At 67.0% G+C, this 56636-nt stretch carries 57 protein-coding genes (1 of these 57 only partly in view); 15 read left to right on the top strand and 42 right to left on the bottom strand.

From position 1 onward, the window contains the following. On the top strand, nt 1-679 hold the 3' portion of the coding sequence (locus EFY87_RS03760) for a phosphatase PAP2 family protein (RefSeq protein ID WP_123270108.1). 284 nt of this gene lie to the left of the window's left edge; 679 of the gene's 963 nt are visible here — the last part of the coding sequence; its start codon lies beyond the left edge, outside the window; the stop codon is at nt 677-679. A 263-nt stretch (nt 680-942) separates the two neighbouring features. On the opposite strand, the gene EFY87_RS03755 is transcribed toward EFY87_RS03760, so the two are convergent. From EFY87_RS03755 to EFY87_RS03740, 4 genes are all read right to left on the bottom strand, one after another. Continuing rightward, entirely contained in the window at nt 943-2148 is a 1206-nt protein-coding gene (locus tag EFY87_RS03755) for a permease (RefSeq protein ID WP_220093483.1), read from the bottom strand. Between the two features lie 82 nt (nt 2149-2230). After that, entirely contained in the window at nt 2231-2851 is a 621-nt protein-coding gene (locus EFY87_RS03750) for a YdhK family protein (protein WP_181445430.1), read from the bottom strand. A 53-nt stretch (nt 2852-2904) separates the two neighbouring features. Beyond that, nucleotides 2905-3840 (bottom strand): cation diffusion facilitator family transporter, encoded by a 936-nt coding sequence (locus EFY87_RS03745; RefSeq protein WP_245988379.1) that lies wholly within the window; start codon nt 3838-3840, stop codon nt 2905-2907. Nucleotides 3841-3944: 104 nt separating this feature from the next. Beyond that, nucleotides 3945-4301, bottom strand: coding sequence for an ArsR/SmtB family transcription factor (locus tag EFY87_RS03740; protein ID WP_123270104.1), 357 nt, complete (start codon nt 4299-4301; stop codon nt 3945-3947). 404 nt (nt 4302-4705) lie between these two features. Between EFY87_RS03740 and EFY87_RS03735 the strand changes: the two genes are divergently transcribed. Further along, nucleotides 4706-5113, top strand: a complete 408-nt coding sequence (locus tag EFY87_RS03735; RefSeq protein ID WP_148043239.1) for a hypothetical protein — start codon at nt 4706-4708, stop codon at nt 5111-5113. Nucleotides 5114-5658: 545 nt separating this feature from the next. Then, nucleotides 5659-6423, top strand: coding sequence for a hypothetical protein (locus tag EFY87_RS03730; RefSeq protein WP_148043238.1), 765 nt, complete (start codon nt 5659-5661; stop codon nt 6421-6423). Between the two features lie 15 nt (nt 6424-6438). Here EFY87_RS03730 and EFY87_RS03725 read toward each other — a convergent pair whose 3' ends face one another. The 4 genes from EFY87_RS03725 to EFY87_RS03710 form a co-directional block, all read right to left on the bottom strand. Beyond that, nucleotides 6439-7080 carry a hypothetical protein gene (locus EFY87_RS03725; protein WP_123270101.1) on the bottom strand — a complete coding sequence of 214 codons (642 nt, stop codon included), beginning with the start codon at nt 7078-7080 and terminating at the stop codon, nt 6439-6441. A 15-nt stretch (nt 7081-7095) separates the two neighbouring features. Further along, the gene (locus tag EFY87_RS03720) at nt 7096-7947 is read right to left on the bottom strand and encodes a class F sortase (RefSeq protein ID WP_123270100.1); all 852 of its coding nucleotides are present in this window, start codon (nt 7945-7947) and stop codon (nt 7096-7098) included. After that, the gene (locus EFY87_RS03715; RefSeq protein WP_148043237.1) at nt 7944-9701 is read right to left on the bottom strand and encodes a hypothetical protein; all 1758 of its coding nucleotides are present in this window, start codon (nt 9699-9701) and stop codon (nt 7944-7946) included. The genes EFY87_RS03720 and EFY87_RS03715 overlap by 4 nt, the downstream gene beginning before the upstream one ends. A 256-nt stretch (nt 9702-9957) precedes the next feature. Continuing rightward, the gene (locus EFY87_RS03710; protein WP_158607494.1) at nt 9958-10383 is read right to left on the bottom strand and encodes a hypothetical protein; all 426 of its coding nucleotides are present in this window, start codon (nt 10381-10383) and stop codon (nt 9958-9960) included. 251 nt (nt 10384-10634) lie between these two features. Between EFY87_RS03710 and EFY87_RS03705 the strand changes: the two genes are divergently transcribed. The 3 genes from EFY87_RS03705 to EFY87_RS03695 all read left to right on the top strand — a co-directional run bounded on the left by EFY87_RS03705 (nt 10635) and on the right by EFY87_RS03695 (nt 12822). Continuing rightward, on the top strand, nt 10635-12179 hold the full coding sequence (locus EFY87_RS03705; protein WP_158607493.1) for a ParB/RepB/Spo0J family partition protein: 1545 nt from the start codon (nt 10635-10637) through the stop codon (nt 12177-12179). An 80-nt stretch (nt 12180-12259) separates the two neighbouring features. Continuing rightward, nucleotides 12260-12580, top strand: coding sequence for an LPD29 domain-containing protein (locus EFY87_RS03700; protein WP_123270096.1), 321 nt, complete (start codon nt 12260-12262; stop codon nt 12578-12580). Further along, complete coding sequence (locus tag EFY87_RS03695; protein ID WP_123270095.1) at nt 12577-12822, top strand: hypothetical protein; 246 nt, start codon at nt 12577-12579, stop codon at nt 12820-12822. Before EFY87_RS03700 ends, EFY87_RS03695 begins: the two co-directional genes overlap by 4 nt. 68 nt (nt 12823-12890) lie before the next feature. Here EFY87_RS03695 and EFY87_RS03690 read toward each other — a convergent pair whose 3' ends face one another. Both EFY87_RS03690 and EFY87_RS03685 read right to left on the bottom strand, forming a co-directional pair. After that, entirely contained in the window at nt 12891-13397 is a 507-nt protein-coding gene (locus EFY87_RS03690; protein WP_123270094.1) for a hypothetical protein, read from the bottom strand. After that, on the bottom strand, nt 13378-13773 hold the full coding sequence (locus EFY87_RS03685; protein WP_123270093.1) for a hypothetical protein: 396 nt from the start codon (nt 13771-13773) through the stop codon (nt 13378-13380). Before EFY87_RS03685 ends, EFY87_RS03690 begins: the two co-directional genes overlap by 20 nt. 260 nt (nt 13774-14033) lie before the next feature. Here EFY87_RS03685 and EFY87_RS03680 point away from each other — a divergent pair, with 260 nt between their 5' ends. From EFY87_RS03680 to EFY87_RS03670, 3 genes are all read left to right on the top strand, one after another. Beyond that, on the top strand, nt 14034-14399 hold the full coding sequence (locus tag EFY87_RS03680) for a hypothetical protein (protein WP_148043236.1): 366 nt from the start codon (nt 14034-14036) through the stop codon (nt 14397-14399). After that, nucleotides 14396-20260, top strand: coding sequence for a MobF family relaxase (mobF, locus tag EFY87_RS03675; protein ID WP_123270091.1), 5865 nt, complete (start codon nt 14396-14398; stop codon nt 20258-20260). Before EFY87_RS03680 ends, mobF begins: the two co-directional genes overlap by 4 nt. Nucleotides 20261-20323: 63 nt before the next feature. Then, nucleotides 20324-20962, top strand: a complete 639-nt coding sequence (locus EFY87_RS03670; RefSeq protein WP_148043235.1) for a prepilin peptidase — start codon at nt 20324-20326, stop codon at nt 20960-20962. A 13-nt stretch (nt 20963-20975) separates the two neighbouring features. Here the strand turns inward: EFY87_RS03670 and EFY87_RS03665 are convergent, their stop codons facing one another. The 29 genes from EFY87_RS03665 to EFY87_RS03525 form a co-directional block, all read right to left on the bottom strand. After that, complete coding sequence (locus EFY87_RS03665) at nt 20976-21251, bottom strand: hypothetical protein (RefSeq protein ID WP_123270089.1); 276 nt, start codon at nt 21249-21251, stop codon at nt 20976-20978. Nucleotides 21252-21299: 48 nt separating this feature from the next. After that, on the bottom strand, nt 21300-21956 hold the full coding sequence (locus EFY87_RS03660; RefSeq protein ID WP_123270088.1) for a hypothetical protein: 657 nt from the start codon (nt 21954-21956) through the stop codon (nt 21300-21302). After that, on the bottom strand, nt 21956-23419 hold the full coding sequence (locus EFY87_RS03655) for a type IV secretory system conjugative DNA transfer family protein (RefSeq protein ID WP_123270087.1): 1464 nt from the start codon (nt 23417-23419) through the stop codon (nt 21956-21958). The genes EFY87_RS03660 and EFY87_RS03655 overlap by 1 nt, the downstream gene beginning before the upstream one ends. Further along, nucleotides 23416-23874: a hypothetical protein gene (locus tag EFY87_RS03650; protein ID WP_148043234.1), complete on the bottom strand. Its 459-nt coding sequence runs from the start codon at nt 23872-23874 to the stop codon at nt 23416-23418. Before EFY87_RS03650 ends, EFY87_RS03655 begins: the two co-directional genes overlap by 4 nt. Nucleotides 23875-23978: 104 nt before the next feature. Beyond that, nucleotides 23979-24713, bottom strand: coding sequence for a hypothetical protein (locus EFY87_RS03645; protein WP_148043233.1), 735 nt, complete (start codon nt 24711-24713; stop codon nt 23979-23981). A 148-nt stretch (nt 24714-24861) separates the two neighbouring features. After that, entirely contained in the window at nt 24862-26463 is a 1602-nt protein-coding gene (locus tag EFY87_RS03640; protein WP_123270084.1) for a peptidoglycan DD-metalloendopeptidase family protein, read from the bottom strand. 3 nt (nt 26464-26466) lie between these two features. Continuing rightward, entirely contained in the window at nt 26467-27984 is a 1518-nt protein-coding gene (locus tag EFY87_RS03635; protein ID WP_123270083.1) for an ATP-binding protein, read from the bottom strand. Between the two features lie 93 nt (nt 27985-28077). Further along, nucleotides 28078-29604, bottom strand: coding sequence for an SCO6880 family protein (locus EFY87_RS03630; protein WP_123270082.1), 1527 nt, complete (start codon nt 29602-29604; stop codon nt 28078-28080). A gap of 34 nt (nt 29605-29638) precedes the next feature. Further along, on the bottom strand, nt 29639-31303 hold the full coding sequence (locus EFY87_RS03625; protein ID WP_123270081.1) for a TrbL/VirB6 family protein: 1665 nt from the start codon (nt 31301-31303) through the stop codon (nt 29639-29641). Further along, nucleotides 31303-32127, bottom strand: a complete 825-nt coding sequence (locus tag EFY87_RS03620) for a hypothetical protein (protein WP_123270080.1) — start codon at nt 32125-32127, stop codon at nt 31303-31305. Before EFY87_RS03620 ends, EFY87_RS03625 begins: the two co-directional genes overlap by 1 nt. Next, nucleotides 32127-32426, bottom strand: coding sequence for a hypothetical protein (locus EFY87_RS03615; protein ID WP_220093482.1), 300 nt, complete (start codon nt 32424-32426; stop codon nt 32127-32129). Before EFY87_RS03615 ends, EFY87_RS03620 begins: the two co-directional genes overlap by 1 nt. Further along, nucleotides 32423-33157, bottom strand: coding sequence for a hypothetical protein (locus EFY87_RS03610; protein ID WP_123270078.1), 735 nt, complete (start codon nt 33155-33157; stop codon nt 32423-32425). The genes EFY87_RS03615 and EFY87_RS03610 overlap by 4 nt, the downstream gene beginning before the upstream one ends. Before the next feature lie 143 nt (nt 33158-33300). After that, nucleotides 33301-33531, bottom strand: coding sequence for a hypothetical protein (locus EFY87_RS03605; protein WP_148043232.1), 231 nt, complete (start codon nt 33529-33531; stop codon nt 33301-33303). A gap of 53 nt (nt 33532-33584) precedes the next feature. Further along, nucleotides 33585-34412: a hypothetical protein gene (locus EFY87_RS03600; protein WP_123270076.1), complete on the bottom strand. Its 828-nt coding sequence runs from the start codon at nt 34410-34412 to the stop codon at nt 33585-33587. Between the two features lie 433 nt (nt 34413-34845). Beyond that, nucleotides 34846-35376 carry a 3'-5' exonuclease gene (locus tag EFY87_RS03595; RefSeq protein ID WP_158607492.1) on the bottom strand — a complete coding sequence of 177 codons (531 nt, stop codon included), beginning with the start codon at nt 35374-35376 and terminating at the stop codon, nt 34846-34848. After that, nucleotides 35360-37591 (bottom strand): UvrD-helicase domain-containing protein, encoded by a 2232-nt coding sequence (locus EFY87_RS03590; protein WP_158607491.1) that lies wholly within the window; start codon nt 37589-37591, stop codon nt 35360-35362. The genes EFY87_RS03595 and EFY87_RS03590 overlap by 17 nt, the downstream gene beginning before the upstream one ends. A gap of 78 nt (nt 37592-37669) precedes the next feature. Further along, a complete protein-coding gene (locus EFY87_RS03585; protein WP_158607490.1) occupies nt 37670-38161 on the bottom strand; it encodes a macro domain-containing protein in 492 nt (163 codons plus the stop codon). Between the two features lie 47 nt (nt 38162-38208). Continuing rightward, nucleotides 38209-41466 carry a LysM peptidoglycan-binding domain-containing protein gene (locus EFY87_RS03580; protein WP_123270073.1) on the bottom strand — a complete coding sequence of 1086 codons (3258 nt, stop codon included), beginning with the start codon at nt 41464-41466 and terminating at the stop codon, nt 38209-38211. 82 nt (nt 41467-41548) lie between these two features. Continuing rightward, on the bottom strand, nt 41549-41977 hold the full coding sequence (locus EFY87_RS03575; RefSeq protein WP_123270235.1) for a pilus assembly protein TadG-related protein: 429 nt from the start codon (nt 41975-41977) through the stop codon (nt 41549-41551). Continuing rightward, on the bottom strand, nt 41977-42438 hold the full coding sequence (locus EFY87_RS03570) for a TadE family protein (RefSeq protein WP_123270072.1): 462 nt from the start codon (nt 42436-42438) through the stop codon (nt 41977-41979). Before EFY87_RS03570 ends, EFY87_RS03575 begins: the two co-directional genes overlap by 1 nt. Further along, the gene (locus tag EFY87_RS03565; protein WP_245988375.1) at nt 42435-42857 is read right to left on the bottom strand and encodes a TadE/TadG family type IV pilus assembly protein; all 423 of its coding nucleotides are present in this window, start codon (nt 42855-42857) and stop codon (nt 42435-42437) included. Before EFY87_RS03565 ends, EFY87_RS03570 begins: the two co-directional genes overlap by 4 nt. A 16-nt stretch (nt 42858-42873) precedes the next feature. Continuing rightward, entirely contained in the window at nt 42874-43098 is a 225-nt protein-coding gene (locus EFY87_RS03560) for a hypothetical protein (RefSeq protein ID WP_123270071.1), read from the bottom strand. A 79-nt stretch (nt 43099-43177) separates the two neighbouring features. Then, nucleotides 43178-44092, bottom strand: a complete 915-nt coding sequence (locus EFY87_RS03555; RefSeq protein ID WP_245988373.1) for a hypothetical protein — start codon at nt 44090-44092, stop codon at nt 43178-43180. Beyond that, complete coding sequence (locus EFY87_RS03550; RefSeq protein WP_123270070.1) at nt 44089-44958, bottom strand: type II secretion system F family protein; 870 nt, start codon at nt 44956-44958, stop codon at nt 44089-44091. The genes EFY87_RS03555 and EFY87_RS03550 overlap by 4 nt, the downstream gene beginning before the upstream one ends. Further along, on the bottom strand, nt 44955-46508 hold the full coding sequence (locus EFY87_RS03545) for a TadA family conjugal transfer-associated ATPase (protein WP_123270069.1): 1554 nt from the start codon (nt 46506-46508) through the stop codon (nt 44955-44957). The genes EFY87_RS03550 and EFY87_RS03545 overlap by 4 nt, the downstream gene beginning before the upstream one ends. After that, nucleotides 46505-47296, bottom strand: coding sequence for a hypothetical protein (locus EFY87_RS03540; RefSeq protein WP_123270068.1), 792 nt, complete (start codon nt 47294-47296; stop codon nt 46505-46507). Before EFY87_RS03540 ends, EFY87_RS03545 begins: the two co-directional genes overlap by 4 nt. Continuing rightward, nucleotides 47296-47994, bottom strand: coding sequence for an SAF domain-containing protein (locus EFY87_RS03535; protein WP_123270067.1), 699 nt, complete (start codon nt 47992-47994; stop codon nt 47296-47298). The genes EFY87_RS03540 and EFY87_RS03535 overlap by 1 nt, the downstream gene beginning before the upstream one ends. 21 nt (nt 47995-48015) lie before the next feature. Further along, entirely contained in the window at nt 48016-48969 is a 954-nt protein-coding gene (locus EFY87_RS03530) for a hypothetical protein (protein WP_123270066.1), read from the bottom strand. Then, nucleotides 48963-49418 (bottom strand): hypothetical protein, encoded by a 456-nt coding sequence (locus EFY87_RS03525; RefSeq protein WP_148043231.1) that lies wholly within the window; start codon nt 49416-49418, stop codon nt 48963-48965. The genes EFY87_RS03530 and EFY87_RS03525 overlap by 7 nt, the downstream gene beginning before the upstream one ends. Between EFY87_RS03525 and EFY87_RS03520 the strand changes: the two genes are divergently transcribed. From EFY87_RS03520 to EFY87_RS03505, 4 genes are all read left to right on the top strand, one after another. Beyond that, nucleotides 49417-49608 (top strand): hypothetical protein, encoded by a 192-nt coding sequence (locus EFY87_RS03520; RefSeq protein ID WP_148043230.1) that lies wholly within the window; start codon nt 49417-49419, stop codon nt 49606-49608. The genes EFY87_RS03525 and EFY87_RS03520 overlap by 2 nt on opposite strands. A 204-nt stretch (nt 49609-49812) precedes the next feature. Next, on the top strand, nt 49813-50001 hold the full coding sequence (locus EFY87_RS03515) for a hypothetical protein (protein WP_123270063.1): 189 nt from the start codon (nt 49813-49815) through the stop codon (nt 49999-50001). 161 nt (nt 50002-50162) lie between these two features. Continuing rightward, nucleotides 50163-51050, top strand: a complete 888-nt coding sequence (locus EFY87_RS03510; protein WP_158607489.1) for an SDR family NAD(P)-dependent oxidoreductase — start codon at nt 50163-50165, stop codon at nt 51048-51050. Then, nucleotides 51041-52072, top strand: a complete 1032-nt coding sequence (locus EFY87_RS03505) for a GAF domain-containing protein (RefSeq protein ID WP_148043229.1) — start codon at nt 51041-51043, stop codon at nt 52070-52072. The genes EFY87_RS03510 and EFY87_RS03505 overlap by 10 nt, the downstream gene beginning before the upstream one ends. Nucleotides 52073-52370: 298 nt before the next feature. Here the strand turns inward: EFY87_RS03505 and EFY87_RS03500 are convergent, their stop codons facing one another. Continuing rightward, entirely contained in the window at nt 52371-52805 is a 435-nt protein-coding gene (locus EFY87_RS03500; protein ID WP_158607488.1) for a helix-turn-helix domain-containing protein, read from the bottom strand. A 263-nt stretch (nt 52806-53068) separates the two neighbouring features. Between EFY87_RS03500 and EFY87_RS03495 the strand changes: the two genes are divergently transcribed. Together EFY87_RS03495 and EFY87_RS03490 are read left to right on the top strand one after the other, a co-directional pair. After that, nucleotides 53069-53569, top strand: coding sequence for a helix-turn-helix domain-containing protein (locus EFY87_RS03495; protein ID WP_123270059.1), 501 nt, complete (start codon nt 53069-53071; stop codon nt 53567-53569). Then, nucleotides 53566-54117: a DUF6036 family nucleotidyltransferase gene (locus tag EFY87_RS03490; protein ID WP_123270058.1), complete on the top strand. Its 552-nt coding sequence runs from the start codon at nt 53566-53568 to the stop codon at nt 54115-54117. Before EFY87_RS03495 ends, EFY87_RS03490 begins: the two co-directional genes overlap by 4 nt. A 38-nt stretch (nt 54118-54155) precedes the next feature. Here the strand turns inward: EFY87_RS03490 and EFY87_RS21285 are convergent, their stop codons facing one another. Together EFY87_RS21285 and EFY87_RS03480 are read right to left on the bottom strand one after the other, a co-directional pair. Beyond that, the gene (locus EFY87_RS21285) at nt 54156-54380 is read right to left on the bottom strand and encodes an HNH endonuclease (protein WP_425459348.1); all 225 of its coding nucleotides are present in this window, start codon (nt 54378-54380) and stop codon (nt 54156-54158) included. Nucleotides 54381-54536: 156 nt separating this feature from the next. Further along, nucleotides 54537-56519, bottom strand: a complete 1983-nt coding sequence (locus EFY87_RS03480; RefSeq protein ID WP_158607486.1) for an ATP-binding protein — start codon at nt 56517-56519, stop codon at nt 54537-54539. Between the last annotated feature and the right edge of the window lie 117 nt (nt 56520-56636).

Here is a 56636-nt window from a genome sequence, read left to right as displayed (position 1 = left end):
AATCGACGCGGCGTATGAGTCGTTGCGGAATCTCGTACCCGACCAGCACACCCGCGGAGTCCACCTCGCAACCGCCGTCAACACCGTGCAGAGATCGCTGCACTGGAACCTCGACCTGCGCCTCAACCACGAACTTGGGGCACACCCACTACCAGCCCATCTCGCCGAGGACTACTACTCATGGCTGTTCCTGCCAGTGACCGTCATCGTGCTGGCCTGGGTGTTCTGGCGGCACCCGCACTCCTACCGGCGGGCGCGCACAGCACTGGTTGTGATCACGCTCGTCGCGCTGACCTGCTTCTATCTGTACCCGATGGCGCCTCCGCGGCTGCTGCCGGGCAGCGGCTTCATCGACATCTCCCACCTGTACCCGACCTGGGGATCCTGGTCCACACCCACCGTCGCCGACACTTCCAACCAGTACGCCGCGATGCCCAGCCTGCACTGCGCGTGGGCACTATGGAACGGGCTCGTCATCGCCGCGCTGGCCCGCCGTCGGTGGGTACGCGCCCTGGCCATGACATACCCGGCACTGACCTACCTTGCCGTCATCGCGACCGCCAATCACTTCACCATCGACGCCGTGGCCGGCCTCGTAACCACCGCAGCAGTCTTCGCGGTAATCGACGCCCCGGCGCATCGGATGATCCGCCGCATACCCCAACACATCTCGCGCTGAATACGCCCGTTGCCGGGCCCGCCGCCAGATAGCCCGACCGCCGCCGACTGTCATGCCGCCAGGCCGCTTGATCGACGCACGCTCATCGCCAGGAGCGTCATGCCGCTACCCTCTCAGAAACAACCGATTCTGCGAGGGGCGTGGATCGTCGGTCGGCACGGCCGGAAATCAGCGGCTCGCCCGTCGAGGCGGTGCCGTTCGGCATCCTGTGCGGCCGCCCGTACCACCCGATCACCGACCCGGAGTTCCAGCGCCACGGCGCATTAGTCGGTGGGGCCGCGGTGGCGGTGGCTCGTCGCGGCGGCGTCGGACGTGCCAGGGTTTCCTCCTATCATGTGCAGCATGCTGATGCCGCCGGTGCGCACGAACCGTGTACACAACAGCGCCGCCAGGATCAGGAAGGCGATGTTGAGCCAGGTGGTGTAGTTCCAGCTGATCCCGGCGTCGCCGGTGAAGGCGTGCCCGGCATCGGGCACCAGGTGCGCGCGCTGGAAGATGATCTCGACGGCATACCCTGCCAGCACCATGCACGCATAGAAGATGCCGGTGATCCGCAACGTCATCGCCCACCCGTAGTACTTCCGGTAGATCGCTAGGATGGGCAGGATCAGCAGATCGGCGAACAGGAACGATACGACGCCGCCGAAGCTGATGCCCCCGTTCCACAGGACCGCGGCCAGTGGGACGTTGCCGATGGAGCATACGAAGCTGGCGATCGCGATGATTGGGCCGATGATCGGCCCCCAGATCGCCGAGAGCACCGGGTGGCCGTTCAGGAACAGGTGCGCCCAGAAGGTCTCAGGCACCCAGGCGGCGACCGCACCGGCGATCAGTAGCCCGATGAGGATGTCGCGCACGACCGCGGCCCACTCCATCACGAAGATGTGGCTGACCGAGGTGACGCCGCGCCGGGACGCGAGCCGGGACCAGACGGTCCCGTCCCCGGTGATGGACATGTCCATGCCGGCGTGACCCTCCATGGACCCGGCGATCCCCTTATCGGCCTGGGTGCGGGCGGCGCGGATCAGCCTGTCCCGCAGCATGATCCGGAACGCCAGAGCGACCAGGACGATGATGATCGGGCCACCGACGAACTCGGCCAGCGTGAACTGCCAGCCCAGCAGCAGCGCCAGGATGATGCCCAGCTCGACCACCAAATTCGTAGAGGCGATCTCGAACACCATCGCGGCGGTGAAGCTGGCACCCTTGCGGAACAGTGACCGGGCCAGCGCGACCGCGGCGTACGAGCACGACGACGACGCAACGCCGAGACCTGTCGCCTTGACCAGGGTGCCGGGGTGGTCGTCGCCCAGCAAGCGGGACACCTGCTCGCGCCGGACCACGGCCTGCACGATCGAGGCGAGCAGGAAACCAAGGATCAGTGACCAGCAGATCTGCCAGGCCATCATTCCGGCCATCCGTAACGCGTCCAGCACCCAGCCCAGCATCGTCCCGTCACCCCGTTTCAAGTCAGCTCATGTTCCGCGCCAACGGTCTCTCGCAGTTGGCGCGCGTCCACGACTATTCGCGCAGCGGCCCGACCGTGGCGGCTCACTTGGCTGCCTTCATCTCGTCCTGCCCGACCCACTTGTGGTTCTTCATCGTCATACCGCCGACGGTGTAGTCCACGACGTAGACGGTCTGATCGGTCGAACTGGCGATCGTCGCGGTCGCACCCCTCACCCCGGGCATGTGGTCAGCGGTCAGAACCACCTTCTTGCCATCGGTCAAGCGCTGGGTGCCGGCATCCCGGATCTCCTGCTGCACCACCCACTTGTGATCCTTGACCATCGCCCCGCCGGTGGTGGGGGTGTAGTTCACCGCGTAGGTGAAGGTCGAGTACGCGCCCACCACCGTCGCGCGGGCACCGTCCATCCCTTCCATGTGGTTCGCAGTCAGGATCACCGTGCTGCCGACCGGGTACTTCGGGTGGGCCGCTGCCGTCATCCCCGCCGGCACGGGGCCGCCGCCACCGTGATGCATTGGCATCGAAGACGAACCCGTCGACATCGAGGAGGAACTCATCGGCGTGTGACTCATCCCGCTGCCGGAAGCGGTCGCGGTCTGATTGCCGGACCCGCCCGAGCACGCCGCCAGCCCCAGCACGGTGGCTCCGGTAACCAGTGTGAGCAGGGACCGTCGTGGCAGTTTCGAGATCGTCGTGGTGTCCATGCCCGTCATCATATACCCCCTGGGGGTATCTGAATCGGATCGGGCAAGCCGTTTCAACTGACCGGTGCGTGCGACTGTATGGGGCTGACGTGAATCAGCGCCGTAATGAGTCGCGGGATCTGGGTGGTCAGGCGTTCTTCGGTGCGGTGCGCGATGTCGTGTGCGGTTTCGACGAAGATGTCGTCGGCGATGGTGACGTCGGCTTCGGCGTGCAGCGTGTGACCGATCCACCGCAACCGCACTGACCGAACCCCGAGAACGCCCTCGGTGTCCAGCATGACCGTGCGGGCTCGGGCGACCAGGTCGGGGTCGACCGCATCCATCAGGCGGGCGCCAACCTGCTTGACCGCGGACCGCAGCACTCCGAGGATCGCGATCGCGATCAGCAATCCAATGACGGGGTCGGCCCACGGCAGCCCGGCGGCCACCCCGGCCGCGCCGACAACGACCGCCAGGGAGGTGAACCCGTCGGTGCGGGCATGCAACCCGTCCGCTACCAGAGCGGCGGACCCGATCTGCCGGCCGACACGGATTCGGTACCGGGCGACCAGTTCGTTGCCGGCGAACCCGATGACGCCGGCCGCGGCCACAGCCCACAGGTGGGACACGGCGTGCGGGTTCAGCAGCCGGTCGATGGCTTCCCATCCGGCAAGCACACTGGACAGGGTGATCATCGCGACCACGAACAGCCCGGCCAGGTCTTCGGCGCGCCCGTATCCATAGGTGTAGCGGTCGTTCGCGGGTCGCTTAGCCAGCCAGAACGCGATGAGCAGCGGGATCGCAGTTGCCGCATCGGCCACGTTGTGCAGCGTGTCCCCGAGCAACGCGATGGACCCGGTGAAGATCACCACGACGCCTTGCAGGATAGCGGTGACCGCCAACGCGGCCAGGCTCAGCCACAGCGCCCGCCTGCCACGCGCGTCAGCTTCCAGCGCCTCGTCAACCTGCTCGGCCGTGTCATGGGAATGCCCACCGAGCAGATCGGACACCGCGTGCCGAATACGAGCCCACCAACCACCAGAATGCTCGTGGCCGTGGTCGAGCCCATGCCCGTGAGCGTGGTCATGATCGTGGGAGTGAGGGTGGGGGCGGTTCATGACACTGCGCCGGTAGCGCGGTGGTGAGCCGGTACGTTGTCTAGCAGGTGTTCGACGTGGCCGATGGTGTCGATCACCAGCTGCCGGACATGCCCGTTTTCCACCCGGTAGAGCACCGAAGTGCCCTGCTTACGCGTGGTGACCAACCGGGCCATCCGCATCTTGGCCAGGTGCTGCGAGACCGCCGGACCTGGCTTACCGAGCGCGGCCGCCAGATCGGACACAGACTCCTCTTCATCCAGCAGCAGCCCCGCCAGCTGCAAACGGGTCGGATCGGCCAAAACCCGCAAAACCTCAACCGCGAGATCCACCACATCGTCACCCCACACCGGAAGGTGCGTATCTGCATGCATACGCAAATAGTAACCCCGCGTTCCTTGGGCGGCAAAACGCGAAGTGGGTCCAGGCCGGCGGTCGCTGCGGAATCAGAGCGCGGCGGCGCCCGTGACGACACGCCGTAAGTACGGAGAAGCGCACCGGGGGTGCCGTCCTTCACGGTTGCCCGGTATGCGCGGCCGCCGTCGTCGCGTGTCAGCTGCGGCCCGCCCCGATGGGTTCCGTGCGGGTGGACTGCCCGGGCCGGCATGGAGTACGCACGGCGAGTGAGAACGTCGACGAGGACGGTGAGGACGCGATCTCGTGGCGCGGTGACCGTCTTCAGCCCGTCCAGGAATCGGTCGCCGAGCCGATAACCGCGCAGGCAGTTGGCAGAGCGATCGCACTCCGGCACCTGACGCAGCCACGTTTGCTGCAGATCGTGGCGCAGCTGGTCGGCGTCGTCGGCGAAGAGCCGAGTGGTCAGGGTCGGCTCGGATTGCTCGAGCGTTGTGTCCGGCTCCTGGGCGCGCAGCTCGTCGACCTGCCGTTGAAGCGCCAGCACCGAGGCCTGCAGCTGCTCGATGTGAACCCAGACCTCGCCATCATCGACCTCGCCATCATCGCCGGCTGCGGCGGTGTGTGGCTCGTTCGCAAGACGGAGCGTTGGCCGGCTGGCCGGCCTACCCGCGGTGCTCAGCGCCGTTGCGACCGCGTCCTTGACGCGGTTGATAGCGGGATCGCCGGGCGCTTTGTTGGTGCGGATGACTGCACTCCAGCCGTCGGCGCCGACGACCCGCACTGCCCCGCCGTATGTGGCCAGGTCCTCGCGGCCATCCAGAAGACGTGAGGCTGCCGCGTCGGCCAGCACCCACACGGTCGCCCTGCCTGCCAGCTCGCTGGCGAGTCGGCGCGGTGGCACGCCGTGTCGCGACGCATTCCAGGCGATGGAGACGATGACCACTGGGAGCTTTCGCTCCGGGTCGTCGGTGTGGGTGAACAGATCCAGCACCGAGTCGACCGCTATCGGTTCAGCGGGTGTCCCGATCGCGCCGTTGGTTCGCCGCCCTCGCCCGATGGCCGGTGCTGCTCCCATCGTCTGTGCCTTCTTCCTGCTCGCTGACTGTTTTCCATTCACCCGAGGCCGCCGTCACCGTCTTCACGCGCGGGGCGAACTTCGATTCACTGACGTAATTGCACTAGTGGCATTACGGTAGCCCCGGCCGCCGACACCCGACAGGTCCTCAACGGAGGTTGTGGACGAAACCCTCAGCTGGGCATATCCACAAGCGCCGGGGGTCACTCGGCGTTGTCCACTGGGGTTCGAAGAGCCGGTGTGCTCCCGGTGTCGTTCGGGCGAATCTTGCGGTCTCCCAACCAGAAAGGCGGTCCGACGTGCCTACTTCACCACTCGCCCCGGCCTGGCAGATCAGCCGCGTCGAAAACAGCCCGCCCATTGCCGGGGGCCTCGGCTACTTGCTGCAGTACCCGCGCCTGACCGGGTGGCTCACGCTGGCTCCAGAAGGATCCGGCTGGCCTACAGTGGCGACCGGGCAGCGCGTGGCCGTGCTGCCCGGCCTTCCGACAATGCCCCCGGACCGGTGCAGCGCCGTGCCACTCGCCGAACCATTGCGCGTGCACGGGGTGACCATTTGCAGCATCGCCCCGATGGCAGTGGAGAACGCCCTGCGCATCTGCGACGGCGACCACGCGCACGCTTGGTCGCACAACGTGCGCCGCGTCACCACCACGGTGTCTGGCTCCGAGCGTGCGCCCGATGCCACCGCGTGCGTCGTGGTACAGCTTGCGGCCGAGATCGTGCGCGACTTCGCCTCGCGCGACGACTTCGCCGACCGGGTGCACCAGGTGGACGTGGACCGTGCGCCCGGTCGCACCCGGGCGCTGGAGCTGGACTTGGACGTGGCATGCGCCGAGCGCGACGCCTGGCAGCAGCACGTCGACCGGCTGGACGGCCTGCTCGAGCAGCAACGCTGCGTCGTAGCCGGCCGGGACGCCGCGCGGCCGGCCCCTTGGCCCGAGCTGCATGACCCGCAGCGATCCCTTGACCGGCACGTACGGGCCGGCGGACGCGACAGCGAGTATTACCTTCGCCGATCGGGGACCGCAGACCACTCGTTCTTGTCCGGCGAGCCGCGGTGAGACCGAGCGCGCCCGTTACCTGCGGGGAGACGCGACGGTGGGTACATCGCCCGGAGTCGCCGACCGCCGCCGGCTTACACGCTGGCCGCCGGTGACCTCTCGTGCCGCAGCGGCTGCACCAGCACCGCGCTGCCGGCCGGCGAGCTCCCGCACGGCGTGCTGGATGCTGGCAGCATCCGGGGCACACCGCAGCCCTGCGGCTACTGCGGCGACCACGTCGGATCCCTGGCTGGGCAGTCGACTGAGGCGTCGCAGCGTCGGCCGAAGTTGTGTGACGTCGACGGCCGCGGCCGTCACGGCCTGGTCGATCGCAGCGAGGACGAACTTCGCCTTCTCCTCGGTGGTCGGCGCCGGTGGATCGGGTTCAGGAAGGTGGGTCCGGATGAAAAACTCCGGCCGCAGCTGATCGAGCCGCACCTTCATGAATCTCTCGCCTGAGAGGTAGACCGCGTCCTCGTGGGCGAGTTCTGCCGGGACGCGCACCTCCACGGCGGCCGTCCCGTACCCGCCTGCGCCTGCGGCGATCCCGTGCCGTCGGGTGGAAAAGAACGCGTACGGCATGTCGACTGGCGCGGACGACTCCATCCGCCCCGAGGTCAGGATCGCGCGGGCCGCCTCCTCACTGGTGTGGTGGTAGAGGGTGAGCCAAGTGTTCACCGGCACCGTCTGGGTTCATCGGGTGGCGACCGGCGCGGCCAGCACGACCAGGTTGTCCAGGTGTGCGTAGCCCCCTTGCTTCGGGACCAGGCCGATATTGCCGGTGCAGGTGATCAGCGCCAGGCGTCGTGGACCGGTGGAGCTCCAGACCGAGGCGGGCAACTTTCCTTTGGGGTAGGCATTGGCCGATTGCACCCTCCATGCCTGCACGGTGCCGGCACCGTTGGAGGTGTAGACGACGGCGCCGGGTTTGATGTTCGGCAGCCGATAGAAGGACCCGGGCACGTTGTTGAAGGTGACGTGGCCCGCGATGACGACAGTCCCGGCTGGCGCGCCCAGCGACGGTGTCCAGTCCATCCAGCCGACACGACCCGGGGTGGAGGGTATGGCGGCCAGGCCGCCCGACTGGCCTTCGGCGACGATGGCGACTCTTGTGTTCACTGACGGGATCCACACCTGGTTCGGGGCCATTGCCGCCGCCGTCGACGACTCCTTGCTCGGCGTGCTCGGCGTCCTCGGTTGCGGCGACGCTGTCGACGAGGTTGCCGCGCGGGCGGCGGCCTGCGTGGTGGACGGTTTCCGGTCGGCCGGTGTCGACTCGGACGAATGCCGTCGGGGTGCGTTCGCAGTGCTCGTGTTGGCTGCCCTGCCCTGGGGGCTCGAGGAGCGGCTGGCGGTCGAGCTCGACCGCCCAACGGTCGGCGCGGGCTGGTTGTCGGCGGTTTGGAATGCCGAGGCGACCGGTGCCGCGAGAGCAGGTGGTCCCGCACGGCTGGTCAACATCAGCCCGGCTGCGGCTACGGCCATGGTCATCATGCCGGCGGCCACCAGTGCCAACGGCGAGCGTAGGGACTTGTTCTCTTTCATCGCTCGGCGACCCTTTCGACTTCGGCCCAGATCAGGCGGAGCCCGTGTGTTTCGTGTGCCTCGGCAGAGATTCCCAGCTGAGCGAATGGCATCAGGATTCCCGCTCGTTGAAGCGATGCTGTTCGATGAGGTCGTCGAGGGCGTCGCGCTGCCCGGCAGCCAACTTCATCCGGTACCGCGAATAGCGATCTGCCGAAGCCGGCGCCCGCGGCCATGCCGACACCGTTCATGCCGTGCGTCGCCTGGTCCGTCGGGATGACCGGCTGGGTGCTGCTCGTCGTGGGTGCCGGGGTCGAGCTGGAGCTCGGAGTCGGGGTCGCGGTCGGGGTTGGCTTAGCGGAGACCGTCATCGAGCCCCACTCGTGCGGGTCGCCGAGCGCGGTGGCGACAAGGGGCGTCCCGGACAACGGCGCTTGTCCGTTGCTCATCGGCATGACGTGAACGCCGTTCGTGAACACCTTCTCGTCGATCGACCCACACCATGCGCCGGCCGGTATGTCCCGGCTGAGGGAGAGGGGCACCTTGATGTCGGCATTGGCGGGCTGCCCTGTCACCTTCGCGGTCGCGACCACCTTGGCTGTGCCGTCCTTGACCGCGGTCGCCCACTGACTGGCCCCGAACTGAGCGCAGGAGCCCAGGTCGGCCGGTTTCGGTGCAACGAGAGCCCGGGCGGTGACGTCGACGGTGGACGCGTTGAGGCCTTCGGTGGTGAGGACGTCGACGATCTTCGCTCCGGCAGTCCATTCCTGGGTGGCCACCACGGTGGAGGCCTTCGGCGTGGTGACCTTGAGCTTCACGGTGGGCGATGTCCCGGCCGCGGTCCCGGTAGGTGCCGCTCCGATCACCCGCTGCTCGCCGGCCCGCGGTGAGTCGTATTCGTAGTAGGCGGACGCCGGCACTCCGGAGAAGGCCCCGCTGATGGTGACCGGATCTCCGTTCTTCGCCTGTGGGGTGCCAGCCCACGGCAGCAGCGTGGCGGCCGACTTGGTCTGGCCGAAGACGGTCTGGTTGACCCCGGTGCGCGCGGCTGTGGAACCGACGTGCTTCAGGCCGAGGGTGAACTGTGCGTTGCCGGTGATGCGTGCCTTGAACGTCACCCCGGGAACGAGTGCGCCGCCGGCGGCGGCCAGGCCCAGCGAGGCCGTTCCGGAGCGGACGGCTCCGGATACGTCCGGGGTTCCCAAGGTGTTGGTGACGACCGGCTTGTAGGAACCGGAGAATGCCGCGGCCTCGGCGTTGAGTTGACGCACGCGGGCCTTGATCGCTGCTTGGTCAGCCGGCCTGAGGGTCGTAAACGCCTTCTGGTCGAACGACCATCCTGGATCGAGCAGCTGGCGGGAGATGTAGGACAGTGCCCCGACAGTTACCCGGTCGGTGCTGTTCAGATAGCGCGACAGCAACCCCGCCAGCCGTACCTGAGAGGTGCGACTGATCGGTTTGGAGGGGGACGACGACGGCGCCAGCAGCTCCCCGTCGATGCACAGCACGAGGATGCCTCCGTAGTTCATGCGCCCGAACCAGATGCTGTGGGATCCGCCCTTGGGCGAGTGGACGGTCTGGGTCTTGAAACCGAAGTAGGTGGGTGTCGCCGGTGCGAGCATGCGGGCCTGTGCGGCACTGGGACCGCGCAACGCGCCGACCTGCTGGCTGCTGCTCCCTCCGGTGTCGGCGCGAGCCGCGGCCGCCGGGGCGGCGCACACGACGGTGGCGAGGCCGGCGGTGGTCAATAGTCGAGCCCAAGTAGATGTCTTCAACGCGCCCTCCTGGCATATCCGGGTCCGTAGGTCGGTCCCTGACTGCCCGAAGGGAGTTCCGGCGGCTACACGCTCACTGGCAGCCGCCGTATTTGCGGAGAGATGCGAGCAGGACCGGGCGGGAGCGTCGCGTCCGTCCAGGGGAAGACGACTCGCGCACCACCAGGGGTGTGGTGTCGTTCGACCGCCCGGTCCTGCCCCTTGAGCTTGGAGGCAGTGCCACCGCCGGCGCAAGCCGAAGCGCCGCTTCGAGCACTCAGTCGCGCTGCCGGCGGCGCGGGTTGTTCAGCAGCCGCGCCGGCGCCGGCGGAAGGTCACGCCCCAGACGTTCCTCGGCTGCGTCAGCAGCGGCTCTGGCTGCTTCACGGCAGAACTGGGACACGCTCACCATCTGCCCCAAGTCGCGCCGATCACGCACGATCGCATCGTCGATCCGGCGCAGCAAATCCGGGCGCAGTGTGTGCATCCGGCTGAAGCCGTGCCCTGTCCCCCAAGCCGGGCCGGGGTGCTGCCGGCGGATGCGGTCTCTCGCTTCGGGCGACAGGTCCGCGTGCACCTCGAGGCAGCGGTGCAGCCACCACAAGAACGCTGCCGTTGACGAATCCACCGTGTCCAGGTCGGCCATGTATGCCGCTCGCGCCCGATCCCAGGTGGGCCGATCCCAGTACACCGTCGTGGGCACGAGTTCTCGGTCGTCGACCAAACCGTTGCCCCTTCGTCCTAACACCCTTCCCGGTGCATCGCCGGCGGGCCGTGTGCTGCCTTGACGGTACGTCGCGGCCGCCGCGGGGACCTACCGGACGCGCCGACCGCCTCCGCGCACAGCTGGCCCGCGCGCACCCGGATATCCACAGCACCCAAACCCGTCGCCCGCAGCGGCGCCGATCCGACGAGGATACACGTATCCACTTTTTCTACTCTACGGAGGTTCGCATGACCAGCAAGAACACCGCCACCACCACCGCCACGACGACCGCCAGCGACGTCGCAGCCGCAAGTGCGACGGATGAATCGGTGACCGCAGCCATGACTGTCGACATCGATCCGCGCACCGTGAAGATCGGTGCGAACGTTCGCGCGGATGTCAAGCTCTCCAAGGACTTCGTCGCCAGCATCCGAGAGCGCGGCGTCATCGTTCCGGTGGTCGGCTACTTCGATAGAGACGGCCAATATGTCGTGGTCGACGGGCAACTCCGGACTCTGGCCGCGATTGAGGCCAAGACGCCAACGATCCCGGCCTACGCGACACACCGCCGTGAGGACGCGGACCGGATCATCGACCAGATGTCGGCCAACTACCACCGGACGGACATGACCGCCGCTGATCGTGCCAAGGGGTTCGAACAGCTCGCCGGGTTCGGCCTGTCCGCCGCGCAGATCGCCAAGAAGACCGGCTACAAGCGCCCAGAGATTGACGCCGGTCTCAAGGTCGCCGAGTCGGAGCTGGCCACCAAGGCTGCGGCGCGCTGGGACTTCCTCACCTTGGAGCAGGCCGCAGGGCTGGCGGAGTTCGAGCAGGACAAGGAGGCTCTCAAGGCCCTGACCGTTGCCGCCGAGGCAGGTACCGGCTTCGAGCACGAACTGCAGCGCCAGCGCGACAAGCGCACGGAGCGGCAGGCCATCGCCGCCCTGGCCGAGCAGTTGACCGCCGAAGGCGTGACCGTGATCGAGCCCCCGGCATGGGACGACAAGACGATCCAGCGCCTCACTCGGCTCGCTGACGGCCAGGGCAAGCAACTCACCCCCGAGACGCACCGCGAGTGCCCCGGGCACGCCGCCTATGTCGAGTACGGCTGGCAGTGGGGTGCATCGGCCGGGGACACCGCCGACGATGACGAGCGGGGCGCGTACGTGACCAGTGCGACCTACGTCTGCACCGCCGCGAAGGCCAATGGTCATGCCGACCGCTTCGGCAGAGGCGGGAGCGGCAAGAAGAAGCTCGCGGACATGACCGAGAAGGAGCGCGCAGCGGCCCGCGCGGAACGTCGGGACGTCATCGAGTCGAACAAGGCATGGAAGTCGGCGCAGACCGTCCGTGCCGCCTGGGTGCGCAAGTTCCTCACGCGCAAGACGGCGCCGAAGGGCAGCGCCGTGTTCGTCGCGGCCACCCTCGCCGGTCACGCCAGCGCGCTAACCGACTACCGCACTCCTGGCGTGGTGGATGAACTGCTGCACGGTGGCAAGACGCGCATGCGCAGTGACCGCGCCAAGTCAGTGGAGAACGTCACCGACGGTCGCGCGCTGCTGATCGCCGTCGGGCATTGCTGCGCGGCGTACGAGGCGCAGATGAGCGAACACACCTGGCGCAGCGTCCAGTCCGGGCCTGCCCGATACCTGGCGTTCCTCGCGGCGAACGGGTACGAGCTGGCCGACGTCGAGAAGCGCGCGGCCGGCCTTGACAAGCCCGCCGCCAAGAAGCGGGCCCGGCCGGCGACCCGCAAAGCCACCCCGGCTGCGTCCGGTCACCCTGCCGCCTGACGCCCCGCGCAACGACCACGCCGGGGCGGTGCGGACGTATACGCCACACCGCCCCGGCCCTCACGAAGGAGATACCCGTCATGGAGCAACCGATCGTCTTGCCGCCGCGACCACCGCGAAAGCTGACCCCCGTCGAAACAGCCAAGCTGATCCGGCGTGCCCTGCGCGCAGCGCACCCGCACACCCGGTTCCACCTGGTCTGTAGCCGGGGCACTGGCTACGGCTACATGAGCCTGCAATGGGTCGCCGGACCGTCAACCGCCGCCGTCCGGACGACCGTGGAGCCCTTCCTCAGCGAGGTGGCCAGCGACGAACCCGACGACGCGGTGCGACGTCTGCCTGTCCCCTACACGTGCAAAGGCATTGATCTGATCCGACTCGAGAAGGAGCCCACCTCATGACTGCACCCGACCCCACCGCGCACCCCGATGGCATCCTCGTCCTCGGCGAGTCCGTGATGTTCCACGACGGCAACGGCACGCTCATCACCGCCGCAGTGGACCGCGACGCCCCACCAGTGCGCGTCGTCATCCGCATCGAGGGGGACCAGCTGACCGTCACTCCCCGCACCGGACGCGCCCTCAGCGCGGCCCTCACCGGCATCGCTAACACCGCCGAGATCGTCGCCTGCCTGCGCACCTGAGCATCCAGCGCGCACACTCGCATCCAGCAGGGGACCAGCAACTCGCAGGTCCCCTGCTGCGTGCGCCGTCAGCCCAGCGGCAACTGCATCTGCTCGCCATACAACCGGCGCAGCCGGTCAAGCTCGGCCGCGACCTCGCGCGGATCCCGACGCGCCATGTCACGCAACGCCCGCGCCCTTCGCCGCGCGCCACGCGGATCGCCCAACGGCGACCCGGCCACCTCCTTGCGGTGTGCCCACTCGCGCCGGTTCTCCTGGGCCGAAGAGACCACCACATGTCCGGGCGCGACTCGCTGGCACAGCGGGTTGTCACAGCGATGCCCCAGTACCCTGGCGTCCTCGAGCTCCTGGACGCCGCGTTGTAAGCCGAAGGCGAACCGGTGCGCGACGATGCACCGACCATCCGCGAACCAAAATCGCCCGTGACCCCGGCCACTGACCGCGCCCGTCCACCACAGGCAGTCGCTCCCGGGCACCCGCACCACCTTCGTGGCGTACCGCCGCACCACCTCGACATCACCCAACGCCGCCGCGAAGCCCGCCAGCCCTGCCGGGTCAATGCGTCGCCCGGCCATCGCGCCACCTCACCTCATGACCCGTCCTCGGGTGATGCCGGTGCGGCCCCGGCATCACCGCTGCATCGTCATCGGTCGCACCGACACCGGCCGCGTCGGCCGCCAATGCCTTCAGCCGCGACCCCTGACTGACGGTCAACTCCCCTCCGCACCACTGGATCGCCTCCTTCATCGTCAGCTTCTCGTCCTCCACCAGCCGACGCAGCGCACGCGCCGCGTCCAGCTCGCAGGCGTCGCGCTCCTTCAACCCGATCATCACCTTGACCGCCAGGTCACGGCGACGGCGATCCTGCGCTTCGGCCTCCTTCTTGCGTTTCGTCTGCGCCGCCATCGCCGCACGCCGCGCCTGCTGACGCACCGACTGACCACCGCTCATCGCCGACCACCTTCATCTCTCGACTCCGATCACCTTTCAACCGCACACAAGACCCATCAGCGCCCCCCACGCTCACCTCGCACTCGTCAATCCCGCCCCGACCGCCCCCGACCACCGTCACCCGATCACGCAGACCACGCCCGTTCCCCCTCCACCGCCCCCAATCTCAAGTCCCACACACCTCTTGCATTCTCGGTGCTTGATTTTTCAACCATTGAGCGCGGGGTCGACGCCCGCGACTTGCGGCGGACATGGCAAACGTGGTTCTTCGATCCCGACAGGACCCGCGAGGGGTCAATGTCACCTTTTTCGCCGATCCGAGCGTCGGCGTCCTGTCGTCACTGGTCGACCAGTCCGTGCGGTCCCAAGTCCTCGATGCCCACCGTATGGCGGCCAACGATGCACTTGACGCGGTCGGCATACCAGCCTTCGACCGGGCGCCGGGCGGATGCGTGCCCGATTGCTCATCCCGCCAGCTGCACGTCCACGTCCTGATCGCCATTCACCCTGCTCGAGTGCACGGCCGGTGTGACGCGGGACGCCGGGCATTCATCGCCGCGGCCACCGTTCGCGAGGTCTACGCGGCCGCGATTGGCCGGCGACTGCGGGAGCTCGTCACGGCATGACCGCCAGCGTCCACAAGCTGACTGCCGGGTCCGGGTACGACTACCTGACCCGGCAAGTCGCTGCGATGGACAGCACCGAGAAGGGCTATACGGGTCTGGCGAGCTACTACACCGAGCGAGGCGAAACGCCCGGCAAGTGGGTCGGCTCCGGCATGACCGGGATCGATGGGTTGTCCGCCGGCGACACGGTGACCGCCGAACAGATGCAGGCGCTCTTCGGTTCGGGCCATCACCCGCTGGCCGCGCAGCGGAAGGCGAACCTCGCCGGCCCCGACCTGAAAAAGCAGGACTATGAGGCGATCACCCGGCTGGGGTCGCCGTTCAAGGTCTACGACAACGACATCAGCGACTTCCGCAAAGAAGTCGCCGAGCGGATGGGCGACCTCAACGAGCGAGAGGGGCTCAAGCGGGATGCACCGCTCACCCCCGAACAGCGCGCGACCATCCGCACCGAAGTTGCCCGCGAGGTCTTCCAGCGCGAGCATGGCCGCCAGCCCGAAGACGCCCGCGAACTCGCCGCCACCGTCGCCAAACACTCCCGCCCGCAGACCCGCGCCGTCGCCGGGTATGACGTCACTTTCTCCCCGGTGAAATCCGTGTCGACGCTCTGGGCGGTAGCCGATACCCCCGTCGCCGCGATCATCGAACAAGCCCATCACGACGCGGTCGCCGACGCGCTGCGCTTCCTGGAGACGCACGCCTTGTACAGCCGCACCGGCACCAACGGCGTCCGCCAGGTCGACGTGCAAGGGATGGTGGCCACGGCGTTCACGCACCGCGACAGCCGGGCTGGCGACCCAGACCTGCACAGCCACATCGCCATCGCCAACAAGGTGCAGACCGACGACGGTCGCTGGCTCAGCATCGACGGCAGGGTGCTGTTCAAGGCAATGGTCAGCATCTCCGAGACGTACAACACCGCGTTGGAGAAGTACCTGCGGCAACGCCTCGGCGTGCAATTCGAGGAACGAGCGGGCACCGACACACGCAAGCGACCCATCCGCGAGATCGTCGGCGTCGACGCACAGCTCAACAATGCGTGGTCCACCCGCCGTGCCCGCATCGACGTGCGCCGCAACGAGTTGGCCGCCCAGTTCCAACGCACCCACAACCGGCCGCCGTCGCCGGTCGAGGCCTTGCAGCTGGCGCAGCAGGCCACCCTTGAAACACGTGAGGCCAAGCACGAGCCGCGCAGCATCGGCGAGCAGCGACGGACCTGGCGGGCGGACGCCATCGCGGTCCTCGGCGGCGAGAAAAAGCTGACTCAGATGATCCGGACCGCACTGTCGCCTTCAGCCAAGGAAGCCGAGCAGATCACCCCGGCATGGGTGGCGAGCACTGCCGATCGGATCGTCGACAACCTGCAGAATCGTCGGGCTCACTGGCAGACATGGCATGTGCGCGCCGAGGCGCAGCGCCAGGTGCGCGCCGCCAACCTGCCCGGTGAACTGATCGAGCCGACCGTCGACGCACTGGTCGCGACGGTCCTCACAGAGCGGTCGATCAACCTTGCCCGCCCGGTCGACGACCTCACCGAACCCGCCAAGTTGTGTCGGCGGGACGGCACCAGCGTGTACGACGTCGCGGGTGCGACGATGTTCACCTCGCGCGACGTACTGGACGCCGAAGAGCGCCTCGTCAGTGCGGCCGGCCGCGTCGACGGCATGCGGGTCGCGGCCAACGACGTCGACCTTGCCCTGCTCGAGCAGTCCGCCAACGGCCCGGACCTGAACGCCGGGCAGGTCACCCTCGTACGAGAAATGGCGATGTCCGGCCGCCGAGTGCAGCTGGCGATCGCCCCCGCCGGCAGCGGCAAGACCACCGCGATGAAGGCCCTCACCACCGCCTGGGCCAATGGTGGAGGCACCGTCGTCGGACTGGCCCCGCGGGCCGGTGCCGCGAAGATCCTGCACGGCGAGATCGGTGTGCAGACCGACACGCTGGCGAAACTGACCGACTCCCTGCAGAAGGGGATCCTGCCCGACTGGGTCAAGCACATCGACAACACCACGCTCGTGGTCATCGACGAAGCAGGCACCGCCGACACCCTCTCCCTCGACCGCGCCGTCAGCTACATCCTCAGCAAAGGCGGCAGCGTCCGGCTCATCGGCGATGACCAACAGCTGTCCGCGATCGGCGCCGGCGGCGTACTGCGGGACATCCAAGCCACCCACGGCGCGCTCCAGCTCAGCGAACTGCACCGGTTCGTCAACGCCGACGGCACCGTCAACGTCGCCGAAGGGGCGGCAAGCCTCGCCCTGCGCGCTGGCAAACCCGAGGGCCTGGGGTACTACCTGGACCACGGCCGGGTCCACGTCGGTGACATGGCCACCATGACCGAGGCCGTATTCACCGCCTGGGCCACCGACCGCACGGCCGGCCTGGACGCGATCATGCTCGCCCCCACCCGCGACCTGGTCAGCCAACTCAACCAACGAGCCCGCGCCCACCGGCTGGCCGACGAGGGCGGCACGAATCCTCGAGCCCGGGCGCGCACCGTCCACCTGGCCGACGGCAACGACGCCAGCATCGGCGACGTGCTGATCACACGGGCCAACCGCCGCGACTTGCGGGTCAGCTCCAGCGACTGGGTCAAGAACGGCGACCGGTGGACCCTGGAGAAGATCACCCGCACCGGCAGCCTGAGGCTGCGCCGGCTCGACGCCAACCTGCACGTAACAGTGCCGGCCGACTACGTCGCCGCATCCGTCGAGCTGGGCTACGCCACCACCACCAACGCCGCCCAGGGCGCCACCTCTGACACCTGCCACGGGCTGTTCTCCGGGGAGGAGACCCGCCAGGAGCTGTACACCGCCCTATCGCGCGCCCGCCGCGCCAACCACCTGTACCTGCAGGTCGCATCCGACGGCGACCCGCACTCGGTGGTGCACCCCGACCTGGTGGTGCCGCCCACGGCCACCGACGAACTGGAGGCGATGGTCGCCAACGACGGGTCCGCACGCTCGGCGACCACGCTGCTGCGCGACGCCGCGGACCCGGCCGAGCTGCTGGGTGCCGCCGCCTCCCGATACCAGGACGCGCTCTACTTCGCGGCCGAGGACCTGCTCGGCGAGCCCGCCGTCTCCGCGCTGGAGGCAGGCGCCGAACGGGCCGTTCCCGGAGTGACCAATGAACCGGCCTGGCCAGCGCTGCGCGCACACCTGATCCTGATCGGCGCATCGGGTAAGGATCCGATCGACACTCTTCAGGCTGCCGCCGCCCGCCGCGAGCTCACGACCGCCGACGATGTGGCCGCCGTGCTGGACTGGCGCCTGGACCCATCCGGGCTGCGCGATGCCGGGCAAGGCCCGCTGCCGTGGATTCCGGCGGTCCCGAAGGCCCTGGTCACGCACAAAGAGTGGGGTCCCTATCTGACCGCCCGTGACCAACTGGTCCGCGATCGCGCATCCGTCGTCGGCGATGCGGCCGCGCACGATCCCACGGCACCCAACTGGGTGCCCGCCGGCGCCGCCCGCCCGACCGACGCGGTCGTGGCAGAGGTCGCGGTATGGCGCGCCGCCATGCACGTCGACCCGGACGACCGTCGCCCGACCGGTCCGCAGCAACTCCAAAAGGCCGTCGCCCGCTGGCAATCCGGATTGCACCACCGTGCACTCGGTGGCCGCTCCCCCGCCACCGATGAGTGGGCGCCATTGTTGCGCCAGATCGCACCGCAGGTGCTGCGCGACAGCTACGCACCCGTCCTGGCCGAACACCTGGCCTCCATGTCCCGCGCGGGCGTCCCCGCCCGGGCGGTGCTGCACCGCGCCGCCGAGGAAGGCGTGCTGCCCGACGACCACGCGGCCGCGGCCCTGTGGTGGCGCATCTCAGCACATCTCGGGGCTGCCACCACCACTGGCGCCGACGAGTCGCTGACGACGGACTGGTCGGACAAACTGCCCGATCTGCTCGGCCCCGATCGCGCAGCGCAGGTGCGCGCGAGCACCTCCTGGCCGGCCCTCGTCGCCGCGGTCGACCACGCCATCCAACGCGGTTGGACGGTCCAGGCGCTGCTGTCCGGAGTACCCGACCAGCTGCACGACATCGACGTCGACTGGTGCCAGGCGCTGCTGTGGCGGGTGCAGGTGGCCATGGACCCCATCCCCGACGAGGACCGCTACGACGAGCGCGACTACGAGCAGCCCCCCGAGGATGCCTGGGCGGCCGAGCAGCCCGTCACCGATGGACAGATCACCGAAAGCGCCGACCCGGTACCGGAATATGTCGTCGACGCGCCGCCGCCCAGCGACGACGACATGCCGTGGGATCTCGACCTGGGCGACACCGAACCGATCGAACTCGACCGGGGTGGCCCCACCCCAGAGGCGGAACCCGCACAGGGTTTGGCGTTCGCCGCGCTCCGTCGCGACGCCATGGGTCCCCTCGAACCGTCCGAGCGTCAACTCGAGCAGGCATCCGAGCGGGCCAACCGCATCCTGGAAAGCCAGGTCACTCCCGATCGCATCGCGCAGATCAACGAGCTCACCCTGCAGTTCTACGAGAAGTCGTTGCCCGACTCATGGGCTGCACAGCACCTGCGGGACCGGTTCGGCGTCAACCTGGTCGGCGACCTCGAGCTCCGGCCCGGTTTCGCACCGCCCGGTTGGGACACCCTCATCACGCACCTGCGCGCCCAGGGCGTGACCGACCAGGAGATGATCGCCGCGAACGTCGCCATCTACAACCAGCAGGGTCGACTGCGTGACCGGTTCGTCAACCGCTTGGTCATGCCGATCATCCACCGACGCGACGGGTGGAGGGACTTCCAGCCCGTCCCGTTCGGGGGACCCGACGTCGTCCTCGGCTTCGTCGGCCGCCGGCACCCAGATCTGACCGACGAGGACAAGGCTGGACCGAAGTACCTCAACACGGCCGAAACGGCGCTCTTCGTCAAGGGCGAGCAGTTGTACGTCGCCGGCACGTACCGACTCGCCGCGGGCGCCACGCCTGTCCTGGTTGAAGGGCCCATGGACGCGATCGCCGTCACCGTCTCGACGGACGACTGCGTGGGCGTCGCGCCGTTGGGCACTTCGCTGACCGAAGAACAAGCCGACCAGCTGGCACGCCTCGGCCGCAACCCGGTCGTGGCCACGGACGCCGACGCCGGCGGCCAGGTGGCCGCCGAGCGTGACTTCTGGCTGCTCGCCCAGCACGGGATGGATTCCGAACAAGCCCTGTTCCCAGCCGGTTTCGACCCCGCCGAACTCGCCGGAGCTTTCGGCCCCGAGCGACTGCACGGAATGCTCTTCGACCGCGTCCCGTTGGCCGAAACACTGCTGCAGGAGCGCCTGACCAACCTGCCTGCGGCCCAGGCACTTTCCACCGCCGCGAAGATCATCGCCGCCCGGCCGGCTCGGTTCTGGGAGTCGGGCATCGCGCAGGTGAGCAACCGGCTCAAGGTCAGCACCCGCCGCGCACAGCAAGAGGTCCTCTCTGCCGCTCGAGCATTCACCGACGACCCGCGCAAGGCTGCCCAGGACGGCAGGGACCAGGCACAAGACACCAAGAAACGCATCCAGGCCAAATCCAAAGACGCGCAGATCCGGTGGGCAGAGTTCGCCGACAGCGTGGATCCCCGGCTGGTCGAACAAAGCGATTGGAAGGCGTTGGCGATGATGCTCGACGAGGCCACCGCCCAGGGCCACGATGTCGCGGCCGCGGTACGCGAACTCGTTGGTGCGCAGCCGCTCGGTCAGTTGCCTGCCCAGGACCTGCGCTACCGCCTCGTCGCCAAGCTCGACCTGTTGCAGCCGCCGGGGGCACCGGTCGCCGCTAGCACCGCGACACTCTCCGGCGCCGAGCAGCAGCGACGCCGGCCCGCAACACCCCTCGACCGCGGCCGCGACGGCCCCCGCCGATGAGCTGATGCGAGGGGCTGTGAATGACCCGGACGGGATCGCCCATCGGTGGGTAGCGTCGAACTCGTGCCCCTCGCCAGCGCCACCGTCACCGCCTACACCATCGCCGCGGTGTTGCTCGGCGTGCTGACCCGTCGCAACCTGGCCTCCCTGCGCTACCGCCGACCCTCAGAGGCGGATCGGCCGCTGCCCTCGAGTACGCGGTGGGTGCCGCCGGTCAGCGCACTGGCGGCGGCCCTGGTGTCGTGGTGCGCGATGCCCAACCAGTGGCGGTCCCTGCTTGTGGCGACTCCACTGTTGGCGGCGGGGCCGTGGCTGGCGGCGGTCGACATCGATGTTCGGAGGCTTCCCGATCGGGTGCTGCTGCCGGTGGCCGGGTTCACCCTGGTTGCGATAGTCGCTCTGGCCGCCATCGATCCACCGGTCCTCCTGCGGGCGTTAGGGTGCGGGTTCGCCGGATTCGCAATCTATTTCGCACTGCACCTGGTCAGCGGCGGGTCGATCGGGTTCGGCGATGTCAAGCTCGCCGGTGTTGTCGGCCTCGTCGCCGGGTTCCATGGCCTGGCCACGGTGTGGTGGTCGTTCCTGGCCGGCCCGCTCCTGTGCGTAGCGTGGGCGGTGCTAACCCGACGCGGACTGCGTGACCGGGTCGCGTTCGGGCCGTGGCTGGTCGCCGGGCTACTCGTCGCGCTGGTCCTGACCTGACAAATTTGGGGCGTCAGGTCTCGGCGCAGGCAACCTCGACGAGCCGGCCGGCGACGCCTGCCTCACTCAACGCTCGACCGACGAGCCCTCGCGCCAGATTGGCCGCGCCGTATTCCGGCCATCGCGCGAAACGCACTGTGAACCGCACCGTATCGCCGATGATCCTCACGTCCTCATACAGCGGTCCGCTGTCGAAGATGCCCCTGATCGCTGCCGCAACCGCGACCAGGTGCTCCACGTCGACCCCGGCCGCGGGTGCATAGGTCAGGGTGACGACACTCGGGCTCACACGAGTGACTATCCCCGTTCGCACCGACAACCGGCCGGTGGCCTCGGGTCACTCGTCGTCGAGGACCTCACCCGTGTCGAGATTCACCGACGCCAGATGGGGTGGCGGCATGGTTGGCATAGGCCGGCGCCGGCCGGCGCCGGTTGTTGCCGCGTGCTCGATGTCGGCGGCGTATGTCTCGCGCCGCCCGTCCCCCGCCGCGTCGCTGAGGTAGCGGGTATACGCGCCTCGGGCCGGCCATTGACGGTGGCCCTCCCCGCAGTGGTCCTTGCACCGGATCTTCATTCGGTCGACGAACGCCGGCAGACAGTACCGGTGCCAGTCCTCCAACGCATCGGAAGTAAGGGCGATGCCCGCCCGACGCCGCTGATCGGCCACGACGGCGATCTCGTGCACCAGGTGCGGGTGCCGCGGCCAGCACTGCGGGATGAATCCGTGCTCGTCCCAGACGTATTCGTGGTTCAACCAGTCGACGACTTCCTCCAGCCACACCCACAGCTCCTCCCGCAGGTCCGGGCGCAAGCAGCTCGCTGGGTCCCACGGTCGGGGCAGCGCCGAGATGTCGCCGAGGGCCTCGACTTGTGCTTCGTCACCCTTGTCGGCGATCGCCAGCTCCCGGTAGGCCAACTGCAGCTGCGGACCCACCATGGGGAACCGTCGGGTCATCGGCAATGGTTCACTTCGTGCCTTGTCTGTGCCGGTCATCACGCACTCCGTTTGTCTTCATCGTCGATGGTCAACCCGCGTCGACGGGCTTCCACCAGGGCGCGCGTCGCCTGCGCCTCGGGCGTCACCACCATCTCCCGTTGCTGATCCATCACTAGCCGCAGCTTGTCCTTGCGGGCCAGCAGCTGCGCGCCGGCCTTGCCATCGATGCATCGGTGCAGTTTGGCGATCATCGGTTTGCCGTTCTCGGCGATCACCAGCGCTCGACGCTCCTTCAGTTGCCGGATCTCCTCCCCCCGCAGAATCGGGATGTCCTCACCGGAGACGGTGCGTCCGCCCATCTGACCGCTCTGATAGCTGGTGCGGGCGACGCGGGTGACCCCGAGCAGGTCGGAAATCTCCTGGTTGAATGCGGCGTCCTTGGACCCCCCGAACACCATCAGATTGTTCGTCAGCCCCAGCAGGGCGCGTGCTTCCTGTTCCCCGAAGATCGCCGCCAACTGTCGCCACGTCTGAGTGGCGTAGATGATGCTGATGCCCAGAGCCCGCTCGTTCGCCATACGAGTCCGCAGTGTCGGCAGCGGAGCCGTCGACGGCAGTTCGTCCAGGCAGGCGAGGAACGGCGGGCACAGCCTGCCCCAGCGGGACCGGTTGGCAGCCGCCAGGGCGGTGTCCAGGACGTGCTCAGCAACGGCCGTCATCAGTGGTGACGCGGATGCGTACGGGTCCTCGCGACCCAGCAGGTAGATGGTGCCGCCCTGGCGGACCACCTCTGCGATATCGGTGGCTGGGCGTCCCTTGCTCGGCACGCAGCGCCGGCGAATATCCGCCTGGAAGAACAGCGACATCGTCTGCTGCACGGTGGTGATGGTGTTTCCGGCCGTCCGGTCGTCGCCATGCAAGGCGCCATACAGCAGCCCGTACCAGAACGGGGCCGCCTGCGGGTGCTCCCTCAAGATCTCGGTGGGCTCGTTGGTCCGCAACGGCTGCGCCACCCACTCCAGAACGTGCTCGAGGGACCGGCCGGTCAACGCAGCCGCGTGATAGTAGGCCTGCAACACCTTCGCGGCCTCCGCGGCGTAGAACCGTGCCGCGTCGTCGCCGTGGCCCTGCGTCATCGACCCCTTCACAGACCCGGCGGTGAACGCCTTGGCGCGACGTTCGGCAACCATGGGGTCGACGCATCCGTCGATGATGTCGACCACCAGCTCGGGCAGGCCGGGCGCGAGCCCGAACGGGTCGAGCACCAAACATGGCTTGCCGCCGGCCTGGCGGTCGCTGAAGCTCAGGAGCAGGTCGTCGACTTTCGTCAGCGTCACCAGCGCCGCACCGGGCGCCCCCAGCAGCGCTGGGATGAGCAGGTCGAGCGTCTTACCGCTGCCCTGTGGGCCGATCACCCCGGCTGTGCGGTCCCACGGGATCCACAACTCCCCGCCTCTTGGCTCGACCGCCTTGCCCAGGCGCCAGCCAACGTCGTGCGGGTCCATGACCAGCTTCCTCATCCGCGGATCCTTCCCTTCTTGCCGTACAGGTCCGGCCGTACGACACCGGACACTTTCCGCAGCCGCGTGCGACCGAGGAGAGCTTCGGCCTCATTCCGGCTCGCCATACCTTGCACGCGGTTCGGCCCCCAGCGGTCGAACGCCATCTTGAGCGCGAACGACAAGCCACCCACCATCAGCAGTTCGACCAGCACGATGCATGACCACAACAGCAGACGGCCGGCGGCGTGATGCAAGCCGCTGATGCCGGCCGCGGCGTTGCCGTGCAGCACTCCGGGGATGCTGGTGAACAGGTTCGCGTCCGGGGTGAAGGACCATCCCGCCCCGGCGATGCAGTTCGCCAGTGCCCGGCCCGTGTGGAACCCGTACAAGATCCCCAGGAAGTAGGCCACCATTACCCCAACCGGCCGCTCCCAGGTCCACGGGTAGGGGTCCGTCCGTCTGCTTCGCTGCATTCCACGTCTCCTTCTTTGCTCCTCTTCCCCTGAAGGGACTGGAGAGTGGGTTGGCGCTCAGTCATCAGCCGGCTGTCGAGTCCTCAGCCCGAGCAAGGCGAGTGTCACCGTCGCGGTGTCGACCCAGCTTTTGGTGCATTCTGGTCATGCGTGCGGCGCTCTCGTTGGAATGTGCAGCCGCGTGCCTCGGCTAGATCCCATTCCAACGCGTCATCCACAGCACGGCCGGTGACAATGCGTCGGCCGCGGACGTCCTCGAAGAGCTCATACGGTGAGGTCCGCTCGGCGGTGACGGCGGCCGCCCGCGGCTGCCCAACGGTAAAACCGCTCGGGTCAAGCCATGCCACGCTGGCGACGTCCCAACGGGAAAATTGGGTCTGGTTGCTCGGCTTTTCCCGATTCTGAGTCCACCAGAGGTTTTTCTCATCTCCGGCCAGGCGGTCGGCGAGTGCCTCACCTTCAACCCAGATCCCGTGGACACCGTCTTGTGCCATGTGCCCGTATGACACGGCGCCGGTGGTGTCTCCCCAACGAGCCACGCATGCTCGGACATCGTCGGCAGTGCGGACGATGGCGATCCGCGCCTCGGGGCTGGCGTGCACCGGCCACATGCGTTCAGCTGGTTCGCGCCATCTCCACCACCATCGCGACCGGTCGTCTTCTCCGAAGCCACCCGGCTGGTAGTGCCCGGTCCACTGCAGCATCGTTGACCAGTCGGTGCGCACGCTTCCCGCGGGGTCGCCGGCCCGGATCGTCCTCGGGGCTGACCATAGGGCGCGCAGCGGTTTCCCAGTGAGTTCATCGGTCGCAATGACCGGCGTGTCGAGGCGCGGCGACACCCGGCCGTAGTGCCAGGTTTCCTCCATCACAGACCCGCGAATGACCCGTGGATTTCCCACTGCCACGTCGTCTCCTTCGTCGATCTCACGGCGTGGCTGGCGTGAGCGTTCGCCGTAATCGTCATCAGTCAGTCAGTCAGTCAGTCAGTCAGTTGGTGGTGGTTGTTTGGCCGGTTTTGCTGGGGTGATCCGAAACCTGTCCTACGCGCCAGATTTCGAAGAGGTGCTTGTGAGTGATGTCGTATCCGTAGTCGCTCAAGGTGACCCCGTCTTTCGGGTTCCGCGCACCGATTGCCTGGTGGCCGGCCGGGTTGAAGACCATCTCGACGTGGCCGATCTTGTTCGGGCCGAGGTAGCTGTCGAAGAAAATGAGGTCGCCGGGCTTGGCCTTGTCTGCCGGCACTTTGAACCCGTTGCCGGCGGCGAGCCAGTCGCGTTGCGCACTGGCTGTTCGTGGCATGGTGATGCCCACCTGTGCGTATGCCGCCATCGCGAACGAGGAGCAATCCCACGTGTTCGGGCCGTTGGCTCCCATGACGTAGCCGTCGCCGAGGTGATCCTTGGCCCAGCCAAGGACCTTCTTGATCCGCTTGTCGCTGATCGGCGGAAGGTCGGGGTTTCCGTCGCCGCCGCTTCCGCAGTCGGTGGGGTCGCCGAGCACGGTGCCACCGCCGTACGCATGGGCGTAGTAGAGGACGTCGTTGACGTACCAGTCCGCGTGGTTGTATCCGAAGATCGCCTTCTTGACGCCCGCCGGGCCGCTGGTCACGCCGAGCTTGGTCAGGTAGTTCGCGGCCGTCATGATGCTGTCGGCGTTGTCGTTGATGTCGGCGATGCCGTCGCCGTCGCCGTCGACTCCGTATACCGACCACGTCGCAGGCATGAACTGCATCACCCCTCGGGCGCCGGCGCTGCTGACACCGAGGTCCATGCCGTGGGCGGTCTCCTCCATGCCGATGCCGGCCAGCAGGGTCCAGGGCAGTTTGTAGCGGTTCGCTGCTTTGACGTAGAAGCCTTTGATGGCACTGGGTATGACGATCGGCGGGGTGTTCAGTGACTGCCGCCGGTCCTTGCCCGGCAGCGGTAGCGGGAACCCTATGCCGCCTTCGCCACCCGGAGGTGTCGGCGGCGCAGGCGGTCCCGTGTGACGGGGCGGGCTGGGTGCGACCGCCTGCCCGTTGAGCGGTGCCTTGTGCTGTTGCATGAAGGGGATCGGGTTGATGTATTTGTTATTGATCGCCACACCGAAGTGCAGATGATTGCCGGTGCTGTTCCCGGTCGAACCTTCCAGGCCCAGATGTTGACCGATCGTCACCGTGGCCCCCACGTGCATCGCCGGGTCGAGCTTGGCCATGTGCCCGTAGGTGGTGCTGATGCCGCCTCCGTTGTCGAGCACCACCGCGTTCCCGAGGCCGCCATAGGGCCCGGCGACCTTGACCTTTCCGGCGGCCGCGGCCAGTACCGAGCCGGGGTCGGGCAGCATCGCGATGTCGACGCCTTCGTGGTAGGTGGATCCGATGCCGCCTGGTGAGGGCCGCGGGCCGAAGCCGGAGGTGATCACATACCGTTGCGAGGTCGGGACGCGCCAGGCGCCGGTGGGTTGTACTTGTGCGCCTCCCTGGTCGCATTGGGTGATCGCCAGCTCTTCACCGGCGGCCGGCGAAGTGACCGGCGCCACGACGAGTGCCGCCATCAGCGGGACGGCCGCGATGAGCGCGACCGGTACGGCACCTGTGAGGTACTTGTTCATCGCTCAGGCCGCCGCGGCGATCGCGTCGTTGGTGTAGGTGAGGTCCTTTTCGATGGGGTGCAAGACGGTTTGCACCTTGTACATCTGCTCGCCGACGCACCACACCGCGCGGCCTTTTCCCTGCATGCCCCAGCCGGTGACCAGCTTGCGTGCGATCGGTCCGAGCTCGAGGAGACGTTCCAATTCGTCTGCGACGCCGGCGTCCTGGCCGAGCAGGATCTTGATGTCGGCCAAGTGCAGCAGGTCCTTGGCGATCGCCACCGCCTGCGAGCCAGCGTCACCGGCAGACAGCAGGTCGGACGGCTTGTGACCGACCGCGAACTGGATGTCGCCGTGGGTGCGACTCAGTCGCAGGTCCGCGTCGAACGACTTCACGGCTTCGGTTCCGAGGCGCAGCTGCTTCCACGACTCGTCGCGGACCACGATCCGTAAGTCGCCAGGACTGGACATTTCGCGCATCCCACGTGCCCAGCTGTTCAGGCAGGTGAGTGCGATACCGACCGCTTCGTCTCCGAGGGGCTCCAGCCGGGACAGGCTCAATGACTGGATCGGCGCTTTCCAGTCGACCTGGATGGTGGTGTGGTCGTCGAAGAGACCCGCGAGGGCGCCGGACACCAGTTGACCCAATGCGTCACGCAGCAAACGGGTTTCGTCCCAAAAGTGCCGTTCGGAGGAGTACCGGCAATCCTCGATCAGTTGGGCTGTGGGGTTGTTGAGCAGCTCCCACAGCTCGGGGATGGTGACCTCGACGAGCTGGCTCTGTCCCGAGCTGTACCCAGTGAGGATCTGCAGTGCCGCCTTGACGACGGTCTCATCGGTGGGTCCGAACGGCACGTGCTTGTCGCCGATCTTCTGCGAGCCGACCAGCCCACGGACCAGTGTCAGCCACCGGCCGAACACGATCGAGGCGCGTCGCTGCGCCTCCTGCGGTGTGAGATCGGCCCATCCTTCGCCCAACGGACCGAATGAGATCGGGTTGATCCGGGCCGGCATACCGTGACCGACGGCGAAGGGTTCGACGTTCAGGGCACGGCACAGCGGCTCGTACTCGTCCTTCGGGTCACCGCTAACCAGTGTTCGGTAGTTGAAGTCCATCATTCTCAGGCAGAACGCCTTGGTGGTGCCGCTCTTGCCGCGGCCGGGTTTGCCAAACTCAAAGATGTTGCCGTTGGTGACCGGAATGCTGTCGTCGAGGGTCCAACCCAATGGGTCGGCGAAGAAGCTGCCGCCGGACAGCTGGTCGATGCCCATCTGGGCACCTGTCGGAGGCAGTCCGGGGGCGGCGATGAACGGCCAGAAGACCGGCGCCTGCTCGCTGGTCATCCGCCAGGAGGCCACCGGGGCGGTGACTGGACCGTGGCCACGGCCGGCGCGCAGTGCACCGCCTCGAGGCGCGTGCCGGAACAGTCGCGGCTCCTTGGGGGCGGGAGCCTCCTGCGGCAGTCGGGGGACCTCGTGCCCGAAGTCAGACAGCAAAGTCGCCACGTCACGGCCGGCGCCAGCCTTCACTCGTCGTCGCATCCGCGGTCTCCTGGTCTGTGGTTGTGATTGCTGCCAGGGAGCTGACACGAAAGCGGCTCCCACCCACAGAGGGCAGGAGCCGCTGCTTCACGCTCACCGGCGGGGCCTCACCCGCCCGCCGCGGCGGGTGAGGCTGATACCCATCGGCACGGTGGCCGCGATGAACGCGGTGTCCTGCGCCAGGTCCAGTCGCAGCGGGGCGAACCCGGCGCGCCGGATCGATGCGTCCAACCTGCGGCCGTACTCCGCCACCCGTTGTGTCTTCGCCACGGTGACCGTGGCAATCGCGTATGGGTGGATGAGCGCGTTGCCCTGCGCCAACTTGCCGTCCAGACCGCGCACCTTCCCGGTCTCCGCCTGCTGCTTGGCCCGCACCTTGACGCCCAGCTTCTGCTTCAAAGACCCGCCGACGTCGGCGGCCCACTCGGCGTTGTTGCTTTGCCGTTCGGCCCTGCCCTGCTTGGCGATCGGGTACACCACCACAAAGGAGCGCCGCTCCCCCGGTTCGCCCGGGGTGAGCACCGGCGCCAGGGAGCCCATGACCGCGCCTTTCGCCGGCAGCTTGATCGTTGAACTGATCGAGTTCCAAGCGTCATGCGAGTAGTGGCGAAACGCTGGATCTGCACCGGACGGGCCGGCCATCGCCCACGGGATGTCGGCGTTCACCTTCGGGTCTTGTTCCCGTTCGCCCAGTGCGTCGATGATGGCGGCGCGGTCCCCGGGCGCGAAGCCTGTGCGACAGGCCAAAGCGAGCTCTGGCGAGGTGAGCCAGTTGACCGTCGTCATACCCATCGCACCGCGCAGCTGCGCCTCCATCTCACCCATCAGCCCGTAGAGCGCTCGGGCGCGCCCTTCGACCCCGCCACCGGATTCCTTGGCAATCTTGGCGATCCGAGACTCTGGTACCACGAGCGTGCAGTACGCCTCGGTGCGCACCGACGCCATCCCCAGCCCTTGCTTCAAGCCGTCGTTGACGGTCCGCGCCAGCTGCGGGCCGTCCAGGTTCCGGTGCCGTTCGACCCACTGGTCGCGCTCAGCGCCGTCCTCGGGCACCGACCGGACCATGAATATGACTTCGTCGACGAGCTCGGTGCGTTCGGCCGCTTCGAGCATCTCGCTCAGGCCGCGCCCGGTCTGGTTGCGTGCCAGCGCCTCCATCATTCCTATGCCGGGGTGGACGACGGTAGCGGTGACGGCCCAGGTGCGGGTGGCGTGATTCTGGATCACGGCGACGCGTGCCATTGCGGCGCCGTGCGGGGGGCCGTCGTGGATCTGGGTCGGTTGCAGCACCCCGGGTAGATCCGGGTCGGCAAGGTCCTCGATCTTGCCTTCAGCGCCCTTGCTCGTGAAGAGGCTGAATTTGAGCACGGCGCCGATCGAGAACCCGGTGACCCGCAGCGCCCACCCGGTCGCGGAGCGGCCAAGGACCGGTGTGACGGTGATGACCGCCAACACCGCCCAGATGAGCAGGAATAGCGCCGCGGACAGCCACGCAGCGTTCCCGAGGGACCAGAAGAACGGGAGTATCCCGACGGCCAGCACCGTCACCTGCCAGCCGTGCAGGCCGAAGAACCAGCCGATCTTCGCTCTGGTGTAGTCGTTGTAGATCTGCGACGTCATCGGCGTCTCCTTTCAGTTGCCGTGTCGTTGTGTGTCAGGCCACCGGGACCGCCGCGGCACCACCACCGCTGCCGCCGGCGGCCGCTCCGCCCTCGCCTGCACCGGCATCACCGCCTGGACCGTTGCTCCCAGGACTGTTGCCGCCGGATGAGCCGTCCGCTGGGGCACCGTCCTTGGTGATCGGTGTGCTGCCGGTGGGTGGCAGGGTGTTCTGTCCGCTGATCCCTTCGCTGATCGGGTCGGTGCTGTTGCTGTCCTGGTCGCCAGGTCCAGCCGGTGGCTGCGGCGTGCTGTCATCGCCGCCGTTGCCCTGCGAGCCGGTGCTGGGTGGTGGTGTCGGCCCGGCCGGCGGCTGGGTGTTGTCGTCTTGTCCGCCCTCGCTGCCGGGTCCGGTCTTGGACGAGGTCTTGGATGAGTCTGAGTCGTTGTTCGACTTTCCGCTGCCGCCCTTGTTCTTCTTCGCGGTGGAGAAGTCGGGCTGGTAGGTGTTGTGCCCGACACCCATCTGGTTGGTCAGGTCGGTGCCGATGGACGCGCCCTTGGTTCCCAAGTTCTGCATCCCGCCCAGTGCTTTCGAGGCCGCCTGGCCGAGTCCGGGTCCGAGCCCGCTGAGCATCTTCTGGAATCGGCCTGACGCTTCTTCCTCGCTCGAGCTCTCGCCTTGCGATTTGCCGTCCTCGTCGCTGGTCGATGCCGCGGACCCGGCGTTTGCTCCGCCGCTGCTGGACCCGCTTGCTTTTCCGCCGAAGAGGCCGGAGACCCCGCCCATCGCGCTGAGGCCGGCTCGCATTCCGGCGCCAGAAGACGTGCCCGGGTCTACGAACGCCAATAGTTTGAACAACGCCAGCGGGCTGAACACCCCGATGCAGATCAGCACCACGCTCGGTAGGGCCGTGCCGATCGATTTTTGGGTCGAGTCGGTCAGTCCGGTGGCTACCCCGCCGGCCATTTTCACGCCGATACCGAGCACGAGGATCATCAGCACCGGGCTGAGTGCGGCGGCGTGGAACCAGCGCAGCGATTTCCAGAACCAGGCTTTGCCGGCGTCTGCCACTAGGCCGGCAGCAGAGATCGGCGTGGTCGCGGCGAGCACGATGAGCGCGCCGGCGCGGGCCAGCATGACCATGAAGTGCCCGAAGGCCGCGAGGATTACGAACAAGCCCATCACCCCGAGCACGGTGGCGACGGTGCCGTCGGTGATGTTCTTGGTCGAGATCTCCTTCCAGGGGTGCCACAGCGACCAGGAGTTGACGTGCAGTAGGCCGCTCATCAGGGCCCGGGTGAGACCGCCGCATGCCGCGACGACGGCAACGCCGTAGGTGATCCCGGCGACCCAGACACCGATGAACTGGGCGGTGCCGATAGCGACGGTCGCCAGGCTGCGGCCGTCGCGGCGGATCGCGGCGGTGCCGAGTTGGACCAGCGTCATGAGTCCCACCAGGGCACCGGCGATCCAGAAGGTGGTTTGGTACACCTGCGAGCCGGGTCCGTTTTCGCTCAGGTCTGGCACCAGGAACGCGTCCATGAAGTTCAACACGAGCTGCAGCAGCCATAACCCGGCGTTCCACAGGCCGAGCATGGCGGCGGTCCAGCCGCCGGCGACTACCTTGCCGGCCTCGCCGGCCAGGTAGCTGAAGGGGTTCAGTTTGGAGACCCAGCCCCAGACGTCGGTGTGGATGACGATGCCCGTGTGCAGCATCAGTTGTCAGCTCCCGCGCCGGACCAGGTGAGCCACCCGGCCTTCTTGCTCACCTCGGTGCCGGGCCAGGTCGACGGCGCGTGCGCTGCCGGGGCCCCCGGCGCGATCATCCAGCGTCCGTTTGACCACTGCATGCGTTCGCAGTAGCCGTAGCCGATCTGCGCGTCCTTGGAGATTGACGCGCGCACCTGCATCAGGACGCAGGCCACCGTCCAATCCGGGCCGTCGGTTCCTTTGATCTGGGCTCCTTGCGGCGTGGCGACGACGGTGTTGGTGGGGTCGATCTGTGAGCCCATCTGGGCACTGCCGAGGAATGCCTGCACGTTCTGCATCAGCGGCCACTTGGCGACTCCCACTCCGCCCGGCAACGCCCACGCGTCGTAGATCTGATTGGTGGTGGCGATGTTCATGTTCTGCAGCACCGCGGCCTCGATCGCCGCCAGCTGTCCGACGGCGCCTTGCGGGGTGTGGGGGAATCCGGTGTTGATCCCGGCCGGCCCGGTCCGTGGGCCGGCCGGGATGGTGATGGCCGGGGCTGGCACGGCGGCCGGTGTGCCCGGGTCCGCGGCGCTCTGGTCGACCGCGAGCATGGGAGCCGCGGCGACTTCGTTGCGGTGGGTCGACCCGAGGGCGTTCGTCGGATGCGGCGACGGGACAGGCTTCGGCCGGTCGTCCGCAGAGTGTGCCGACGATGAGGATGAGAGCGCGTAGTACACGGCGAAGCCGAGCCCGACCACCAGGGCGACGCAGACCGCGGCGACGCCGGCGACGACCGTCAGCAGCCGCGTGCGTCCCCATGCCTCGCCGCTGATGTCGCTGGACATCAGATGCACCCGCTCCCCATGATGCCGTTCAACATGGCGGGCAGCACCTTGTAGCCGATGGCGGCGAGGAAGACCACGGCAAGCCCGACGAGGGCGACCTTGGATGCGTGCGGCATGGAGAACACCCGGCCGGCGACGACGCCGCCGATGCCGACGACAATGCCGAGGAAGAACAGGACGATCACGCCCCACATGACGTAGCCCTTGATGTCGTTCACCGGCCCGGATGCCCCCTTCGGCGCCTTGGGGCAGACGGCGGTGGTGAGCGTGCTGGCCTTCGCGGCGATGTGGTTCATCATGAGAGTTCCCTTTCGAGGTTGTGGCTGGTGACCAGCTGCAGGAGTGAGGCCGCGGCCGCCGTCAGCGACGTGGGCAGTGGCCGCGAACACGGGCCGTGGATGGCCAGGTCCGAGTCGGTGGGCAGGTCCAGGAGCCGGCCGCTGGCGTCGAGGGCGCGAGTGAGGGGTCCCTGGCTGTGTGCGACGGCCTTGTCCCACTTGCGCCGTCGCGGTCCCAGGACCGCCGCGATCGGTTGGCTGGCGTCCAGCAGGTCGAGTGCCGTTTCCAGACGGCGCAGACCGGGCACGGTTGCGGTCGTGGCCAGCACGACGTGCTCGGCGCCGCGGATCGCTTCACCGAGCCATCCGGGTGAGGCGGTGGCGTGGCCGAATTCCCATCCGGTGGCCAGCACGGTCAGCTGCAGCACCCGGTCGGGGTCTGCGGGCACGGGCACGTCTGCGGCCGTCCCGAGCATGGTGCTGACCCGGTCGATGAGGACGGTGCCGCGCGTGCCTCGGATCCACGGACCGTGCCGGCCGAGTTCTGCTGTGCTCGCCCCCGCCAGGTCGGACCCGGTGGACGACCCGCACTCGACCACCCTTGCCGGCGTGTCCGAGGCGGTGGCGATCGCCAGCGCGACGACTGCCGCGGTGAGGGAGTCGGTGCACGGCAGCACCGGCAGGATCGTTTCCTCGGGGGGCGCCTCCCACGTCGAGCAGGGCTCGTCGAGGGTGCTTGCGGTCGCCGGCATGGGTTGAGTGTTAGGCGTGTTAGGCGCCTGAGGTTCGCTTCGGATCAGATGGCTGCGGCGGAACTCGCCGGCCTCGACGGCCTGCCACGCCCGTTTCAACTCATCGACCGATACGGCGCTTCGGCGTCGTTGCGTGACGGTGGTCATGCGCCCTCACCGCCGAGTACGGCCCGCCGGGAAGCCAGCGCCGCCCGCAGCTCGTCGGCCGTCAAATCCCTCAAGGCGACCTTGGCGGCTTGGACCTCGTGCAGCCGCGCCACGCAACCATCGAGTTCGCGGATGGCGGCGGCTTCGCTTCCCGCGAGGTCGAACAGCCGGGCAATGTCAGCTGGTGTGCGAGCGGCCCTTCCTTGGCCCCGGTCGTGCTGCGGCATCGTGATCACCTCCGACCGGCACAAGCGGTCGGATCGGACCTGGCGCTCACCGTTCATGCCGGGATCTGCCCTTGGGAGCAGGCCGCGCTCAAGGCGTCAATGCTGTTGCGGACGCGCCGGCGGACGGTCTGTTCGGAGGTCCCGAAAGTGCGCGCTATCTCTCGGCTGGCGCGGTTGCTCAGCAGGCCGCCGCTGCGGCCGGTTCGGGTGGGCGGTTCGCGGTCTGCTGCTTCGACCAGGCTCAGCATCAGATCGCGGTCGTATGTCGAAAGCGTTCCGTTCTTACACGCCCAGGAAAGAATTCTGGCTACTTCTTCTGCGGGGTCTTCATCGGCGGGGAGTTCCCCCCGCATTTTTTCGGTGATGTCTGTTGGCGTGGTCCGCGCCCACGTGATGTCGTCCCGCTCGACGTGCGAGCGGACCCCGAGTTCAGTCAGGACGTGGTGCCTGACGTTCATGTAAATGTTCCCGGAGACCTTTTCGAGCCGGCGCCAGGGGAACGAGCGGATTTCCAGCCACAGCTGCGATGCGATGACCTGGTCGACGTATTGGGACCCGATGCCTCGCTGCAGTTGCTGCGCGAGTGTGATCATTCCCGGGATCAGTTGCAGTGCGAGAGCGGCAGCGGCTGCGGTGTCGTTGCCCCCGTCGACCGCGCCGAGGGTTGCCAGGGCGTGCAGGCCGGCTTGGGTGTCGGGCGCATCCAGCTGCGACCCGACGCGGAGATCGAAGAATGATTCGGCGTCGGTCGCCTCGGCGAGCACTGGGTACTGCTCGGCCCAGGTCGACCAGCCTCGCGCCGCATCTCGCAGCAGCTCGCTGCTTTCGCCGATGCCCAGTAGGTTGGCGATCCCGCTGTGGGGGAAGTCCGCATGGGTCATAGCCCGCTCCTTCAGTCGTGTGTCGAACACGGCAGAAGGTGGCCTGCGGACGTTTCCTGTTTCGTTCCCCCTGGCCGGGGGAACGGACTCGCGATGCAGGGGGAACGGTGCGTTGACCTGCAGTGATGCCCGTTCCCCAAGTCATTTGTGGGAAGGGGTTGCGGCGAGGGCGAACGAAGCGTTCAGCGGGGTGCTTGGTCGGGCTCCGGGAGGAACCGGACAGTGGCTCGGTTGCCGCGCGGACAAGGCCTTGACCTCGCTGCGTCTACGCCGAGACTGGTGCCAGCCGCCTGGGTGGGTGCCGCGGCCGCCATCTGAGCGGGCGGAGGCCGGTGCGGTGCGCAGCTCAGGGCAGATGCTGCCGAGTGTTGCTGCCCACAGGCGGCGGCGTCCCGTAGGCGGCGGGCCTGAGTGGCTTTGAAGAGCTCCGAGGTTACGGTCGGGTGGACTCGCGCAGCTGCTCGATCTCCCAGGTCTGGTACTTACCGTTGCACGTCGGCCGGGTGACGCACCCGTAGAATTCGCCGTGTGTCCCGAATTTCAGCACCACCGGGTTGACCCTGCAATCCCGACACGGGATCGGGTTGTCGGTTTCTCCCGCCCGATTGTGGATCGTCACCTTTTTATCGTTGAACAGTTCCGTCAGAAACGTAGATTCTCGGGACTTTGTGGTCAGCAGCAATACGGCTTTACGCGCTCGTGTCAGCGCAACGTAGAAGAGGCGTCGTTCTTCGGCGTCGGGAAAACTGTCCGCGCCGGGTTGGGCGAGGCTGAGTAGCGGGTCTTCGTTGATGCTGCTGGGGAAGGAGTATGCGGCACCGGAAATGAGGTCGAGGATGACGACGTAGTCGGCTTCTTTGCCTTTTGACTTATGAATGGTGTCGGCGGTTACGGTCAGGTGTGGCCAGCTACGGTCACACAAGTCGGCAACGGGTTTGAGCGTGTGTCTATAGCGCCCGAGCACGAAGACGCTGGCAGGTTTGGCGTCGCCTGCGTGGTGCTGACTGAGCCCGGTCAGGTAGTCCTCCAGGGCTGCGGGATACTCCTCGCCCGTGCCGACCGCGGTCGCTTGCAGCGTGGGCGGGTTTTCCCGTTGGACCGAGGAGACTTGTTTCTCCAGCTGTGCCGGGTTCTTGGCGACGAACTCCCCGGCCACATCGCATAGCCGATTGGGGCGAGCGGAACGTCCGGCTCAGGTGGACTGTTGGGCCTTGCCCGAACCACGTGGCGAAGTCGGTCATCACGGACAGGTCGGCGCCGGCGAATCTGTTGATCGCTTGCCAGTCGTCGCCGACGCCCAGAAGGTATCGACCCGGCCCGGTGGTCAGAGAACGGACCAGACGCGCCCTCGCGCAGCTGCTGTCTTGCATCTCGTCGACCAGGACCATGGTGTAGGGGTTGGCCCATCGGCCGGATTCGATGATCTCGGATGCCTGGTTGAGCATGTCATCGAAATCGACCTGATTAGCTGTCGCGAGCTGGCGCTGCCATTCCTGGTGGATCGCCTGGTAGAGCTGCAGGAACAGTTCGGTGCGGATCGGGATGCGCCCGGCGGCCGGCGTCGCCCGCTGGCGTAGATCCACGCTGGACAGCTGGTTGCTCTTGGCGTGTGCGAGCACGGTCCGGAACAACCGGATGATGCTCGCGTCCTCCACGGGTTCGCGCCCGGGGATGTGCTGAATCTCGTGGTAGCTGTCGTCGATCACGAGACCGTGTGCTCGTAGCTGGGTGGCGAGGTAGTCGAATCCGCTGCCGTCGCGCACGGACGCGGAGGTGGTCTCCAGCAGAGTGGTCCCGTGCGCTTGGTGCATCTGCCGTTTCCAGCGCATCCCCTCGCGGTAACCCTTGAAGGTCGGCGGCGGGTTGCCGTCGCGGCCGATCGCCCAGTGTTCGTGATAGGCGTCGATGTTCGGGTAGTAGAAGTCCGGGTGGTACTGGCCGTGCCGGGCTGTCGCAGTGTCCACTTCGTACGGGCGTTCATACTCGTACCGGACACCGTGATAGAAGAGCCAGTTCGCGATGAGGCGTTCTTCTTGGCTTTTGACGACTTCGTCGTTCAGTGCGCGGTACCCGCGTATGCCGGTGATCTTGTCGTGATCCTCCGGGCGGCTGGGTGCACCGAAATCACTCAGCGGTTGGCCGAACACGAGCCGGAACAGATCCCACGTCCGCCGAAACGTCTCGTCGCGGTCCCTCAGCCGGTCGATGACACGTTCCATCCGCTTGGCCCCGTTCAGATCCACCAGGTCGCCGGGGACCCTCGGTTTGCTGCCGGTGGCCTGGCCGATGACTTCGAGCCCGAACGAGTGGAAGGTGGTGGCTTTGACCTGTTCGCCATCGAGCCCGTGGATCCGCAGGCGCTCCACCACGCGCTGGTGCAGCTCGTCAGCGGCCGCTCTGTTGAAGGCCAACATCAGGATTTGTCCGGGTTCGGCGATGCCCCGTGCGAGTGCGTATCCGGCGCGAGCAACCATTGTCGAGGTCTTGCCGGACCCGGCCGCCGCGATCACTCGCACGCTGTTGTCGCACATCGCGACGGACGCGACCTGCTCCTCGGTCAGTGGCGACTTCTCGATCGCGTCGAAGAAGTCCTTCATGTGCACCCGCTCAGCGGTCAGGAACCTCTGGTTGCGCTCGGCCACCCAGGTCGGGATGTCGGTGTGCTCCCAGGTGTGGATCGCTTGCAGGAGCGCTGCCGGTTGCGTGGCCAGGAAAGCAGCCAGTTCGGGCTCGTCGCGGACCTTTTCGAATACCGGGCTGGCCAAGTCCGGCCGGTCCGCCTGCCAGCGCGCGGCGATCTCGCGGGGGATCCAGCGGTTGCGCAGGGTGTCCAGGTCGCGTAACACGCCCGCTCGCCATTGCTGCACCTGGTGTCCGTCCGCGATGAATGTTGCGCTGAGCCGCTCAAGTCGATCGGCCTCGGCGATTACCTGGCCGATCGCATCGTCGAGTGCATGCCGTGTCTCCCGGTTCAAGCCACCCAACGCGGCATACGCCTCTCCTGGGATCGCCAAGACCGACCATGGCCATGTCCGGTCGATGGTGCGCTCCCGCAGCGCGGCGCCGGAGAGGGTGTGCCACCCCGTGGTCCGCCAGCTGACTCGCAGTCGCGGGCCGTCGGGTGTAGCGACCCAGTCGTGCCCGAACATGCGCGCCCAGAACGACGGCTGCACCTGCATGGTGGTCCTCCCCGATTCACCTCGACGATGCACCATCGTGCACAGCTGCCCTGACATCCGGGGCCTGTAGGGGGGCGGTCAGAGGCGATCAACCGCGTCGGCGTGTTCGACGACAAGGACGTCGATCGGGTGTCCGTGGGTGTAGTGGCCGAGTGCTTCTTCGATGCAGTGCAGGGAGGAAGCACGGTCCAGGCCGCCAGACCCGGATCCGATCAGCGGCATCGCGATGTGGCGCATCCGGTGGTCGACCGCTGCCCGTATCACGCCGTGCACCGACGCATGAACCGTTGCTTCGGTGGCTCTCCAGGCGAGATTCAGTCCGGCGACGTGGATGAGTTTGATCTGTCCGCTCAGCTGGCCCGCATCGGTGACCACGCACCCGCCGACGGGCAGAACCCCGGCGCCGGCGAGCTGTTTCCACGGCCCGGGTCCGGTGCGGCGTTTCAGTGCCCTGCTCACCCCGCCGGGGAACAGCAGCCACCGCGGCATGTAGTTGCGGTTCCAGGGGTTGACCAGGGCGTCGACGTCGTCCACCTGCGCCAGGTCACCAGAGATCTTGGACAGCTTCACCGCCCCCGGAACTCGTTCCGGGGGCGGGGCGCATCGTCGGGCCGGCATCAGCCGGCGGCTTTGTCAGGGTTCAGCCAGTTGCGGTTGCGGATGATCGTTTCCGTGCGCTCTGACAGCTCGGTGGGCGCCAGTCCGTCGTCCGAACGGTTGACCACGTCGGCCCGCAGAATGCGTTCCGCTTCCCCGTTGTGTCCCTCTGCGGCGGCGACGGCCGCGAGGTCAAGGCGTGGGATCTCCTCATGCGGTGCCGCCAGGGCGGCGGTCTCGGCGGCCGCACGCGCGGTGGTGACATCGCCGTTGCGCAGCGCCTCGGTGGTGACCATGTGTGCGACGTCGACGATGCCGCACACCATGTGATGGTCGAGCCGGTCGCCTTCGGTCAGCCAGGCTCCACCCCCAGTGCGCAGCTGGTCGAACGGGATGCCGGAGACGAGTGTCAGGGCACGACGCAGGTCTTGCATGCCGTCAGTGCCCCTGGCTTCGCCGCGCGCCCGCAACCGGCGGAACAGGTCGCCGTCTAAGAGAACACCGCTGACCTGATAGACGCCCATCCCGCGTTCCCGGGCCGCCGCGGACTCCTTGGCTCCGGGAAGGTACTTCTGTCCGGTGACGGGGTCGGTGCCCAGCCATTCCCGCAGCGTATTGACGTCACGCCTGACGGTGCCGTCGGCGATGTTGAAGTCCTCCCCCAGCTGGGCCGGGGTCACGCCAGCAGGTCGTGTCACGAGGTAGGCCAGGAGTTCGGTGTAGTACGCCTTGCGTTTGGCCACCGCGACGGCGTCGCCGCGGGTGCGGGCCGTGACCGGGCCGAGCACGCTGAGCCGTGGCCGCGCACAGTCGTCGCTGAACCATGCCTCGACGTCGGCGTCCAGGTCCGGGTCGGACTCGTGCAGCTGGTCTCGGACGGTGTCCGGGATCTTGGGCGCCAAGGCAGCCAGATCCTCCGGTGTTGTTGCGGCCGCCGTGACGTACTCCTGATCATCCCCGGCGAGCACGCTGTGGGCGTCGTCGGCATCCGCGGTCCGGTCAAGGGTGTATTCGCCGCGCAACGCTCCGGCTTCGTTCACGAACGCGTGCCAGCCGGCCGCGTCTTCGGCGACCGGGATGTCGGTGTCGGGCTTGTCGGCTTGCCCGAACACCTGCGCACATCCTTGCGCCTCCTCCTGTGTGAGGGTGACCGCGGCGAGCTCCAGTCCGGCCGCGGGCATGGAGACCCTGCCGTCGGCGTCGATGTGCAGTTCAACCTCGGCGAGGCGATCATCACTGGCTCCGCTGCGGTTGAGTAGAACGGCGGTGCCGGTCAGCCCCGGGTGGCTTTCGATCAGTTCGAGGACCTGGCGTAGTTCTTCGCTGGGTTGCTGGCCGGCGAGGTCGACGATCATCACGCGCGCCTGCCAGGCGTCATCGCCGTGCTGGTGCGCGCGCGCCGTGGTGACGTTGACGCCTTCGGCCTGTTCGAGAGTGCCGATGGCGTCGGCGAGCAGTTCGGCGGCGGTGTCTGCCTGTTCGGTGTCTGGGTGCAGCCGGATCCTGGCGGGGTCAAGCTGATCGAGACCATCGGCGATGCCGACGCAATCGACACGTACACCTTCGGACCAGTCATTCACCGCGAGTTCGGCCACCAAGTAGCGCACGAATTCACGGGCGCGTTCGACATCGCCACTGACGTTCAGTGCACCGAAGTCCTCCAGGTTGATCAGCCAGAGGTCGCCCTCTTCGCCGCTGCCGATGGCGACCAGCATGGGCAATGGGGCGGCCCGGTCGTCGTACTCGTCGTCGCTGCCCGTGGCCAGGCCGTCGGCCGCTTCGGCGGTCATCGTCCAGTGCAACCTGTCGTCGGCCCCTATCCACGGGTCGGGCAGGGTGGCCGCGTCGCTCAGGTGCAGCACGGTCTGCTCCGGGGTCCACTGCAGGGCAGCAATGGACGGCATCGTGTCATCCCGGGTCTGTACAGCCAGGTGACGCAAGATGGCGTCGATCTGGAACACCATCGGTGCGGCCTGCGCGCCCACCGTGACGATCGTCTTCTCCACCGCGTCCAGCTCCGGCGGCGGGACGGCAATCGTCTTGCCGGGGCGTCGAGCACGGAACTGCGCGGCGCGGCGCCGGCGCAGGGCCATCCACAGTCCCCCCGCCAGGACCATGCCCGCGCCGGTGAGGCCGGTCAGCATCCAGGGCGCCGTGGATCCCTGGTGGGCTCCCCCTGCGGTCGCGGACTGCGGTACGTCGTTCCCTCGTGGTGTGCTGTCGCCTGACGGCACGTGCGCCGGTGGCGTCCGTGTCACGGCACGCGGCTGCACCGGCCTGGTGGCCGGCGGCTGTGTTCCCGGTGGTGTGGGAGCTGTGGAAGCGGGCGGCGTATGTGGCGCCTTGCGCGGTCCGGTAGTGCTGGCCGGGTCCGGTGACGTGGGGTGATTGGCTGCACTGGTCTTATCGGGTATGACGATCTTCCACCCCGGCTCGATGAGGTTCGGGTTGGTCAGGTGTACCCCGCCTGGCTGCACTGTGTGAGTCGTGGCTGCGACGATCTCAGGCACCTGGTCGGCATCGCCGAGCTCGTGCTCGGCGATTGCACTCAGCGTGTCGCCCGGCTTGACGGTCACGACATGGTCGTGGGCTGGCGGGCCGCTCTCGTCCGGGACCTGCAGCACCCACCCGGGTTTCAGGAATCCGGGGTGGTCGCCGAGTGTCTGATGGTTGAGCGCTGCGATTTCGGTATATCTCTGCCCTGACCCCAGGTACTCCCGGGCGATCGACCACAGGCTGTCACCGCGTTGCACGGTGTATTTCACGGTCGGCCCACTCGGTGCAGCCTCATTGGAGGCCGGTGCGCGATCCGGATGCCCATGGCTTGCCTTGTCGGCGTGCGTGTCGGTGGCGGCGTGGGCCGATGCATTCACGGCCTGATGCGCCGGCAACGGCGCCGCGTTCGCGGCCTGCGCGACAACCGGGGACGCCGCGAAGAGCATGATCGCGGCGCCGACCAGGCCACGCGCGGCGGACTGTGGCATGCGCAAGCCTGGCAGGCTGGGTGCGCTGATGCCGCGGATCCGCGACACGACTTCCAGCAGAATCGACAGGCTGAGGAATGCCCAGCTTGCCCAGGCGATGATCTTGATGACGCTGAGCGCCAGCGTGCCGTCGTCCGGGCTGGTCAGTGCGGTGCGGATCGTGTCCCACGACGGGACGGTGCGCGGCAGCGGGTCGGCGCCGACGGCCAGCAGAACCAGCGGAAGCACGATGACGATCCCGATGATCGCCAAGAGCGCCATGAGTCCCGCGGCGCGTTGGCGGATTTTGTTCATCGTTCGTTGCTTCCTCTCCCGGCGAGTCCGTTCATACGCCACATGTCGGCTGTTACCGCTTGGCGCCCATTGCGTGCGCCGGCTAACCCGGGGCGCCGTTCCGCACCCGTTCTAGGTGCGCGGTGCTGTGCCCCGTCACCGGGAAGCTGTTCAGGCCGATGATCGACAGGAACTTCGTGGCGTACCGGTCGCGGGTGGTCACGGTCAGCGTGGTGCCGTGCACGGTGACGCCGCCGTGCACCCCCGCCGCCGCGAGGTACTGGTGGGCGGCGGCGGCCGCCTGGGTGGTGTTGACGCTGAGGGCGTCCCCGCGGATCGCGGAGCTGGCCGCGACCTGTTCGCCGGCGGCGCGGGCAGCCTGGGCGGCGACGTCGCGAGCGTGCTGCTCGGCGTGCACTTGCCCGGCGAGGTCCACGGCGAGGCCCACCAGGATCACCATCATCACGCTGGCGGTCATGATCAGTACGCTGATTGAGCCGCGCTCTCGGTCGGTACGTAGCAGCCGTCGCATCACCGTGTTTTCCCCCTGAACGTGTCTATGGGGCTGGTCGCCGATTCGGTGACTGTCAGGGATCCTGGTACGCCAGGCACGGACAGGTCGGATAGGTTGACCCGGCACGTGACCGTTGCCATCACTCGGGCCGGGGTGCCAACGGGCGCGCTGAAGCCTGCCGTGTCGACCGTCACGCTCTGCGTAATGCACTGCACTTGTTGGTTTTTCAGACTTGCGGCCCCGGCCGCCGTCGCTGTTCCGCTCGCATCGCTCGCGCTACGGGCGATGGATGCCGTGCGGGCCGCGTCTCCGGCCGCGGACTCTACGGCCTGGTGGGCCATGATGGTTCGGCCGCCGAAGATGATAAGCCCGACGAACAGCATGAACGCCGGTACGCCGACGACGGCCTCGATGACTGCCGAGCCGTCCTCGTCGTGCCGCCGCGTCACGGTGGCCAGCAATCGTTGTAGGGGTCTCATCCGGTGATCCGTTCCACGGGCACGGTCGCGCTCTGGTGCACGGTGATCGTCCAGCCGGGTATGACGCTCATGCTGCTGCCCGAGACGGTCACCGTCGCGGTGGTGGCGCTGCGCGAGCTGTGTACGGAGGTGCCGGAGATGACGCCTGGTCCCGCGTCGGCCAGGAACCCGGCAGCTTCCGCAGAGCCCGCCCCAGCAGTTCCGTACTGTGCTCCGGCCGCACGTGCGCCCTCCTGCGCGGCGGCGATGGCGACCGCCCGGGCGTGATACCAGAGTGCGGCCTGCATGCCCGCGAACAGGACGGCGAGCACGGCGGGAAGCAAGAGCACCATCTGGATGGTGGCCATGCCGCGGTCACCCGACCCGTGGTCGAGTGGGATCCTGCGGCGCAGCCACCCGCTGATGCCGATTCCTTTCACCCTTCGTCGCCTTTGACTACTTCAGGCTGTTGGACTTCGACCTGACGTAGGCCGTGATCGCACCGACGGCGATCCCGACGATGACGATGATGGCGACGGCCCACAGGACGTTCTCCATCGTCAGGGAGCCCGCTTCGTTGTCGCGCTCCCGCAGGGTCTTCTTCGCCCGGTCCGACAACTCGAGGCTCTTGTGGGTCAGGCGGATTCCCAAGGTGTGAAGTGTTGCGATCAGGTAGGTCATGGCGTGAGCCCTTTCTGGTGGTTCGGTGACGGTTGGTCAAAGTGTCGGTTGGGGATGGCTGCGGGTTCGGTGTGCGATGTCAGTTGCCACCTCCCATGACTCGCAGCAGGGCCGGCGCCACAAGCAGCGCCATGAAGATGACCCCGAGGAGTGACATCGGGATGCTCATCCGTTCACCGATCTCGTTCGCGTTGGCGAGTTCGGTGTTGAGCATGGCGGCTCGCAGTGATGCAGAGCGTGCCCGCAGCTGGTTGTAGATCTGGGCGTCTTCCTCGCCGGAAAGCCGCAAGATGCTGGCGAGGTCCTCCAGTTCGGGCAGGCCGAGTTCGTCGGCCAGCGCCTTGAGGGCATCCCAGGGTGCGACGCCGTTCCACCGGGACAACGCGAGTTCTTCGCTGAGGCGCTTGAACACCCAGCTGTCGCCCACTGCTGCGGCTACCTCCATTGCCTGACGTGACCCGCTGCTGCTGTTGCGCTCGAGCGCAACCAGATCGATGTAGGCGCCCAAGGCACGGGAGAACTCAGCTCGCGACTTCTTAGCATCGTCGCGGGCGTTCAGATCCGGGATGAAGAACATCACGGCGGCAAGGGCGAGCGTGGCGATGACCGGGAGAACGATGGGCAGGTGGAGGCCGAACACCCCCAGCAGGAAGGTGAAGAACGGCGGGATGATCAAGCCGACCGCGGCGAACATCAGCTTCTCGCCGTAGAACCTGGCCACCGGGATCCGCAGGATCGCCAGTTCCTTGGTGGGAGTGCGCACCCATGCCGCGGGCGGGAAGGTCTTCATGGCCCACCTGCCAAGACGCTCCGTGCGGTCCGCGGGTTCGGCCAGTGGCGGGTTTGCGGTTCGGCGTCCGTGCACGGGCGAGAGCCTGTTCAGGGCATCGGCAAGGTCGGGCTCTGCCGGGATGAACCGCCAGATGAGGCATACGACGCCGAGGGCGATCAATGCCCCTCCGAGTAGAGCCAGCTGCAGTCCGGTGGTGATCACGCCGCGTTCTCTTTCACTTCGGCACCGATGAACCGGGGAATCTCTTCGCCCTCGGCCATTCGGCGCATCCAGATCAGCGTCGCAACATAGGCGCACAGGAGCAGCCCGGCGATCGCTTCGCCGACCGGTGTTCTGTATGGGGCGACGTACTGCCCCGTCATCGCAAGGAAGATCAGGACGCCTGCGGTGATGATCGTCACCCATCGCGCCGTAGAGCGCGGCTTAGCACGGTCAGCCTCGATCTGTCTGCGGGCACGGACATCGTCGGCGACGGATGCGGCGAGGGCCTCCAGCACGCTGGCCAAGCCGCGACCGCGGCGTCGTGCGCCGAGGATCAGGTTGGCGGCGACCAGGTCGCCGGTCGGGTCGTCGAGGTCTTCGGCGAATGCCCGCAGCGCGTCCTCGGTCTTCCATCGGGCCTGCAGTCGCCGCACGAGAAGGTTCACTTCGTGTGCGATCGGTTCGGGCACGGACCGGATCGTGGCAATCAGCCCTTGCTCGAGGCCGACTCCCACGGTGAGAACGCCGGCCAAGGATCGGATCCAGTCCTCGAGCGCTTCGAGCCGATCGATCTTCATGGCGGCCCCCTTCGACGACAGCAGCGCGGGAAGCCCGACGACGGCCGCTGGGACGGCGGCGATCGCGATGATCCACCCGGTCAGTAGGGCGATGATGAGGCCTGCGCCGGCCCCGCCGAGCAGCAAGGCTCGCGTCTGGGGAGACGTTTGTGCGAGCCGGGCCACGATCGGCAATCGGGTCCGGGCCGGCGCAGGCGGCTTCTCGGGGCTGCGGCGGAACCCGAGGACGGTGCCAAGGACACCGGCCACGATCAGCGCGCCTGCCAGTGCCGGAATGAACGGCGTCATGACGCTCGCCCCCGGCTCTCAATTTCGAAGGCTCGGGCGTCGAAACCGAAGGCCTCCAGGTCACGCAGGTGATCCGGCAGCACCGCCGCGGTCCCGGGGCCGCCGGGGCTCGGCCGGAACACGTGTGTGATGGCGTAACCGACTTCCTTCTCGCCGGGCTCGACCGCGACGATTTCGGAGACCCACCGCTTGCGCTTCGCCTGGCCGTCTTGTGCGTTGCCCGTTTCCAGATTCACGTAGACGACCAGGTCGATGTGTTCGGCGATGGCGCGGGTTGCGTATTCCGGCGTCACGTGTGCGCCGGCTTCCATCGCGCAGGTGATCAGCTTGCGGATCGCGCCCGAAGCGCTGCCGGCGTGCGTGGTGCTGATCGACCCGGTACCGGACTGCATCGCCTTGATCATGGCGATGACTTCCTTGCCGCGAACCTCACCGACGATCTGTCGTGACAGGTTGAACCGGAACGAGTCGTACAGCAGTTGGTCGATGGTGACCTCGCCGGCGGGGCGGCCGTCGGGACCGATCTCCCCCGAGCCCGGGCGCGCCTCGAACGGCACGATTCGCCGGTGCTTGTCGCCGAGTTTGTGCAGGTGCAGCTCATACTCGGTCTCAAAGGTTCCGATCCGTTCGTAGGGATCGAACTCGGCACACAGGGCGCGCACCAGTGTGGTTTTGCCGGCTCCTTGGTCGCCGGCGACCACGATGGACTTTTTCGCCTTTACCGCTGCACGCAGGAAGGTGACCTGTAGGTCGCTGAGGGTGCCGGTGTCGCGCAGTTGGCTCAGGTCGATTTGCTGCAGTCTGTGTCGCCGGATCACCACCGCCGGGCGTGTGGTGTTCCAGGCGACCGCGGCGAGGCGCGCTCCGCCGTCCAGCCTCATGTGCAGTCTCGGCTGCGCCTCGGAGAAGGGTCGTGCGTTTCCTTCGCTACGGGATGCCAGGAAGGTCAGGAACTCCAGCAGTTCCTCGTCGGAGTCGGCGACGGGCGGCCCGTCGCGCAGACTGCCGTCGGCGTATTCCAAGGTGACGTCGTCGCAGCCGTAGATTTCGACGTTCTCGATTTCGTCGTCATCGACGATCGGTTGCAGTCGGCCCAGCCCGAACAGGGCGTTGTAGATGGCCTCGGCCAGGCGCTGTTGTTCGTCGAGGGTCCAGGCGTTGTCGCCGTCGGCGACGGCGTTCTGCGCGGAGTCTTCCAGGAGTTCGAGGATGATCGTGCGGCCCAGTTCTCGCCGCGACTGCTCGTCCAGGCCGACCCGTTCGTCGCCCAGGGCAGTCAGGAGCTTGTCGGAGGCCTGCTTACGGAACGCCGCCACCAGCGCCCAATCGATGTCGGCGTGCGCAGTCGCACCACGTCGCCGCGGGGAGACGAATGGGTTTTCACCCGAACGGATCCGGTCCGGGTGAGAGCTGAGCCGTGAGCGCGCGCGGTCGATCGACTCCACCTGCCCGCGGTCGTCGGGTGCAGCGAACAGCGGAAGCGCGGCCGGGTCCGGGATCGCGGCCGGGTCGGTCGGGTCGCTCGACCCTTCGGGGCGCTGCCTGGTCATGCGCGTTCTCCCGTCTGCGCTGTGCCCAGCTCGGCGCGGTTGGCTGCGATGGCTCCTTGCGCGGCCGCGCAGACCGACCGGAGGCCGCGAACCAGTGAGCCGTTGTCGAATTTGCGTGGCTTATGTGCGCCCGCAGAGAAGACTTCAGCCATCTCCGGTTCCCACGGGACTGCGGCGGCCACGGGGATCTGCAGCACTTTCGCGGCCTCCGCCGGGCCATATGGGCGGCCTTTGCCGATCAGCAGCGTCCGCAATTGTTGGAGCGCTCCGCGCCGTTCGAATGCGTCCTGCAGCGTGTTCGCCCAGGACCGCGCCCCGGCCAGCGACGGCAGGTTCGTCCTCGTTGTGAGCAAGGTCAGATCGGCTCCGTAGATGAGTGCGTCCGGCGAGTTGGTCAGACCCAGCCGGCCCGCGTCGACGATCACGTCCTGGCCTGTGCGTTCGAGCCCGCGCAGCACCGCCAGCAGGGGCTCCCACACGTCGACCAGACTGCGGGATTGCGCATGGCTGCGCACGCCGGCCAGGAGCATCGCCGTCGTTCCCTGGATGGGGATCACGTTCGTCGCGACAGCGTCGGCGAGGGCGCCGCTGCGGTGTGCCAGGGCCAAGTCGATGAGTCCCCGGGAGCTGGCAACTTCGCCGCGGAAGAATCCCGCCAGCACACTGCTTCCACCAGTGGGGTCGGCTTCGACCAGGACCACCGGCCGCGGCCAGCACACCGCCATACCGAGGGCTGTGCTGGTGACTCCGGGTGAACCGGAAGCCGACATCAATGTCACGACCGCCATCAGTGCTCCCGAGAGTCCAAGACGATCGCGACCTTGCCCGTTGAGGCCTGCGCGGCCAGTTCGGCGGCCTGCGAGTCCGGCACGGCTACGTCGACGACCTGCTGCCCGTTGCTGCCCTCGGCTTGCACATCGACGACCGTCGCAGTCGTCGATGCCGACGAGGTCGCAGCTACAGAGCCGCCTTGGTCGCCTGGCGTCGCGATCACACGAATGTTGTCCCCCGCCTGCAGGGCGATGCCCGGGAGCTGTCCCGGTGCGACGCCGATACCGACAACGGACTGCCCAGCCGCCGGCACAAGGGCATTCGTCACCGCACTCGAGGTGAGCAACCCGCCGGCAGCCATGTCGTACGCCGCGCGTTTGCCGACGACCTGGCTCATGTCGCTTCCGGACACCGGCCTCACACCCCTGTCCGCGCTCACCCGAACCGTCATGAGGTCGTTTCGCTGAATGACGTCACCACGGTGGACGGTCGTCCGAAGCGCGATGACCTCCTTCGCCGAACTGGCCAAGCTGTACGCCATCATCCCGAGCAATGCACCCAGGCATACCGCTGCCACCGAGGCGGCCAGGAGAACAGGCCTCCTGCGCAGTTTGGGCGGTGCCACGACCACCTGCTCCAGGCCGCTCGATTCCTCAGCGGCGCCCTTCACCTTCTTGCGCCTCGAATGCTGCTGCTCCTCGGTCGCGATGACCATGATGTCTCCCCAGTTGGTTCTTCATTGAGTGAGGACTTGCGCCTCACCGATCTTGATGACGGTCGAGTTGGCCACTGTGACCGGGATCGTCCCGGACTGGCCGATGCCCGACCAGTTGATGACCCAGTAGCTCGTCGCGGTCACCCTGTAGCTGCCCTGCTTCGTGTACATGTCGTGCCCGCACGTCGGAGACTTCGTCTTGCCCGCAGCGTCGTAGTACGGCGTGCCCTTGCTCGCGCAGGTGATCTGCTGCCCATCGCCCATGTCCCACACGATGCGATCGACCTTTCCGGTCGCCGTCACCGTGTAGCCCGCCGCCGAAGCACTCTTAGTGATTGGGCCCCAGGTATTCGCAGTCGGGTTCTTCACCCACATCCACTGCGGCATACCAACCAGACCGACCGACCCCGGCGCATCGCGCGGCACGATCCCGATCGTGATACCTCGCAGTTCCATCGCCGCGACCGCCTCGCGAGCCAGCACCACCGGGTCGGGTGGCGCCTTCGGCCCGCCCGGCTGCGTCTGTGACCAGAAGAAGAACCGCGACGTGATCAAGTCGCACTGATAGACCGTGCCGTCCGTGTGACCACCCCAGACCGGGTCCGACTTCGGCGGCTGCGGCTTCGCCACGCTGACGTAGCACTGCTTGTCCGGCGACCACCAGGCTCCGCCGTAGGTGCACGGGATCGTCTTGCCCGTGGCGTTGCTGACGCACTTCTCTTTGCCCTTCCCTGGCGGCTTCTTCCCGGGCGGCCCTGGCGTCGGCGGCGGGGTCGGCTGCGGCGACGGGCCCGGTGGGCTCGGCGGGGCAACCACCTTGATGACGCAGATCGACTTGTACGGGTCCCAAACGGTTCCGGGCGGGCAGTTGACGCCTCCGGCCGCGCGCGCGGCCGGAGGCGTCGCAATCCCAATGAAGGCCAGCGCCGCCCCAGCCGCAAGAGCACCCGCCGCGGCGCGAGACCGGATCAACATGTCCCGGTCGCCTTCTCGGTCGTGACGTACCACTTGAGCGTCTTCGCGTCCTGCGTCACACCGTAGGTGTAAGCCACTCGGCGCGGCGCCCCCGAGGGGATCGGGACCGGCTTGCCGCTCTTTTCGAGTAGCTGGAACTTGCTGACGTCGAGGCAAGCTCTCACGTCGTACGTCAGCGGGTCTCGCGTAGCCGACGCCACAGGGCCGACGATCTGCGAATGACCGCGCCCCGAGTAGCCCTTGTAGTGGTTGCTAGTGATGTTTGCTTGCCACTGCGCGAGTTCCTGACCGCGCGCCACCACGTCAAGGGAGGTGATGTCAGATCGAGGGTTGCTTTGCAGCTGGTCGATCATCTTGAACAAGGCAACGACGGCCGCACTGGCGGCAGCCTTCTTCTTGGCGAGTGGGTCGGTGCTCGTCGACGCGGATGAGCTCGAGGACGTCGACATGCTCGAGCTCGACGACAAGACCGCGGGCGTCGATGTGCTCGACGACTGCGCGCTACCGCCACTGCTTGAGCAACCGGCCGTCGCTGCAATGGCCACTGCAGCGGCGACACCAACCAGCGACCGCCCGCTGCGAATGTTCAAGTTGGTCCCTGTCATGTCCTTGTCCTCATTCATGGCCCCAGTCTCTTGAAGCGCCGGTCTCCCCTGTCATGCGCGACAACGTCAATTTCTGATGTTTTTACACTAGTGGTTTTTCATCACCGGTCAACCACCTAGCCTCAAGGCACCGGGCCATCCGCTGGAACGATCTGCTGCAGGTCGGCCCGGCGTTTAACGACTCCTGGGAGAGCCGCTCAGCCAGCTGCTCGGCGTGTTCCGTAAACGGAGTCAGGTCATGCCGTTCGACAAGTTCCGGTCCCGATGCCGGTCCGATGCCTATTTCGACTTCGCTGGCTCGATGGCGCCCCGCCGGGGCATGCTGCACGAGCCTTTCAGCAAGAGCAGGCTCGAAAGACCCGGTTATGTGAGGCTGGTCATCCGTGTGGAACACGGTGACTACGCGGCCATAGAGGGCATGCGCTAGAACCGTCCGGACGACGTCGGGGTAGCAACCGGTCGATCGCTGGGCGCGGCGGATCTGGACTGATGCTGCACTCTCCCCCCGGAGCACGCCCTGACTGATCGACGTCATAGCGAAGTCCCTCTGGCGTGTCCCGTAGGGCAACGCCGTGCTATGCAATGCCTGTGAAGCATCGCTTGCTTAGCTCAGGACTCCGGCCGATACGTCAGGCGCAGAGCCGATCTCACCTACGTGAGCGGCAGCGGGATAGTACCTCAAACACCTTCGATCGCAACCGCCCTGAAACGGCACGTAGCGCCCTCATCACCGGCGCCGCCGGAGGCATCGGCAGTGCCTTGGCCTGGCAAGTCGCCGGGACTTATGACGAGCTGGTTTTGGTTGATACAGATAAGGATTCGCTCAATACCCTGGCTGAGAAGCTGCCGTGTCGCACGACGGTCGCAGCCTTGGATATCACCGCCACGGACTACCGATCCGACCTCGTAAAACTAATCGAAAAATCACCGCCTCTTGACTGTGTATTTACCTTCGCGGGTGTTATGCACACTGGAACGATCCGTCGGAGCACCTTCGAGGACCTGGTCCGCGTCATCGACATCAACTTGATCGGGACCATCGCAACCGTGCATGCCTGCTTGCCGTACCTCTCCCCCGGGTCCAGCATCGTGACCGCATCCAGCGCAATCGAGAGCATCGCGGTTCCCCGCCACGCCTCGTATGTCGCCAGCAAGGCCGGCGTCTACGGTTTCACCCGCACCCTCGCCAACGAACTGGCCCACGAGGGCGCCGGGATCCGCGTGAGTGCTGCACTCATCGGCGGCGTGCACACTGACATCCTGCGTAACGGCAGCTTCGCCGAGGACGAGGACCGAGCGGGCAGAGCGGACAGCTTCGACAGACGCGTTGCTCACTCCTCGGCCGAGGACATTGCTCGCGCCATCGTGCACGGCCAGAAACGTGGGTCGCGCGTCATCTACGCCGGGGCCGATTCCCGGGTCGCGGCACTGCTCTCGCGCACTCTGGGTCGGTACACTCAACTTCCGTGCATCTGACCTTTGGGGGTGCAGCTATGGCCGGGCATGAGTGGTGCTTAGTCGAGACTTTCGGTCTCAAGCCACCGACGCTGATCGGCCTCGGCTCCCGGCCGCGCAGCATGGTCCCACTGGACAAATTTTTCGCCCGCAACCGCGCCTCCTTGACCATGGCCCAGGCAGCCCTTGACCACGTCACCGCGATCGCCGAGCCGTACGACGTGACCACGCGGAACGGTCGCCGCTGCCTCGCCCAACCTCTCCGCGCGTACGACAGCCGCGTAAACGGCGCCTGGCTGTGGCTGGGCGGCCTTGAGGAGCCCGAGCCCGCCGTACCGCATGACCTTGCCGGCGCCTGGTACTTCAACCTCACAAGCTTCGAGGTGGCCGGATCCGACGAGCTGCTCGACCTGTACCACCAGCCCAAGGACGAGCGACGCACGAAACGGGCCATGGCCGAAGCCTTCACTCGTCTGACCGCCGGTCCGGACGCCTCCGAGGCCCTGGCCAAGGTTGTGCAATCCAAACCCGGCAGCGAACACCAGGCCATCTGGACTGTCGTTTGCGATGACGGCGACCGGCGAGCTGCCCACTTCTCTTGCAGGGCCTTGCAGCACCAAACCGAGGACGGCCCTCAGATCGTGATGCATGGCATCACTCATGACATAGGCCCCGCGGACGATGTGCCGCAGGCCCCCCGCCTCGCGGTCCTCGAGCGCCGGGTCCTCGACGCAGTCGCGAAGCCGGGCACTCACCGTGCCATCGTCGACGTCCGCACCGGCCACATCATTCAGTGGGTCGACCCGCCACCCGCGTCAATTGACTGGGCCGTACCCGGCATCGACATCTTCCATCCCGACGACGCCGCGGTAGTCCACCATCTGAACCGCCTTGGCGAGGACGCGGTAACCGCGTCTCTGCGCCTACGCGGCACCGATGTGATGTGGGCATCCGTGACTGTGACGAGCCAACCGATGCTGCTCAACAACTCGACGACGGCCGCGCTCTGGACCATCGACGTGAACAGCACCTCACGTAGATAGACAGCTGCTCTCGCCGACGACGCGGCTCGCATACCTCCAGATGCCCGTCATCAAGGGGGTTTGAGCTTTAACTCCGCATGGCGCGACCGCGGCTGTGCGGCCTGAGCTGCCTTTTCGTCACAGAGGCAACCGACCGCTCCTGCTCACAGACCTTCGAGTGTCACTGACGGCGGGCCGGCCTGGGTCGACGCCCCTGCGGCACACGATGAAGATCCCCACACGCTCGTGCGTGCCAGGCTCCGCGACCCCCAGGGGACGGAACACCAGGTTGGCCACTCGCAGCGCGCAATCTTGTGAATCACACATTTCTTGCGTTCTTGACCGCGACTTCGAAGGCACGCTGCACTGTGAGCTGATCGACACCGAGCTTCGCAGCCATTCCTTTCAGAGAGTCAGCGGCTGGCATCTGGCTACCGACACCTCGCTCCCAGCGCTCATACGTCGATGTCGAGACAAAGGCACTCTGAGCGACTTCCGCCGTGCTGAGCGCGACCCGTCGACGCAGCGCACGTAAGTCAGGTGTCTCGGAAGCGATGCCAAGCAGTTCCTCAACCGAAACATTCAAAACGGTCGCCAGCGCACGGACTGTCCCTGCCCTCGGAGCCATCTCCCCACGTTCCCACAGTGATACGCGTTCACCGCCCGAAACTCCGACAAGCCGCGCCACCTCGTGCTGCGTCAGACCGGCACGTGCACGGGCGGCTCGCAACGCGGATGGGCTGAAGTCGGGCACGCAGCAACCATAGGGTGTGCGCGCTGACGCCAGACTCGCGCATGCCCGCCACCCGCTCAGCGGCCTCAGGATGCGGCGGCGCGGCGAGCCGTTCCTTGCTGCGCTCGAACCCGCCGCAATCCGGGCCGGCTGAGCGGGACCGTACCCAGTCGCTTCCACCCCTGTGCATTTTGGTCAGGATAAGGCAGATACCCGCACAAATCGCCGAGAGCGGCTTTCGCGAAACGCGTTGCGTTTCTGGTGTTTGCGCGTATTCTGGATGCATGACCAAGGACTGGCTGACCACGGGCGAGACGGCGAAGATGCTCGGCGTCTCGCGTCAGCATGTCGTCGACCTGTGCACTCGGGGCGAACTGACTTTCAGCCAGCCCGGCACGCATCGCCGCATCCGCAGTTCTGAGGTGCAGCGCTTGGCGACATCAGAGTTCACGCGGGAGCAGGAGAAGAGCCTGTGGCTGCATCGTGCGCTGCTGGGTCCGTTGATGCTCGACCCTGCACGTGTGCTGCAGATCGCTACTGAGAACATCGCCCGCTGGAAGCCCCTGCAACGCGGTGACGGCATGGCCACGCGCTACCTCGAGCAGTGGGACGAGGTCATCGAGTCCGGTGTGGATGCGGTCGCGGATGTGTTCACCAGCAAGGACGAGCGTTCCAGCGAGCTGCGGCAGAACACACCGTTCGCGGGTGTCCTTGACGATGATGAACGCCGCCAGGTTCTGCAGTCTTTCCGCGAGCACCGCCAGCGTGAGCACGCTGCGGTGTGAAACGCGAAGAACTCGCACACATCCTGCGTTCGGCCTGCCATATCGCGGGCGACAAGGACGTCCTCGTCGTGGGATCCCAGTCCATCCTGGGGGCTTATGACGAGGACGACCTGCCCGCGCCGGCGACGGCGTCCATGGAAGCCGACATTGCGTTCCTCGACGATCCCGATCGTGCCAAGGCCAATCAGGTCGAAGGTGCCATCGGTGAGATGTCCTCGTTCCACGAGTCCTACGGCGTGTATGCCGAGGGTGTCCACGTCGAGACCGCGGTCTATCTCCCGCCCGGCTGGCGTGACCGTCTGATCACCTGGCCACTTCAGTCGTCGGAACCGGCGGACCCTCACTTCCTGGAACCACATGACCTCGCGATCTCCAAGCTAGGAGCGGGCCGGGAGAAGGACCGCGAGTTTGTCGACGCTCTCATCCGGGACGGCATGCTCAACGTCGAGACATTGCTGGAGCGGGCTGCGCTGCTGGACGACGCACATGCTCTGGTGCGAGGCCGCATCGAGAGTCACGTGCGCAGCTATCTCCGTGATTCCGAGTGAAACTGCGGCTCGAACTGGTCTGACGGACTGGCTCAGCTCTACTGTCGTGACGCTGTCGAACCCTTTGCCATGTTGCAGGCGGCACAGGTGGGCCGCAGGTCGTCCAGCGTGTGCGCTCCCCCGGCGCTCAGCGGGATGTAGTGATCCAGGTGCTCGCAGGGTGTCTGCCCGCAGTAATAGCAGCCCTGGCCATACTGCTGCCGTAGGTCGTCGCTGGTGTGGCTGTGTAGGTGAGAACCGTTCGACCGCCGGCATCGGCTCATCGCCATGGGCCTTGGCCCTCCGCGTGCGGTGATTCTCAGCCCACAGCGCGCCTCGCCCTGATACGAGTGTCCGTGCCAGGTGCGCATGTGCAGTACCGCACCGCTGATGCAGAGACCGGCGGTTCATCGCAGCCGCCCGAACGGCACAAGTGCCGATCAGCCGACCTCATCGGTGTTGTCATCATCCTTAGCCAGCAGCCCTTCAGGAATAACGTCGCCGTGGTTGCGGCGAAGGTAGTCCCTTGCGTCATCGAGGGAAGGGTCGTGCTGAAGGCTCTTTTGGAAATAGTCGAGCCTGCGCTTGGCGTCCTCGATGATCTGTCCCCAATCGCGCACCCATACCCGGACTCTCGCCCCAGGAGCGTCCGGCATTTTGGGTTCGAAGACGAGGCCACGGGGCCTGCCTTCCTGGTTTGCTTCTTGCCGGACATCGTCGTCGACTTCGCTGGTGACGAGCCAGAAGTCCCAATCGGTCGTGCTGCTTGCGAACCGGGGGTCCTTGGCCGCAGCCTTGGCGTAGGCCTTGATCTGAGCCAACTCCTTGGGTCCCCCGACGACTTTCGGGGCCTTGAGCTCGACGACCAGGTGCCGGTTGCGATCATGTTCAGTTGCCGCTACTGAGAGCAAGAGGTCGAGCCGTCCCGACCTGCCATCGAGCAGCTTCACCGGGCCGTCGTGGGCCTGGGTGTCTCCGAGTAACTGTCGATGCCGAGCCAGAGCAGCGGTCAGGCCCCGCTCACTGACCATGAGGTTGTACTGCTCCCCGAAGACCCACAGTTCGCTCTCCAAAATGCGGTGGAGGTGGGCCCGCTCCCCCACCATCTTGCTGGCATCCGGGTCGAAGACCATCAGTTCGAGGGCTCGCAGGAACTCCAGCCGATTCGTGACGCTGCTCGATGCCTGGATCACTCGCGACAGGCTGGTCCGCTTCAGCAGTCTTTCCAGCTGATCACGCTCCTCGGCTGCTAGACCGACATACTCGTCGAGCAACGCGGACACGTCACTAGGCCGCTGCTGAATGGATTCGCGCAAGAGCCCCAGCGTGAGCTTCTTCTGTTGTTTGGTGCTTGGGATGTGCCTGCGAATGGAGGTCGCCACCACATCGAATGTGGCGCGTTCCACCTTCTCCTCTTCAGTCGAGGGCTCCCCGTCATAAGGGTAGACATTGCCGACCTTCCACTCTTCGACCAACTGACGACGACGCTGCGCACGGCGTGATTCGAAGTGCAGGTCGAGCATTCTGTCGACCTCGGACAAGAGCGCACCGAGAACCGAGGGCGTGCTCTCCAGTCGCGCCAGCAGCCACTCATTGTGATGTTGGGGCATCTCGTCCCAGAGCACGTAGGCCGAGTACTGAAAGTCCGGAGCCGGAGCGGTGTCGAGGGTATCCACAGGGACGCCCTCGCCGTCGCAGAGGTGTACGGCTCTCTCGTCGGCGTTCCTCCACTCGATGATCCGCAGCGCAGCATGTCGAGTGACGCCTTCGTGGATCCATTCCACAGGACGGGTTTGGTCATGCTCGATGTTGTCTTTGGGCTGAAGACGCGTCGTGTCGTAGACGATCTCGATGTCCGGGCGGGCGATGAGATACGGGGCGAATGTCGCCGTGAGCCGGTCGCGGGTCTTGTCATCATCGAGACGATTGAGCGAGTCCCTGCCCGAAGCGACGACCCTGGTGCCGGCGTCGTCATCCGTGGCTATTGGATCAGAGACATCGAAGTCGTTGCGCGTCGCTGCGTTCGCCCGGATGACAGATCGCAGACGCCTGCCCTCGAGACTGTCTGCGACAGATTCCCAGACAACCTGTGTTCCCAGGGCGAACGCCCGTAGGCGGCCTTGGCCGAAGCGGCCATGCAACGGTCGCTTCTCTCCCTTGCTGCCCTCGGCTGACCGCTTCCATGAGTTGCCGATCCACTTGAAGGCTGAAGACAGCTCCTCGGGAGCCATACCGTGCCCGTCATCGATGACGGCGGCACCAACCACACCATCGGCCTCGTTTCGGTCCAGCGTCACCACGACGTGGTGAGCATCGGCGTCAAGACCGTTCCATATGAGTTCGATGATTGCCTTGACAGGATCATTCTCATGAGCGAGCCGCTGGACGAGGTCGTCGCCTGCTTCGAGTTGTATACGGGCCACGCGAGAATCCTGCCAGTGTGCACTGACTACAGCACCCGATTGTCGGCATCGACTGGTCCGAGATGAAGGCGGACTACGGTTGACTCTGACGTCGGTCCGCCGCCCAGCCAGCCTGCA

This window comes from Flexivirga caeni, assembly GCF_003724155.1.
GTDB lineage: Bacteria > Actinomycetota > Actinomycetes > Actinomycetales > Dermatophilaceae > Flexivirga > Flexivirga caeni.
Note: the sequence above shows the minus strand (reverse complement) of the source record. Positions and strands in the feature narration are given on the sequence as shown.

What these genes read in the sequence shown, in the direction of transcription:
- EFY87_RS03750 (WP_181445430.1), bottom strand. Translation starts at nt 2,851, where the DNA reads ATGGACACCACGACGATCTCGAAACTGCCACGACGGTCCCTGCTCACA.
- EFY87_RS03740 (WP_123270104.1), bottom strand. Translation starts at nt 4,301, where the DNA reads ATGCATGCAGATACGCACCTTCCGGTGTGGGGTGACGATGTGGTGGAT.
- EFY87_RS03720 (WP_123270100.1), bottom strand. Translation starts at nt 7,947, where the DNA reads ATGAAAGAGAACAAGTCCCTACGCTCGCCGTTGGCACTGGTGGCCGCC.
- EFY87_RS03705 (WP_158607493.1), top strand. Translation starts at nt 10,635, where the DNA reads ATGACCAGCAAGAACACCGCCACCACCACCGCCACGACGACCGCCAGC.
- EFY87_RS03700 (WP_123270096.1), top strand. Translation starts at nt 12,260, where the DNA reads ATGGAGCAACCGATCGTCTTGCCGCCGCGACCACCGCGAAAGCTGACC.
- EFY87_RS03695 (WP_123270095.1), top strand. Translation starts at nt 12,577, where the DNA reads ATGACTGCACCCGACCCCACCGCGCACCCCGATGGCATCCTCGTCCTC.
- EFY87_RS03690 (WP_123270094.1), bottom strand. Translation starts at nt 13,397, where the DNA reads ATGGCCGGGCGACGCATTGACCCGGCAGGGCTGGCGGGCTTCGCGGCG.
- EFY87_RS03685 (WP_123270093.1), bottom strand. Translation starts at nt 13,773, where the DNA reads ATGAGCGGTGGTCAGTCGGTGCGTCAGCAGGCGCGGCGTGCGGCGATG.
- mobF (WP_123270091.1), top strand. Translation starts at nt 14,396, where the DNA reads ATGACCGCCAGCGTCCACAAGCTGACTGCCGGGTCCGGGTACGACTAC.
- EFY87_RS03660 (WP_123270088.1), bottom strand. Translation starts at nt 21,956, where the DNA reads ATGACCGGCACAGACAAGGCACGAAGTGAACCATTGCCGATGACCCGA.
- EFY87_RS03655 (WP_123270087.1), bottom strand. Translation starts at nt 23,419, where the DNA reads ATGAGGAAGCTGGTCATGGACCCGCACGACGTTGGCTGGCGCCTGGGC.
- EFY87_RS03650 (WP_148043234.1), bottom strand. Translation starts at nt 23,874, where the DNA reads ATGCAGCGAAGCAGACGGACGGACCCCTACCCGTGGACCTGGGAGCGG.
- EFY87_RS03640 (WP_123270084.1), bottom strand. Translation starts at nt 26,463, where the DNA reads ATGAACAAGTACCTCACAGGTGCCGTACCGGTCGCGCTCATCGCGGCC.
- EFY87_RS03635 (WP_123270083.1), bottom strand. Translation starts at nt 27,984, where the DNA reads ATGCGACGACGAGTGAAGGCTGGCGCCGGCCGTGACGTGGCGACTTTG.
- EFY87_RS03630 (WP_123270082.1), bottom strand. Translation starts at nt 29,604, where the DNA reads ATGACGTCGCAGATCTACAACGACTACACCAGAGCGAAGATCGGCTGG.
- EFY87_RS03625 (WP_123270081.1), bottom strand. Translation starts at nt 31,303, where the DNA reads ATGCTGCACACGGGCATCGTCATCCACACCGACGTCTGGGGCTGGGTC.
- EFY87_RS03620 (WP_123270080.1), bottom strand. Translation starts at nt 32,127, where the DNA reads ATGTCCAGCGACATCAGCGGCGAGGCATGGGGACGCACGCGGCTGCTG.
- EFY87_RS03615 (WP_220093482.1), bottom strand. Translation starts at nt 32,426, where the DNA reads ATGATGAACCACATCGCCGCGAAGGCCAGCACGCTCACCACCGCCGTC.
- EFY87_RS03610 (WP_123270078.1), bottom strand. Translation starts at nt 33,157, where the DNA reads ATGCCGGCGACCGCAAGCACCCTCGACGAGCCCTGCTCGACGTGGGAG.
- EFY87_RS03605 (WP_148043232.1), bottom strand. Translation starts at nt 33,531, where the DNA reads ATGCCGCAGCACGACCGGGGCCAAGGAAGGGCCGCTCGCACACCAGCT.
- EFY87_RS03600 (WP_123270076.1), bottom strand. Translation starts at nt 34,412, where the DNA reads ATGACCCATGCGGACTTCCCCCACAGCGGGATCGCCAACCTACTGGGC.
- EFY87_RS03590 (WP_158607491.1), bottom strand. Translation starts at nt 37,591, where the DNA reads ATGCAGGTGCAGCCGTCGTTCTGGGCGCGCATGTTCGGGCACGACTGG.
- EFY87_RS03580 (WP_123270073.1), bottom strand. Translation starts at nt 41,466, where the DNA reads ATGAACAAAATCCGCCAACGCGCCGCGGGACTCATGGCGCTCTTGGCG.
- EFY87_RS03575 (WP_123270235.1), bottom strand. Translation starts at nt 41,977, where the DNA reads ATGCGACGGCTGCTACGTACCGACCGAGAGCGCGGCTCAATCAGCGTA.
- EFY87_RS03570 (WP_123270072.1), bottom strand. Translation starts at nt 42,438, where the DNA reads ATGAGACCCCTACAACGATTGCTGGCCACCGTGACGCGGCGGCACGAC.
- EFY87_RS03560 (WP_123270071.1), bottom strand. Translation starts at nt 43,098, where the DNA reads ATGACCTACCTGATCGCAACACTTCACACCTTGGGAATCCGCCTGACC.
- EFY87_RS03550 (WP_123270070.1), bottom strand. Translation starts at nt 44,958, where the DNA reads ATGACGCCGTTCATTCCGGCACTGGCAGGCGCGCTGATCGTGGCCGGT.
- EFY87_RS03545 (WP_123270069.1), bottom strand. Translation starts at nt 46,508, where the DNA reads ATGACCAGGCAGCGCCCCGAAGGGTCGAGCGACCCGACCGACCCGGCC.
- EFY87_RS03540 (WP_123270068.1), bottom strand. Translation starts at nt 47,296, where the DNA reads ATGGCGGTCGTGACATTGATGTCGGCTTCCGGTTCACCCGGAGTCACC.
- EFY87_RS03535 (WP_123270067.1), bottom strand. Translation starts at nt 47,994, where the DNA reads ATGGTCATCGCGACCGAGGAGCAGCAGCATTCGAGGCGCAAGAAGGTG.
- EFY87_RS03530 (WP_123270066.1), bottom strand. Translation starts at nt 48,969, where the DNA reads ATGTTGATCCGGTCTCGCGCCGCGGCGGGTGCTCTTGCGGCTGGGGCG.
- EFY87_RS03520 (WP_148043230.1), top strand. Translation starts at nt 49,417, where the DNA reads ATGCTCGAGCTCGACGACAAGACCGCGGGCGTCGATGTGCTCGACGAC.
- EFY87_RS03525 (WP_148043231.1), bottom strand. Translation starts at nt 49,418, where the DNA reads ATGTCGACGTCCTCGAGCTCATCCGCGTCGACGAGCACCGACCCACTC.
- EFY87_RS03515 (WP_123270063.1), top strand. Translation starts at nt 49,813, where the DNA reads ATGCCGTTCGACAAGTTCCGGTCCCGATGCCGGTCCGATGCCTATTTC.
- EFY87_RS03495 (WP_123270059.1), top strand. Translation starts at nt 53,069, where the DNA reads ATGACCAAGGACTGGCTGACCACGGGCGAGACGGCGAAGATGCTCGGC.
- EFY87_RS21285 (WP_425459348.1), bottom strand. Translation starts at nt 54,380, where the DNA reads ATGAGCCGATGCCGGCGGTCGAACGGTTCTCACCTACACAGCCACACC.